Annotated in this window: 49 protein-coding genes (2 of these 49 only partly in view); 37 read left to right on the forward strand and 12 right to left on the reverse strand. The window is 56.0% G+C overall.

The genetic code is table 11. From position 1 onward, the window contains the following. Together ACFQUU_RS02805 and ACFQUU_RS02810 are read right to left on the reverse strand one after the other, a co-directional pair. Positions 1 to 1,662 carry the 5' portion of a PAS domain S-box protein gene (locus tag ACFQUU_RS02805; RefSeq protein WP_382242359.1) on the reverse strand. It extends 1,626 nt beyond the left edge of the window, so 1,662 of the gene's 3,288 nt are visible here — the first part of the coding sequence; it begins with the start codon at positions 1,660 to 1,662; its stop codon lies off the left edge, out of view. Positions 1,663 to 1,750: 88 nt separating this feature from the next. Beyond that, positions 1,751 to 3,994 (reverse strand): EAL domain-containing protein, encoded by a 2,244-nt coding sequence (locus ACFQUU_RS02810; RefSeq protein ID WP_382242362.1) that lies wholly within the window; start codon positions 3,992 to 3,994, stop codon positions 1,751 to 1,753. A gap of 396 nt (positions 3,995 to 4,390) precedes the next feature. Here ACFQUU_RS02810 and aroC point away from each other — a divergent pair, with 396 nt between their 5' ends. The 18 genes from aroC (at position 4,391) to purF (ending at position 25,372) form a co-directional block, all read left to right on the forward strand. Further along, entirely contained in the window at positions 4,391 to 5,491 is a 1,101-nt protein-coding gene (gene aroC, locus ACFQUU_RS02815; RefSeq protein ID WP_382242365.1) for a chorismate synthase, read from the forward strand. An 87-nt stretch (positions 5,492 to 5,578) separates the two neighbouring features. Beyond that, positions 5,579 to 6,748, forward strand: coding sequence for an MFS transporter (locus tag ACFQUU_RS02820; protein ID WP_382242368.1), 1,170 nt, complete (start codon positions 5,579 to 5,581; stop codon positions 6,746 to 6,748). Positions 6,749 to 6,777: 29 nt separating this feature from the next. Beyond that, positions 6,778 to 7,593, forward strand: a complete 816-nt coding sequence (locus ACFQUU_RS02825; RefSeq protein WP_382243345.1) for a M48 family metallopeptidase — start codon at positions 6,778 to 6,780, stop codon at positions 7,591 to 7,593. A gap of 180 nt (positions 7,594 to 7,773) precedes the next feature. Continuing rightward, positions 7,774 to 9,177, forward strand: coding sequence for a 3-isopropylmalate dehydratase large subunit (gene leuC, locus ACFQUU_RS02830; protein ID WP_382242371.1), 1,404 nt, complete (start codon positions 7,774 to 7,776; stop codon positions 9,175 to 9,177). 138 nt (positions 9,178 to 9,315) lie between these two features. After that, on the forward strand, positions 9,316 to 9,456 hold the full coding sequence (locus ACFQUU_RS02835) for an entericidin A/B family lipoprotein (protein WP_382242374.1): 141 nt from the start codon (positions 9,316 to 9,318) through the stop codon (positions 9,454 to 9,456). 69 nt (positions 9,457 to 9,525) lie between these two features. Continuing rightward, positions 9,526 to 10,173 (forward strand): 3-isopropylmalate dehydratase small subunit, encoded by a 648-nt coding sequence (gene leuD, locus ACFQUU_RS02840; RefSeq protein WP_382242377.1) that lies wholly within the window; start codon positions 9,526 to 9,528, stop codon positions 10,171 to 10,173. Between the two features lie 26 nt (positions 10,174 to 10,199). Then, positions 10,200 to 11,270: a 3-isopropylmalate dehydrogenase gene (gene leuB / locus ACFQUU_RS02845; protein WP_382242379.1), complete on the forward strand. Its 1,071-nt coding sequence runs from the start codon at positions 10,200 to 10,202 to the stop codon at positions 11,268 to 11,270. A gap of 43 nt (positions 11,271 to 11,313) precedes the next feature. Next, positions 11,314 to 12,453, forward strand: a complete 1,140-nt coding sequence (gene asd / locus ACFQUU_RS02850; protein ID WP_382243348.1) for an aspartate-semialdehyde dehydrogenase — start codon at positions 11,314 to 11,316, stop codon at positions 12,451 to 12,453. A 300-nt stretch (positions 12,454 to 12,753) separates the two neighbouring features. Continuing rightward, positions 12,754 to 15,834, forward strand: a complete 3,081-nt coding sequence (locus ACFQUU_RS02855; protein ID WP_382242382.1) for a FimV/HubP family polar landmark protein — start codon at positions 12,754 to 12,756, stop codon at positions 15,832 to 15,834. Between the two features lie 81 nt (positions 15,835 to 15,915). After that, positions 15,916 to 16,719 (forward strand): tRNA pseudouridine(38-40) synthase TruA, encoded by an 804-nt coding sequence (gene truA, locus ACFQUU_RS02860; RefSeq protein WP_382242385.1) that lies wholly within the window; start codon positions 15,916 to 15,918, stop codon positions 16,717 to 16,719. Positions 16,720 to 16,818: 99 nt separating this feature from the next. Then, a complete protein-coding gene (locus tag ACFQUU_RS02865; protein ID WP_382243351.1) occupies positions 16,819 to 17,484 on the forward strand; it encodes a phosphoribosylanthranilate isomerase in 666 nt (221 codons plus the stop codon). A 228-nt stretch (positions 17,485 to 17,712) separates the two neighbouring features. Further along, positions 17,713 to 18,981, forward strand: coding sequence for a tryptophan synthase subunit beta (gene trpB, locus ACFQUU_RS02870; protein WP_382242388.1), 1,269 nt, complete (start codon positions 17,713 to 17,715; stop codon positions 18,979 to 18,981). 116 nt (positions 18,982 to 19,097) lie between these two features. Beyond that, positions 19,098 to 19,901 carry a tryptophan synthase subunit alpha gene (gene trpA, locus ACFQUU_RS02875; protein ID WP_382242391.1) on the forward strand — a complete coding sequence of 268 codons (804 nt, stop codon included), beginning with the start codon at positions 19,098 to 19,100 and terminating at the stop codon, positions 19,899 to 19,901. Between the two features lie 114 nt (positions 19,902 to 20,015). Continuing rightward, complete coding sequence (gene accD, locus ACFQUU_RS02880; RefSeq protein ID WP_382242394.1) at positions 20,016 to 20,888, forward strand: acetyl-CoA carboxylase, carboxyltransferase subunit beta; 873 nt, start codon at positions 20,016 to 20,018, stop codon at positions 20,886 to 20,888. Positions 20,889 to 20,984: 96 nt separating this feature from the next. Further along, on the forward strand, positions 20,985 to 22,289 hold the full coding sequence (gene folC / locus ACFQUU_RS02885; protein WP_382242396.1) for a bifunctional tetrahydrofolate synthase/dihydrofolate synthase: 1,305 nt from the start codon (positions 20,985 to 20,987) through the stop codon (positions 22,287 to 22,289). 68 nt (positions 22,290 to 22,357) lie between these two features. Continuing rightward, on the forward strand, positions 22,358 to 23,329 hold the full coding sequence (locus ACFQUU_RS02890; protein ID WP_382242399.1) for an SPOR domain-containing protein: 972 nt from the start codon (positions 22,358 to 22,360) through the stop codon (positions 23,327 to 23,329). A 12-nt stretch (positions 23,330 to 23,341) separates the two neighbouring features. After that, positions 23,342 to 23,830, forward strand: a complete 489-nt coding sequence (locus tag ACFQUU_RS02895; protein WP_382243354.1) for a CvpA family protein — start codon at positions 23,342 to 23,344, stop codon at positions 23,828 to 23,830. Between the two features lie 24 nt (positions 23,831 to 23,854). After that, positions 23,855 to 25,372: an amidophosphoribosyltransferase gene (gene purF / locus ACFQUU_RS02900; RefSeq protein ID WP_382242402.1), complete on the forward strand. Its 1,518-nt coding sequence runs from the start codon at positions 23,855 to 23,857 to the stop codon at positions 25,370 to 25,372. Between the two features lie 108 nt (positions 25,373 to 25,480). Here the strand turns inward: purF and ACFQUU_RS02905 are convergent, their stop codons facing one another. The 3 genes from ACFQUU_RS02905 to ACFQUU_RS02915 form a co-directional block, all read right to left on the reverse strand. Further along, positions 25,481 to 28,870 carry an EAL domain-containing protein gene (locus tag ACFQUU_RS02905; RefSeq protein ID WP_382242405.1) on the reverse strand — a complete coding sequence of 1,130 codons (3,390 nt, stop codon included), beginning with the start codon at positions 28,868 to 28,870 and terminating at the stop codon, positions 25,481 to 25,483. After that, the gene (locus tag ACFQUU_RS02910) at positions 28,848 to 29,345 is read right to left on the reverse strand and encodes a response regulator (RefSeq protein ID WP_382242408.1); all 498 of its coding nucleotides are present in this window, start codon (positions 29,343 to 29,345) and stop codon (positions 28,848 to 28,850) included. Before ACFQUU_RS02910 ends, ACFQUU_RS02905 begins: the two co-directional genes overlap by 23 nt. 73 nt (positions 29,346 to 29,418) lie before the next feature. Further along, positions 29,419 to 30,906, reverse strand: a complete 1,488-nt coding sequence (locus ACFQUU_RS02915; protein ID WP_382242411.1) for a PAS domain S-box protein — start codon at positions 30,904 to 30,906, stop codon at positions 29,419 to 29,421. Positions 30,907 to 31,263: 357 nt separating this feature from the next. Here ACFQUU_RS02915 and ACFQUU_RS02920 point away from each other — a divergent pair, with 357 nt between their 5' ends. From ACFQUU_RS02920 to ACFQUU_RS03005, 18 genes are all read left to right on the forward strand, one after another. After that, the gene (locus ACFQUU_RS02920; RefSeq protein WP_382242414.1) at positions 31,264 to 32,505 is read left to right on the forward strand and encodes a cystathionine gamma-synthase family protein; all 1,242 of its coding nucleotides are present in this window, start codon (positions 31,264 to 31,266) and stop codon (positions 32,503 to 32,505) included. 200 nt (positions 32,506 to 32,705) lie between these two features. After that, positions 32,706 to 34,412 carry a GspE/PulE family protein gene (locus tag ACFQUU_RS02925; protein ID WP_382242417.1) on the forward strand — a complete coding sequence of 569 codons (1,707 nt, stop codon included), beginning with the start codon at positions 32,706 to 32,708 and terminating at the stop codon, positions 34,410 to 34,412. Position 34,413: 1 nt separating this feature from the next. Further along, a complete protein-coding gene (locus ACFQUU_RS02930; protein WP_382242420.1) occupies positions 34,414 to 35,643 on the forward strand; it encodes a type II secretion system F family protein in 1,230 nt (409 codons plus the stop codon). Between the two features lie 5 nt (positions 35,644 to 35,648). Continuing rightward, entirely contained in the window at positions 35,649 to 36,209 is a 561-nt protein-coding gene (locus ACFQUU_RS02935; RefSeq protein WP_382242422.1) for a type II secretion system protein, read from the forward strand. A gap of 4 nt (positions 36,210 to 36,213) precedes the next feature. Continuing rightward, the gene (locus ACFQUU_RS02940) at positions 36,214 to 36,840 is read left to right on the forward strand and encodes a hypothetical protein (protein ID WP_382242425.1); all 627 of its coding nucleotides are present in this window, start codon (positions 36,214 to 36,216) and stop codon (positions 36,838 to 36,840) included. A gap of 145 nt (positions 36,841 to 36,985) precedes the next feature. Further along, on the forward strand, positions 36,986 to 37,366 hold the full coding sequence (locus ACFQUU_RS02945; RefSeq protein ID WP_382242428.1) for a type II secretion system protein: 381 nt from the start codon (positions 36,986 to 36,988) through the stop codon (positions 37,364 to 37,366). Between the two features lie 734 nt (positions 37,367 to 38,100). Continuing rightward, positions 38,101 to 41,073, forward strand: coding sequence for a DUF6701 domain-containing protein (locus ACFQUU_RS02950; protein WP_382242431.1), 2,973 nt, complete (start codon positions 38,101 to 38,103; stop codon positions 41,071 to 41,073). Further along, on the forward strand, positions 41,073 to 41,609 hold the full coding sequence (locus tag ACFQUU_RS02955) for a Tfp pilus assembly protein FimT/FimU (protein ID WP_382242434.1): 537 nt from the start codon (positions 41,073 to 41,075) through the stop codon (positions 41,607 to 41,609). Before ACFQUU_RS02950 ends, ACFQUU_RS02955 begins: the two co-directional genes overlap by 1 nt. Further along, the gene (locus ACFQUU_RS02960; RefSeq protein WP_382242437.1) at positions 41,599 to 42,114 is read left to right on the forward strand and encodes a prepilin-type N-terminal cleavage/methylation domain-containing protein; all 516 of its coding nucleotides are present in this window, start codon (positions 41,599 to 41,601) and stop codon (positions 42,112 to 42,114) included. Before ACFQUU_RS02955 ends, ACFQUU_RS02960 begins: the two co-directional genes overlap by 11 nt. Next, positions 42,111 to 43,049, forward strand: a complete 939-nt coding sequence (locus tag ACFQUU_RS02965) for a PilW family protein (protein ID WP_382242440.1) — start codon at positions 42,111 to 42,113, stop codon at positions 43,047 to 43,049. The genes ACFQUU_RS02960 and ACFQUU_RS02965 overlap by 4 nt, the downstream gene beginning before the upstream one ends. After that, on the forward strand, positions 43,046 to 43,540 hold the full coding sequence (locus tag ACFQUU_RS02970) for an MSHA biogenesis protein MshP (RefSeq protein WP_382242443.1): 495 nt from the start codon (positions 43,046 to 43,048) through the stop codon (positions 43,538 to 43,540). Before ACFQUU_RS02965 ends, ACFQUU_RS02970 begins: the two co-directional genes overlap by 4 nt. A 186-nt stretch (positions 43,541 to 43,726) precedes the next feature. Next, positions 43,727 to 44,638: an agglutinin biogenesis protein MshI gene (locus tag ACFQUU_RS02975; protein ID WP_382242446.1), complete on the forward strand. Its 912-nt coding sequence runs from the start codon at positions 43,727 to 43,729 to the stop codon at positions 44,636 to 44,638. Further along, a complete protein-coding gene (locus ACFQUU_RS02980) occupies positions 44,635 to 45,333 on the forward strand; it encodes a PilN domain-containing protein (RefSeq protein ID WP_382242448.1) in 699 nt (232 codons plus the stop codon). The genes ACFQUU_RS02975 and ACFQUU_RS02980 overlap by 4 nt, the downstream gene beginning before the upstream one ends. Beyond that, the gene (locus tag ACFQUU_RS02985) at positions 45,330 to 46,043 is read left to right on the forward strand and encodes an MSHA biogenesis protein MshJ (RefSeq protein WP_382242451.1); all 714 of its coding nucleotides are present in this window, start codon (positions 45,330 to 45,332) and stop codon (positions 46,041 to 46,043) included. Before ACFQUU_RS02980 ends, ACFQUU_RS02985 begins: the two co-directional genes overlap by 4 nt. Then, on the forward strand, positions 46,028 to 46,423 hold the full coding sequence (locus tag ACFQUU_RS02990) for an MSHA biogenesis protein MshK (protein ID WP_382242454.1): 396 nt from the start codon (positions 46,028 to 46,030) through the stop codon (positions 46,421 to 46,423). The genes ACFQUU_RS02985 and ACFQUU_RS02990 overlap by 16 nt, the downstream gene beginning before the upstream one ends. Beyond that, the gene (gene mshL / locus ACFQUU_RS02995; protein ID WP_382243357.1) at positions 46,423 to 48,189 is read left to right on the forward strand and encodes a pilus (MSHA type) biogenesis protein MshL; all 1,767 of its coding nucleotides are present in this window, start codon (positions 46,423 to 46,425) and stop codon (positions 48,187 to 48,189) included. Before ACFQUU_RS02990 ends, mshL begins: the two co-directional genes overlap by 1 nt. Before the next feature lie 5 nt (positions 48,190 to 48,194). Next, positions 48,195 to 49,088: an ExeA family protein gene (locus tag ACFQUU_RS03000; protein ID WP_382242457.1), complete on the forward strand. Its 894-nt coding sequence runs from the start codon at positions 48,195 to 48,197 to the stop codon at positions 49,086 to 49,088. Further along, entirely contained in the window at positions 49,085 to 50,365 is a 1,281-nt protein-coding gene (locus ACFQUU_RS03005) for a tetratricopeptide repeat protein (protein ID WP_382242460.1), read from the forward strand. Before ACFQUU_RS03000 ends, ACFQUU_RS03005 begins: the two co-directional genes overlap by 4 nt. Positions 50,366 to 50,390: 25 nt before the next feature. Here ACFQUU_RS03005 and ACFQUU_RS03010 read toward each other — a convergent pair whose 3' ends face one another. The 4 genes from ACFQUU_RS03010 to ACFQUU_RS03025 form a co-directional block, all read right to left on the reverse strand. Beyond that, entirely contained in the window at positions 50,391 to 50,984 is a 594-nt protein-coding gene (locus tag ACFQUU_RS03010) for a TIGR00730 family Rossman fold protein (protein WP_382242463.1), read from the reverse strand. A 162-nt stretch (positions 50,985 to 51,146) separates the two neighbouring features. Beyond that, complete coding sequence (locus ACFQUU_RS03015) at positions 51,147 to 51,812, reverse strand: TetR/AcrR family transcriptional regulator (RefSeq protein ID WP_057291655.1); 666 nt, start codon at positions 51,810 to 51,812, stop codon at positions 51,147 to 51,149. A gap of 139 nt (positions 51,813 to 51,951) precedes the next feature. Next, positions 51,952 to 52,509, reverse strand: a complete 558-nt coding sequence (locus tag ACFQUU_RS03020; protein ID WP_382242466.1) for a phasin family protein — start codon at positions 52,507 to 52,509, stop codon at positions 51,952 to 51,954. A gap of 345 nt (positions 52,510 to 52,854) precedes the next feature. Continuing rightward, positions 52,855 to 53,325, reverse strand: coding sequence for a fasciclin domain-containing protein (locus ACFQUU_RS03025; RefSeq protein ID WP_382242469.1), 471 nt, complete (start codon positions 53,323 to 53,325; stop codon positions 52,855 to 52,857). Positions 53,326 to 53,712: 387 nt separating this feature from the next. On the opposite strand from ACFQUU_RS03025, the gene corA reads away from it, so the two are divergent. Beyond that, positions 53,713 to 54,678: a magnesium/cobalt transporter CorA gene (gene corA / locus ACFQUU_RS03030; RefSeq protein WP_382242472.1), complete on the forward strand. Its 966-nt coding sequence runs from the start codon at positions 53,713 to 53,715 to the stop codon at positions 54,676 to 54,678. Positions 54,679 to 54,738: 60 nt separating this feature from the next. On the opposite strand, the gene ACFQUU_RS03035 is transcribed toward corA, so the two are convergent. The 3 genes in view from ACFQUU_RS03035 to ACFQUU_RS03045 are tightly spaced (at most 30 nt apart) and all read right to left on the reverse strand, a layout consistent with a single transcriptional unit that may run on beyond the window. Continuing rightward, positions 54,739 to 55,683, reverse strand: coding sequence for an esterase/lipase family protein (locus ACFQUU_RS03035; protein WP_382242475.1), 945 nt, complete (start codon positions 55,681 to 55,683; stop codon positions 54,739 to 54,741). A 30-nt stretch (positions 55,684 to 55,713) separates the two neighbouring features. Then, positions 55,714 to 57,354, reverse strand: a complete 1,641-nt coding sequence (locus tag ACFQUU_RS03040) for a GMC family oxidoreductase N-terminal domain-containing protein (protein WP_382242478.1) — start codon at positions 57,352 to 57,354, stop codon at positions 55,714 to 55,716. A 27-nt stretch (positions 57,355 to 57,381) separates the two neighbouring features. Then, a protein-coding gene (locus ACFQUU_RS03045) for a twin-arginine translocation signal domain-containing protein (protein WP_382242481.1) crosses the window boundary here: on the reverse strand, positions 57,382 to 57,671 show its 3' portion. Its footprint extends 235 nt past the window's final position; 290 of the gene's 525 nt are visible here — the last part of the coding sequence; its start codon lies off the right edge, out of view; it ends in the stop codon at positions 57,382 to 57,384.

Below are 57,671 nucleotides of genomic sequence, written 5' to 3' on the forward strand. Positions count from 1 at the left end.
ATGCGTCGCCATCGTATGGATCTTGCCTTGCTCGTTCGGTACACGCAAGCCGATGAAGGCACAGTCGGTGCGCAAGGCCGACGCCAGATCGGCTACCAGCAGTTCAAAAAAGGATTCTCCAGCGATGTCGCGCGTTCCTTGTGCCAGACGCAGCAGGGCGCGGTCTGCTTCGGCCTTGCGTTCTTCCAGTAGACGCTGATCGGTGACGTCGCGAATCACGGCCAGCATGTAGCGCTCGTTGCCGGTACTGAAAACCGTGGCATTGGTCACGACGCGGCGCAGGTCACCGAACTTGGTCCGCATCTCCCACTCAAAATTTCGCACCATGCGACTCGAACCGATCTCCGCCATAAACGCCCTGCGCTGATGTGGATGGACCCAGATGCGCAAGTCAATGGCGGTCTTGCCCATCGATTCTTCGCGTGTATAGCCGCTCAATTCGGCGAAACTCTGGTTGACGTCGATCAGGATCTCATCGCTCAGGCGGGCAATCGATACCGAGTCGGGGTTGCCCTGGAAAGCGCCTGCAAACTTGGCTTCCGATAGCATCAGCGCCTGTTCTGCGCGGCGCTTCTCGGTAATGTCCTCGGCAATCGACAGCAGGCGGTCAGCCTTGCCGTCTTCATACGAGACATGCGCATGGTTCCACTGGCAGGTAATGATTTGCCCGTCCGACCGGCGATTCAGGCTGATATTGCGGCTGTTGCCACGGCCATCGGTGATGCGGCTGAACAGCGATTCGACTGATTGACCTGTCGCGTCGGGAATAATGAAGGACGCATTACGGCCAACGGCATACTGTCGCGGGTAACCGAAGATGCGTTCGGCAGCGGCATTCCATTCAATGATCTTGAACTGGTTGTCCCATTCGATGATGGCAATCGGGCTTTGGTCAACCAGCGCGCGATAACGCTCCTCCCGTTCATGCAGTTCCTGTTCGACACGCTTGCGCTTGTCGATATCGCTTTCCAGTTCATGGTTTTTTTGATCCAGTTCGTCGAACAGCTTGCGCAGGCTGATCCGGGTGTCTTCCATACGCTGGCTGAGCAGGCCGATTTCGTCCAGGCGTTGCCAGGTGAAAGGCACATCGAGCTCGCGGTTGGCAAGCCGTTCCGCACCGATGCCGAGTTTTTGCAGCGGACGGACGAGGCGGCGGTCAAGCAGGATGAGAATCAGCGCGATCGATAATATCGCCTGTGCCAGCACGGCCGTCATGGATTCCAGAAAGCCCTGGACCATGATGCTGCGCAAGCGCGTACTACCGACTTCAATCTTGACCGAACCGATTGTGCTGCCGCGATAGACGACCGGCTTTTCGGTCAACGCCGTGAAACCGGCCCGGCGTTGCGTTCGCTCGCCGGATACGAACACACCCAGGGCATTGTCACGCACCTCGATGCGAACGATGTCTTCGTTACGCGCCATCATGGCGTCCATCAAGGCCTTGCCGCTCTCCTGGTTGATGTTCCAAAGCGGTTCCTGCATACCATTGGACAAGATGTCGGCGTTCTGCTGCAAAAGGTATTCGGTCTGTTTCTTGATGCCGTCAGTATATTGCTTGAACCACGAATAGCCGCTAATTAGCAGGGCAGGAACCAGCAGACCAAGCACCACGGTCAGCACGATCGCACGCCGGAGGGTCAAAGAGCGTCCGCTCATCATTCTCGATATCCAGTGAAGAAATGGTTTGTCAGCCAGGCGCGCCCCTACCGTGTTGCTGTGTTGCGTGCTGGCCTGCGCCGGTTGAAATTTAGCGGGCGCCGTTGTCCTTCAGCCAACTGGTCAACTGCTCCACCGTCATCGGGCGTGCAAACAGGTAACCTTGTGCGAGCGGGCAGCCCAAGGCTTCCAGGATGCTGGCCTGGCGCTCATCTTCGACTCCTTCAGCGACTACCGACATGCCGAGATTGCGGCCCAGCTGAATGACCATTTCGGCGATGCTGCTGCCGCGCGATGCGCTTGTGATCTCCGTGACGAAACCGCGATCGATCTTGAGACGATCGGCTTGCAGCCGCTGCAAATAGCTCAATGAGGAAAAGCCGGTGCCGAAGTCGTCGATGGCAATGCTGACGCCGGTCTGCTTGATCTGGCTCAGCAGTTCAATCAGCACATCAGGCTCTTCCATTGCGATGGATTCGGTGATTTCCAGCTCGACGCGCGAGGCCGGCGCGCCGGTTTCGTTCAGTACCCGACGCAGCATGTTAAGAAATAGCGGATGACGGAACTGGACCTGCGATACGTTGACCGACATCGTGAACTCGCTGAAACCGAGGCTCTGGAGCCGAACCAGTTCCAGACAAGCCTGGCGCAAGACCTGCTCACCGATCTCGATGATCAGGCCGGAAAATTCGGCAATCGGAATAAAGCGGTCGGGCGGCACGAAGCTGCCATCCTGGGTTTTCCAGCGCAAGAGCGCTTCAGCGCCAACCGGACGGCGGGTGGCAAGGTCGATTTGCGGCTGGTAGACGACAAACAGTTCCCTGTCGTCAAAAGCGGTCCGCAGCGCATGCATCATCCGGACACGTTCACGGATATCGACGCCCATGCTGCGGGTAAAAAACAGATGGCCCGCGCGTTGCATCAGTTTGGCGCGCTTCAGCGCGATATCGGCATCTTTCAGCGCATCGGCTCCGATGCCGTCATAGTCCGACAAGCGTACGAGGCCGGCAGTGGCCGACAGCTGTATTTCCTGACCGTCGATATTGAACGGGCTGGCAAAGAGGTCGAGCAGGACGCCGGGATTGACGAGCGCCGCTTCGCCAAGCACGCCGAAAGTGTCGCCACCGACGCGGCTGACCACTAACTGGCTGCCAAGTTGCGCCTGCAGGCGGGCGGCGACTCCCAACAGCAGGAGGTCGCCGAACTGGTGTCCAAGGGCGTCGTTGGTTTCAGAGAAATGGTCGATGTCCACCAGCGCCAGGGTTGTGTCGCGGCGGGATGCCGTGTTCAGCGCATCGTCGATCAGTTCACGCAGCCGGGTGCGGTTCGGCAGTTTGGTCAGCGGGTCATAGAACGCCTGGTTTTCCAGTCGGGTCACCAGGAGGACATTGTCGAGCCCGACAGCGATGTTGCGGCAAAAGACTTCAAGCAGGCGCTGGTCGATCTCATTGAGCGGCGATCGTACATCCAGCATCGCGGCGAAATCCCGATTGGCACTGCTCCCAAGGTACAGCGCGATGCTATCGGTGCCGTAAATATTGCGACGTTCGCCGAGCGCGTGTTTCAGCGCATCGGCGACCCGTGCATCGCGTATCGATCCTGTAGCGCCTTTTGTCATGCTGGAATAGGCTCCGGCCGCCGCGATGATGGACAACTCGCGATTCAGATCGACGCCATGCTCCTGCACGCAGAGTACGCCATTGGTTTCCAGATTCAGAAGCTTCGCGGCCTGGGTGAGCACGCCGGAGGTGAAGTCATCAAGCCCATGGAGCGACATCAGCTCTGTGCTGGCTCGAACAATATGATCCAGCCCGCGCCGGCTCGCATTGATGGCGCAAATCTGTTCGTACGAGCGAATCGCCGCCGTCACGGTGGTGTACAGCTTGATACGGGTAAGTTCGGATTTGGTCTTGTAGTCGTTGATGTCGAAATCGCGAATTGCATCGATTTCAGGTGCATAACCGGGCTGGCCGGTGCGCAAGATAATGCGGACTTCACACAGCTTGAGCACTTCGCGAATGTGACGTACCAGTTGCAACCCGGCGTCGTCCTGTTCCATCACGACATCCAGCAGGATGACGGCAATGTCAGTTTCTGTCGCCAGCAGTTCCCGCGCTTCGCCGGCGGAATAGGCATGCACAAACTCCAGCGGACGCTGCTGAATTTCCAGGTTGCTGAGCGCGAAGGTTGTCGCGGAATGCACGTCCGCATCGTCGTCAACGATCATTACGCGCCATACCCCCTTGGTGTACAGCGCACTGACGCCAAAGGGCGTCACTGGACTTTCGTCCAGAAAGACGAGATCGTCGTCCGATGACGTGCTCGCTCTGCTCATTGTCCTCTCCGGATTGCAGATATTCTTGCCTGGAAACAATATATCGATAATTCCATGGACAAAGGATAGTTCTTCAAAAGGCCTGATGATCTGCCTTGTCGACGACCACACTGTTTTCATTTCTGAAAACGACCTTGCTGTTATTCAACTTCTCACGGATGTTGCACCAGATTCCCGCCATGTGCAATCAGCAGATGCCATAAGCAGCAGGGCAAGCTGAAGAAAAGGGGCTTAATGTCGCAATTTCACGGCGAAACCATGGCAAGGTGATGCCAAAGCGCTAACGAACGCGGGATGACGCAGCGTGCAAAGTTTTTCGGAGCGATGCCGTTTTTCAACGAACGCTTCCGTCGATACGCTAGAATCTATGCTTTCCCGATTACTTGGCTACTTATCATGTCCGGCAATACTTTTGGCACGCTCTTCACTGTCACCACGTTTGGCGAGTCGCATGGCCCAGCCATCGGCTGCGTGGTGGATGGCTGCCCGCCCGGCATGGAGCTTTCCGAGGCCGACATCCAGCCGGAGCTTGATCGTCGCAAGCCAGGCACTTCCCGTCACGTGACGCAGCGACAGGAACCCGACACCGTCGAAATCCTGTCCGGTGTCTATGAAGGTAAAACGACCGGTACGCCGATCGCTCTGCTCATCCGCAATCAGGACCAGCGCAGCAAGGACTACGGCAACATTCTCGATACTTTTCGTCCCGGCCATGCCGACTACACCTACTGGCACAAGTACGGCATCCGCGATCCGCGCGGCGGTGGCCGCTCGTCGGCAAGGCTGACCGCACCGGTGGTCGGCGCCGCCGCGATTGCGCGCAAGTGGCTGAAGCAGCAGTACGGAACGGTGTTCAAGGGCTGCATGAGCCAGCTTGGGGACATTGCGATTCCTTTCGAATCCTGGGACCACGTGCCGAATAATCCGTTTTTCGCTGCCAACGCGACGGTGATTCCGCAGCTGGAAGACTATATGGACCAGTTGCGCAAGGATGGCGACTCCTGTGGTGCGCGCATCGACGTCGTGGCCCAGAATGTGCCGATAGGTCTCGGCGAACCCATCTATGACAAGCTAGACGCCGACATTGCGTTCGCGCTGATGGGCATCAACGCGGTAAAGGGCGTTGAGATCGGCGCCGGCTTTCGCTCAGTTTCGCAAAAAGGCACGGAGCATGGCGACGAACTGACGCCCGGCGGCTTTGCCACCAATAATGCGGGTGGCGTGTTGGGCGGAATCTCGACCGGCCAGGACATCACCGCATCGATCGCCATCAAGCCGACGTCCAGCATTCGCACACCGCGCCATTCGATCGACAAGGCCGGTAACCCGATCAACGTTGAAACCTTCGGTCGCCACGATCCCTGTGTCGGTATTCGCGCCACGCCGATCGCCGAGGCGATGCTTGCGCTGGTGCTGATGGACCACGCGTTGCGGCATCGCGCCCAATGTGGCGATGTTCGCGTCGGAACGCCTCAGATTGCGGCAAAGATAGGGTAAGAGTCGCCAGTCGTCGTCAAGGCGCAGCCAGCGGGACCCCTGTTTCCGCTTTCCGTTTTCCTTTGCCTACCGTCTGAACAATCCTACGTGCAGCCCACTTCCTGGCCAAAGCAGTCGATCAGCTTTGCTCTGTTCTTTTTTGCCTATTACGGCTACATCGGCGTGTTCTCGCCCTATGCCAGTCTCTACTTTTCTGAAAAAGGCCTGAGCGCCACCCAGATCGGCATCCTCATGTCGCTGATGCAGGTCATGCGCATCTTCGGGCCCAACCTTTGGGGATGGGTCGCCGACCGGCACCAGCAGCGCGTCACGGTGCTTCGCATCACCGCCCTGGCCTCCGTGACCGCATTCGTTGGCATGTTTTTCGGTCAGACCTTCGTACAGTTGTTCATCGTCATGGTCCTCGTGAATTTTTTTACCAGTGCGCAGAGCCCCTTGTCGGAAGCGCTGATGCTGTCCGAGATGCGCGGCGACCTGACGCACTATGGCCGGCTACGGCTTTGGGGGTCGGTAGGTTTCATCCTGAGCGTGACGATCGCCGGACCGTTCCTGGACTGGTGGGGCATCGGGCTGCTGCCTTGGATCGCGCTGGCCTTGCTGATGATGGTGCTGGGGGCCAGCCTTCGTATGCAGGAAAGTGCGCATGGAGATCATCGCGCGCAGGCCTCCTCGGTGCTGGCTTTATTGCGCAAGCGGGAAGTACTGGCATTCTTCACGTCGACTTTTCTGATGATTGCCGCGCATGCTTCGCTGTATGTCTTCTATTCCCTGTACCTGGCGCAAATCGGCTACAGCAATACAGTGATAGGCTTGATGTGGTCGCTCGGTGTCGTGGTGGAAATCGTTTTCTTTTTCTACCAGACGCCGTTGTTTCGGCGCTTTGGTGTTCGCAAGCTCATGATTGCCAGTCTTCTGCTTGCGGTCCTGCGTTTCCTGCTGATTGGTTTCGGTGCGGAATCGCTGGTCTTGCTTCTTGTCGCGCAAGTGCTGAATGCCGCGACTTTCGGCGTGCATCATTCAGCTTCGATTGTGACCATGCAGCGCTGGTTCGCCGGACCTTTGCAAGCCAGCGGCCAGGCCTTCTATACAAGCATTTCCTATGGCTTGGGTGGCACACTTGGCGGACTCATACTGAGCGGCTTCTGGGATAGATTCGGCTCACAGGCAGTCTATTTGGTAGCAGCAATATTTTCTCTGGGCGGCGCGGTTGCCGCGATGTTGTCGTACCGCTGGCAAAACATTGAGGAGAGACAATGAAATCTGTCGTTCGTTTTAAACCATCCGTGATGACGGGCGTGAAGAGTGCCTTGCTTGGGGTTAGCATGCTGACGCTGGTCGCCTGTGAAACCGTTCAGACTACACAAAGCGGTGTAGTGGGCGTCAACCGTCAGCAGAGAATGGCTGTGGCGCCTGAAGCTATCGAGCAGGCAGCGCGTGAAGAATACAGCAAGCTGATCGCGCAAGAAGGGCAAAAGGGCACCTTGAACCGCAATCCTGCTCAGGTAGCGCGTGTTCGCGCCGTTGCCGGCAGGATCATCCCGCAGGTCGTCGCCTTTCGCCCGGACGCACGCGCATGGTCTTGGGAAGTCAACGTACTGACTTCACCCGAAGTGAACGCATGGTGCATGCCCGGTGGAAAAATGGCGGTCTATACGGGATTGATGGAAAAGCTGCAAATTACCGACGATGAGCTTGCCGCCGTCATGGGACACGAAATTGCCCATGCCCTGCGCGAGCATGCGCGGGAGCGAGCATCCGAACAAATGATTGCCGGCGGCGTCATTTCCGTTGGAAGCGCGTTGCTGGGACTGGGCGAGATCGGACAGCAGGGCGCTCAGTATGCCTATATGGGCCTGGTTGGCCTGCCCAACTCCCGCGCGCACGAGACTGAAGCGGATCGTGTTGGCATCGAACTGGCCGCGCGTGCCGGCTACGACCCGCGTGCCGCGATAACGCTCTGGCAAAAGATGGGGCAGGTCGGTGGCAGTTCGCCGCCAAAATTTCTGTCAACCCACCCCTCCCAATCCGATCGCCTCAGCGACCTGACCGCTTACTCCCAGCGGGTCATGCCGCTGTACGAACAGGCAAGAAAGACGCGTTGACCTGAGGCTTGCCACATTATCAACAGAATTGGCAATAAAAGATTCAATGAGCGCCCGCGGCTTCTTCCGCGGGCGTTTTTCATTATGCGGAGCGCGGTGTGACGTGAGTTTGCACTGCACAACTATGGCATAATCGAAGACTACTTTCTCCGTTTTGCGCTGCTTCGCACGCTTTTCAACATGGCCCAAACGCTCTACGACAAACTCTGGGAATCGCACGTCGTCCATACGGAAGAGGACGGCACTGCCATCCTTTACATCGACCGCCACCTGCTGCATGAAGTCACCAGTCCACAGGCTTTCGAAGGCCTCAAGCTGGCCAACCGGCAGCCCTGGCGCGTCTCGGCCAACCTGGTCGTTGCCGACCACAATGTGCCGACCACCGATCGCGCCAACGGCATCGCCGACCCGGTTTCGCGCCTGCAGGTCGAAACCCTGGATGCCAACGCCAAGGAATATGGGCTGACTTATTTCGGCATGCAGGACAAACGCCAGGGTATCGTCCACGTCATCGGGCCTGAGCAGGGCGCGACCTTGCCCGGCATGACCGTGGTGTGCGGTGATTCGCATACCTCCACGCACGGCGCGTTTGGCTGCCTGGCGCATGGTATCGGCACGTCTGAAGTCGAACACGTACTCGCCACCCAGACGCTGCTCGCCAAGAAATCCAAGGCCATGCTGGTGCAAATCGACGGCGCGTTGCCTTTCGGTGTCACTGCCAAGGACATCGTGCTGGCGGTAATCGGCAAGATCGGTACGGCTGGCGGCACTGGCTACGCGATCGAATTCGCCGGTTCGACCATCCGTTCGCTGTCGATGGAAGGCCGCATGACCATCTGCAACATGGCCATTGAAGCGGGCGCCCGCGCCGGCATGGTGGCTGTGGACGATACGACGATCAACTATGTCAAGGGACGTCCGTTCTCACCGGTCGGCCCGCACTGGGACCGCGCGGTGGAAGCGTGGCGCAACCTGCATTCCGATCCGGGTGCGAAGTTCGACCTGGTGGTGACACTGAACGCCGCCGAGATCAAGCCGCAAGTCACCTGGGGCACCTCGCCGGAGATGGTGGTGTCGATCGATGACCGTGTGCCGGACCCTGAAAAGGAAAAGGATGCCGTCAAGCGTGATGCCATGGAAAAGGCGCTGGTTTACATGAACCTGAAGCCGAATACCGCGATGTCGGATATCCGTATCGACAAGGTGTTCATCGGATCCTGCACCAACTCGCGCATTGAAGACTTGCGCGCAGCGGCAGCGGTCGTGCGGGGCAAGCAACGTGCTTCCAACGTCAAGCTGGCGATGGTGGTCCCAGGATCCGGGCTGGTGAAAGACCAGGCAGAACGCGAGGGTCTCGACAAAATTTTCCGCGATGCGGGCTTTGAATGGCGTGAACCGGGCTGTTCGATGTGTCTGGCGATGAATGCTGACCGCCTGGAGCCGGGCGAGCGCTGTGCATCGACCTCGAACCGCAACTTCGAAGGCCGTCAGGGGCAGGGGGGACGTACCCACCTGGTATCGCCTGCCATGGCAGCCGCAGCTGGTATCGCCGGACATTTTGTCGACGTACGCGCGCTGCGCTGAACTGGATTGAGCGACAGACCGAATGCTTCACAGCAGTAATCAGGCAGATGCGTTTTGTGATCGGGTCGGTGTTAAAAGCACCCATGCATCGCGTCTGTCGTACAGTTTGTTGAGTGATCAGGCTTACAGGGAGGCCCTATGAAAAATACAAGAAAACAAGTCGCACTTGTCGCTGCGGTATTGTCGACATTGGTCCTGATGGGATGCAACACCGTTCAAGGCGTTGGCAAAGATGTCAGGAAAGTGGGTGAAGTAGTAGAAAGCGCAGCGAAGAAATAAGCGCGTCGAGCAAACAGAAGTCGGGCCGTTGCCATGCTGGCAGTAGCTCGCAGATCAGAGTCAGAGATCATGGATAAATTTACCGTACACGATGGATTGGTCGCACCGCTGGATCGTGCCAATGTGGATACCGATGCCATCATTCCCAAGCAGTTCCTGAAATCGATCAAACGTAGCGGCTTCGGCCCCAACCTGTTTGACGAATGGCGTTACCTTGACCATGGCGAGCCAGGCATGGACAACAGCAAGCGTCCGGTCAACCCGGATTTTGTGCTGAATCAGCCGCGCTACCAGGGTGCGTCCATCCTGTTGACGCGCAAGAATTTCGGCTGCGGATCCTCGCGCGAGCATGCACCGTGGGCACTTCAGCAATATGGATTCCGTGCAGTGATCGCGCCAAGCTTTGCGGACATTTTCTTCAATAACTGCTTCAAGAACGGTGTGCTTCCGATCGTGCTGAGTGAAGTCCAGGTGGATCAGCTTTTCAACGAAGTCAAAGCTTTCCCGGGCTTCCGCCTGGTGGTGGACCTGGAGAACCAGGTAGTGCGTACCGCCAATGGCAGTGCCAGCTATTCGTTTGAAGTGGATGGCTTCCGCAAGTATTGCCTGCTGAACGGCCTCGACGACATTGGTCTCACGCTGCGCCAGGCGGACAAGATCCGTGCATTCGAAGAACGTCACGTAGCGGCGAATCCCTGGCTCGCGAACACCATCTGAATCTGAGCAATTAACCAAGAAAACAAATGAAAATTGCAATTCTGCCGGGTGACGGCATTGGTCCCGAAATCATCGACCAGGCGGTCCGCGTCCTGAACGTGCTCGATGAAAAATTTGAAATGGAAACCGCTCCAGTCGGCGGTGCCGGCTATGAAGCGCACGGCCATCCACTGCCCGAAGGCACGCTGAAGCTGGCGCAGCAGGCGGATGCCGTGCTGTTTGGTGCCGTCGGCGACTGGAAATACGATAAGCTCGACCGCCCATTGCGTCCCGAGCAGGCAATCCTTGGCCTGCGCAAGAACCTGAACCTGTTCGCCAATCTGCGTCCGGCGATCCTTTATCCGGAACTGGCCGGCGCATCGACACTCAAACCCGAGGTCGTATCCGGACTCGACATCCTGATCATTCGCGAACTGACAGGCGATATCTATTTTGGTCAGCCGCGCGGCGTGCGTACCGCGCCTGACGGTGCATTCAAGGGCGAGCGTGAAGGTTTTGACACCATGCGCTATGCCGAATCCGAAATCCGGCGTATCGCCCATGTCGCTTTCCAGGCAGCGCGCAAGCGCGATAAGCGCCTGACCAGCGTTGACAAGGCCAACGTGCTGGAGACCTTCCAGTTCTGGAAAGACATTGTGACCGACGTGCACAAGGAATACCAGGACGTCGCACTGGACCACATGTATGTGGACAATGCGGCAATGCAGCTGGTCCGTGCGCCGAAAAAGTTTGACGTGATCGTCACCGGCAACATGTTTGGCGATATCCTGTCCGACGCGGCAGCCATGCTGACCGGTTCGATCGGCATGCTGCCGTCGGCCTCGCTGGATGCAAACAACAAGGGCCTGTACGAACCATCGCATGGTTCGGCACCCGACATCGCCGGCAAGGGTGTCGCCAATCCGTTGGCAACCATCCTTTCCGCCGCGATGATGCTGCGCTATTCGCTGAACAAGGCGGAGCAGGCGGACCGCATTGAAAACGCGGTCAAGAAGGTATTGGCGCAGGGCTTGCGTACGCCGGACATCTACGAGGAAGGCACGACCAAGGTCGGTACCCGCGAGATGGGTGATGCAGTGGTGAAGGCCCTGGGGTAGTAAGTAATGCAGTATTTTTATTGATGGGCACTTGAGGGAGAAAATTGTGAAGTTAGTAGGCCTGGTGGGTTGGCGTGGTATGGTGGGCTCAGTCCTGATGCAGCGCATGCAGGAAGAGGGCGATTTCGCTCATATCGAGCCGGTATTCTTTTCGACATCCAATGCGGGCGGCAAAGCCCCGGCAACGGCGAAAAATGAAACCACACTCAAAGACGCAAACAATATTGACGAGCTGAAAAAATGCGACATCATTATTACCTGCCAGGGCGGTGACTACACGACCGAGATTTTCCCCCAGCTGCGCAGCGCCGGATGGAACGGCTACTGGATCGACGCGGCGTCCACGCTGCGTATGAAGGACGACTCCATCATCATCCTTGACCCGGTCAACCTCGACGTCATCAAGGACGCGCTCAAGCGTGGCGTGAAAAACTACATCGGCGGCAACTGCACCGTCTCGTGCATGCTGATGGGCCTGGGCGGGCTGTTCGACAAGGATCTGGTCGAGTGGATGACATCCATGACTTACCAGGCGGCTTCCGGCGGCGGCGCGCAGCACATGCGTGAATTGCTGACGCAGTTCGGCTCCATCAATGCCGAAGTCAAATCGCTGCTCGACGATCCGGCCTCGGCCATTCTCGAAATCGACCGCAAGGTACTGGCAAAGCAGCACTCGATGTCCGCCGACGAGACCAAACAATTTGGCGTTCCACTCGGCGGCAACCTGATTCCCTGGATCGACAAGGACCTCGGAAACGGCGTATCGCGCGAAGAGTGGAAGGGCGGCGCCGAGACCAACAAGATTCTGGGTCGCGGCGAAGGTTTCGGCGCTTCCGCCAAGGCAGCGATTCCGGTAGACGGCCTGTGCGTGCGCATCGGCGCCATGCGTTGCCATTCGCAGGCGTTGACCATCAAGCTGAAGAAAGACGTTCCGCTGGATGAAATCGAAGGCATCATCGCCGACAGCAATCAGTGGGCAAAGGTGGTTCCGAACAACCGTGAAGCCTCGATGAAGGACCTGACCCCTGCAGCCGTGACCGGCAGCCTGACCATCCCGGTCGGCCGCTTGCGCAAGATGCAGATGGGTGGTGAGTACCTGTCCGCGTTCACAGTCGGCGACCAGCTGTTGTGGGGTGCAGCTGAGCCGCTGCGCCGCATGCTCCGCATCGTCCTCGATAACTAACGACTGCTGCTCTGAATATGCTGGGGCCTGTTGAAGCCGGCGACGCGAGCCGGATTCGACAGGCCCCAGTTGCGTTGCCAATCAACAACAGGGCGCCATGCCAGAGTGTATATAGCAGCACGGCGTTTTTGCCCTAGTTAGCAACTTGGTTACACTTGCGTGCCTAAGTCCATGATGATATGGTGAAAGTTCCCTCGAACAATGCTAAATTGGCGCGGTAAAAGTACCCCTACCAGATACGCAAACGGATTGCCCCCTATGCCATTAAACATGCATTCAAATAAACGCCCAACAGCGGGCTTGTTTACTTTGAAAACGCTCAGCGCCGCTGTTGCGACTGCGCTTCTGTTTTCAAATGCGCACGCTGCCGGCCTGGGCAAACTGACGGTTCTTTCGTCACTCGGGCAACCCTTACGTGCAGAGATCGAGCTGACTTCTGTCGCGCGCAATGAAGCAGGTGCGCTCACGGCCAAGCTGGCTTCCGCCGACACCTTCCGTCAAGCCAGTATTGATTACAGTCCGGCGTTGACTGCCTTGCGTTTTGCGATCGAACAGCGGGGTGACCGTCAAATCATTCGCGTGACATCGGCGCAGCCATTGAATGAACCGTTCGTCGACATGCTGCTCGAGCTGTCCGGCCCGAATGGGCGTCTGGTTCGTGAGTACACTTTCCTGCTCGACCCTGCCGACCTGCGCAGTACACAAGCGGCACAAATTGCGCCGACACCGGTTGCCATTCCGGATACAACCGTCTCGCGCGCACCACAAAACACGCGGTCGTCACAGTCTGTTACACAATCCGAAGCGGCGTCGCGCCGCTCTCCATCAGTAGAGTCCGCACCAAGCGCGGCGCGTTCCGAAACGCCACGCCCGGTCGAGACCACGCGGGAAGCCGCAGCCGATTACAAAGTGCGCAAAGGTGATACGCTTGCCCAGATTGCGGGACAGGTCAAACAGCGTGGCGTATCCCTGGACCAGATGCTTGTAGCACTGTACCAGGCGAACCCTGATGCATTCGCCGGTCAGAACATGAGCCGCCTGAAAGCAGGTCAAATCCTTTCTGTGCCCAGCGCTGAAACGGCGCGCGGCATCAGCAATACGGAGGCGCGCAACATCGTTGTTGCCCAGGCCGCCGATTTCCAGAATTACCGCAGCAAACTTGCCGGGCAGGTCGCGGCATCCGCACCGCAGAAATCCACTGAAAGCCGCCAGAGCGCTGGCGGAAAAATCACTGCGAAGGTGGAAGAACAATCCACACCTGCTTCAGAATCCAAGGACAAACTCAAGTTGTCCAACGCGCTTCCTGCCGCCGGCGCCAACGCCGACAAGGCCGCCGGGACAGGCTCGGCGGAAGACCGCATTGCAGAGGAAAAGGCGCTTGCCGAAGCCAATGCCCGCGTCAAGGAACTGGAAAAGAACGTCACTGATCTGCAGAAGCTGTTGGAAGTAAAGAATCAAAGTCTGGCCGAACAGCAGAAGCAGGCTGGCGTGTCCAAGGCGGACGCCCAGGCTCCGGCTCCAGCAGCGTCTACAACGACAGGTGCCGCCGCGACACCGGCAGCGCCTGCCACCGCGACAACGGCATCAGCACCGACTGCGCAGACGGCAAATCCTGCAGCTACGTCACCGACAGCATCCGCACCTGCCGCTTCCGTCGAAACAGCAGCCTCTGCTCCGTCCGTACCGGAAAAACCAGCAGAGCCACAAGCTGAAAAGCCGGCTGCTCCAGCGGTCGCGAAACCGAAACCGGTCGCACCGCCACCACCACCGGAGCCTAGCTTCTTTGAGTCGCTCACCGACAATCCAATGGTCCTGCCCGGCGTGGGCGCGTTGCTCGTTGCACTTGGTGCACTTGGTATCTACCGTGCCCGTCGCCAGAAGCAGAACAAGCAGTTTGAAGACAGCATCATTACTGATTCCAGCCTGAAAGCGAATTCGCTGTTCGGATCGACCGGCGGTCAGAGTGTCGATACAAACAACAGCGTGTTCAACTCAAGCTTCTCGCCGTCGGCCAGTCAGCTCGATACCAATGAGGTTGATCCGGTAGCCGAAGCGGATGTCTACATCGCGTATGGCCGCGATGCCCAAGCCGAGGAAATCCTGAAAGAAGCCCTGCGCACTCAGCCCGAGCGCCATGCTGTGCGCGTGAAGCTGCTTGAAATTTACTCCAACCGCAAAGACCTGCGCGCCTTTGAAGTGCTGGCGACGGAGCTGTATGGCCTGACCAAGGGTGAAGGTGAAGAATGGGCGCAGGCCGTTGCGCTCGGTGTTGGCATCGATCCGAACAATCCGCTGTATGCCGGTGGTAAAAACGACAAGGCCAGCAAGGAAAATACGGCAGCTGGCGCAGCCGGTGGTCTGGTTGCTCCGACACAGCCCCTGGAGGAGCAAGGTCTTGCAACGTTGCTGTCGACTACGCAGTCGGACACCACGTCGTCGCTCGACACCATCAGCTCGCTGGAAACCGACACCTCGTATTTCAGCAATAGCGCTCTGACATCCGAAGCACCACTGGATATCTCGGCAGAAAAGACACCTGCCACATCGAACGATCTGGACTTCGAGCCGATGTCCGAGCTGGAGTCCGAGCCGGAAATCAAGCCTGAGGAACAGCAGTCGGAGGAGCCGATTGCCGCCAAGCCGTCGTCCAATGACCTAGACTTCGACCTCGACGGCATGAACATGCCCGACATGGTCGTGCCGAATACCATCCCACGTCCGGCATCTGTCGAGCCGCCGGCAGCCCTCGCATCGATCGATTTTGACTTCCTCGATACGCCAGCTGACCCGAAAGCGGAAGCCAAGGCGCAGCAGGTTGGCAATTTCAGTATCGACCTGCCATCCGAGGCGCCGTTGCAGCCGGAGGTTGTCGATATTCCTGGAATCAAGAACTTCGACTTCACACTCGATACTGAGGAACCGGCACTTGAAATGAATGCCGAGCCGGTACTTAGCGACAAGCCGTCGACAACAGCGGATACCGGCGTTGGAGCCTTCGATCTGGAAATTCCTGAACTGGATGGGGTGCCTGCCGTACCGGAAGCGAAGGCGGACGCGAAAGCTGATCCGACCGGGAACGATCCACTCGACTTTGATCTGTCCGGGATCAGCCTTGAGCTCAATCCATCCGAGCAGGGAAGCAAGTCCAGCCTTGATTTCGATACATCGATCGAGTCGCTGAGCAACCTTGATTCGCTCGCCGGCGTTGGTGAGGAATCCGGTTTCAGCAGCGCGGAAATGGCAACCAAGCTGGATCTCGCCATCGCCTACCAGGAAATTGGCGACAAGGAAGGTGCCCGCGAACTGCTGGACGAAGTACTGAAAGGCGGATCGCCCGAACAGAGCGAACGCGCGAAGTCGCTGTTGCTTGAACTCGCCTGAGTAAGAAGGCAACCGAAAAACGGGCGCAGCACTTGCTGGCGCCCGTTTTGTTTTTTGGCTCATTGTGAATCAGGATCTGGCGTGGAATTAAAACGGATTGTGCTTGGCGTCCAATACGACGGCGCACCCTGGCATGGCTGGCAGACCCAGCCATCAGGCGGCACCGTGCAGGATACGTTGGAGGCGGCGATCAAGCGCTTCTCGCTGCGTGACATCAAGACTACCTGTGCCGGACGCACCGACACCGGCGTCCATGCACTGGAGCAGGTAGTGCATTTCGATACCGACCTCATACGTGACACGTTTTCGTGGGTACGGGGAGTCAATGCCTTCCTGCCACCTTCTGTCGCAGTACGTTGGGCAACCGAAGTGTCCGCCGAAGGACAGGACGCGTTTCATGCGCGCTTCAGCGCGACCGCCCGGACTTACCATTACGTGCTGTACAACCATCCGGTGCGCTCACCGCTTCTCGCAGGCAAGGCAGGCTGGGTTTTTCGGCCACTGGAAATTGGTCCTATGCGGGAAGCCGCACGTCACTTGATCGGCGAACACGACTTTTCCGCATTCCGCGCCGCGGAATGCCAGGCAAAATCGCCGGTCAAAACCATGCATGACATCCGTATCGAACGACGTGGCGACCTGATTGTATTCACGCTTACCGCCAGCGCCTTCCTGCATCACATGGTACGCAACATCGTCGGTTCGCTAATCGTTGTCGGCAATGGAAACCAGCCGCCGCAGTGGTTGGCCGGTATCCTTGCGGATCGTGACCGCAGTCGTGCCGCACCAACTTTCATGCCTGATGGCTTGTATCTGGCAAAAATTGCCTACGATGAAAAATGGAAGCTGCCGCAGGAATCGACGGGAGCGATCCCGTGGCTGTAGATCACGCCTGCAACCCATCATCGTCAGGCGCATAATGCTCATTTTGAGGCGATGCCGACCTTCGTCCTCACCTTTTCATTAGTCAATTTTCATCAGTTCATGACACCGCGCACACGTATAAAAATCTGTGGAATCACCCGGCGAGAAGATCTGCACGCAGCTATTGCTTCGGGTGCCGACGCCATCGGCCTGGTCTTCTATGCCAAAAGCCCGCGCCATGTGACGCCCGCAGCAGCCGCATCGCTGTTATCGGTTGTGCCTCCGTTTGTTACTTCGGTGGGATTATTCGTGAATGCCAGCCCGGAAGAAGTCGCCGCAACGGTTCGGATTGCTCCCGTTTCCTTATTGCAATTTCATGGCGATGAAACGATGGAGCAGTGCTGTGCCGCCGCTGAAATCGTCAATCGTCCTTTCCTGCGTGCCGTTCGCATGAAACCCGATATGACGGGCGCCGATTTGCTAGAATATGAACATAGTTACCGTGCTGCCAGCAAACTCTTTGCGGGTATCTTGCTCGACGCCTTTGTCGAAGGCTATGGCGGCGGTGGAAAGGTTTTCGATTGGTCTCTCATTCCAAAAGAGCTCGCGCCTCGGGTCGTTTTAAGTGGTGGCTTGAGCGTACAAAACGCCACTGAAGCAGTGCTTCAGGTCAGGCCGCATGCCGTCGATGTCAGCAGCGGCGTCGAGCAGGCGAAGGGCATCAAGGATCCCGCCAAAATTCGTGAATTCATTGATGCGGTACGCCGTGCCGATCGCGCCATCTGAAGGTCGATAGTCAAGGTTCACAGTCGACCAGATAAGCGGCTGCAGAAATTATGCGGCGTAAAACTGCAATGCGTGCCGGCATCCAACGATTCCGGTCTAGCGATTGCTGAACAATTCTGCACTGACCAGATCCTGCGATATGCCAGTCCCTTGCCTACACGGTGGGGGTGACGAATGGAAGATGACGTCTTCGCGATGCATCTTCCTTAGCGAATGAAAGAGAACACCATGAAAGAACTGAACGCGCTTGAAAACTATGCCGAGCGCCAGGCAACAACGACCACCGCAATTCACCAGACGGCACATTACAACCTGCCAGACTCGCGCGGCCATTTCGGTCCCTACGGCGGCACTTTTGTTTCCGAGACGCTGACCCATGCCTTGACCGAACTGAAGCAAGGTTATGCGCATTACCAGAATGACCCCGCATTTCTCGAAGAGTTTGAGCGCGAGCTCAAGCATTTCGTCGGGCGCCCCAGCCCCATTTACCATGCACGCCGCTGGTCTGAAATGATGGGTGGCGCGCAGATTTACTTCAAGCGCGAAGACTTGAACCACACCGGCGCGCACAAGATCAACAACGTGATCGGACAGGCATTGCTGGCCAAGCGCATGGGTAAGCCCCGCGTCATTGCGGAAACCGGCGCAGGGCAGCATGGCGTGGCAACTGCGACGATCTGCGCGCGCTTTGGCCTCGAATGCGTGATCTACATGGGTAGCGAAGACGTCAAGCGCCAGGTGCAGAACGTCTATCGGATGGAACTGCTCGGCGCCAAAGTCGTCCCGGTGGAATCGGGTTCGAAGACACTCAAGGACGCGTTGAACGAGGCAATGCGCGACTGGGTGACCAATGTCGAAAACACTTTCTACATCATCGGTACCGTGGCGGGTCCTCACCCGTATCCGATGATGGTGCGCGATTTCCAGTCCGTGATCGGCAAGGAATGCCTGGTACAGATGCCTGAAATGACCGGTCGCCAACCCGATTATGTGGTTGCGTGCATCGGCGGCGGTTCCAACGCCATGGGTATCTTCTATCCATATATCGATCATAAGGACGTGCAGCTCATTGGCGTCGAAGCAGCGGGTGAGGGGCTTGAAACGGGCAGGCATTCGGCATCGCTGATTGCTGGTTCGCCGGGCGTCCTGCATGGCAACCGGACCTATCTGCTGCAGGATGAAAACGGCCAGATTATCGAAACGCATTCAGTCTCCGCCGGCCTCGACTATCCCGGCGTCGGCCCGGAACACGCATGGCTCAAGGATGCAGGGCGTGCACAGTATGTATCGGTTACCGACGAAGAAGCCGTTGCGGCATTCCACAACTGCTGCCGGATCGAAGGCATCATTCCTGCACTCGAATCCAGTCATGCGCTCGCCTACGCGGCAAAGTTTGCCGCAACACTGCCGAAAGAAAAGATCGTGCTGGCTAATCTGTCGGGGCGAGGTGACAAGGACATGCATACGGTTGCCGAGCGGATGAAAAAGCACTTCTGATTTCAGCAGCAACATCCGCGCCGCAGTTTCAGTTTCCGAATGATGTCCTGCCAGAGCATCGCCCGCCAAGGCGGCACTCTGGCACCTGATGAGCCAAGAGCCAAAGAGCCAATATCATGTCCAGAATAAAAGCCGTCCTGAACACACTTGCAGAACAGAAAAAGAAAGGTTTGATTCCTTTCATCACCGCCGGTGACCCGGCCCCGGACTTGACTGTGCCAATAATGCATGCGTTGGTCGCGGGCGGTGCCGACATTATCGAACTTGGCGTGCCGTTTTCCGATCCAATGGCGGATGGGCCGGTAATTCAACGCGCATCAGAGCGCGCGCTGGCACAAGGCGTCGGCATGCGCCATGTGCTGCAGTTCGTCACGGAGTTTCGTCTTACTAACCAGTCCACACCCGTTGTCTTGATGGGCTATGCCAATCCGATCGAGCGCATGGGTGCCCGGGCTTTTGTTGAAGCAGCGAAACAGGCCGGTGTGGATGGTGTCCTCGTGGTGGATTATCCGCCTGAGGAATGCGAGGACTTCGCAATGCTGATGAAGGAGAACGGACTCGACCCGATTTTCCTGCTGGCGCCGACTTCCACCGATGAACGTATCGAGCAGGTTGGTAAAGTGGCAAGCGGCTACGTGTATTATGTGTCGTTGAAGGGGGTTACCGGTTCGGGTCATCTTGACCTTGATGCAGTCGCCGAAAAGATTCCTGCCATCAAGAAACACGTGAAAGTGCCCGTCGGTGTTGGTTTTGGTATACGTGACGGTGCTACCGCAAAAGCGATTGGTTCCGTATCGGATGCGGTAGTGATTGGCAGTCGTATCATCCAGGAACTGGAAAATACACCGCGCGAGGACGCAGTACAGGCAGTGCAGACATTTATTGCCGGTATTCGTAGTGCGCTGGACGAACTACACTGATATTTTTGCCACTTTAAAAGATGCACGCTGAAATACGGGCTTGCCCATGCCGATATTGGCGGAAGGCAAGACGAGCGGTACAATGCGGCAACCAAAAATTATGATGAGGTCACGATGAGCTGGCTTGAAAAACTGCTACCCCCGCGCATCCAGCGTTCCGACTCCGCGACGCGCAAGTCGGTTCCGGAAGGCCTGTGGGTCAAGTGTCCGTCCTGTGAAGCCGTGTTGTATCGCACCGATCTGGAATCGAATATCCATGTGTGCCCGAAGTGCGATCACCACATGCGCATTCGTGCTCGTGAACGCCTGGACGCGCTACTCGATGCGGGTGGTCGTTATGAAATCGGTCAGGAAGCATTGCCGGTCGATTCCCTGAAATTCAAGGACAGCAAAAAATACCCGGATCGCCTGAAAGACGCGATGGAAGCGACTGGCGAAACCGACGCGCTGATCGTCATGGGTGGCGCCATCATGACGCTGCCGGTCGTGGTTGCCTGCTTTGAATTTGAATTCATGGGCGGCTCCATGGGTTCGGTTGTCGGCGAGCGTTTCGTTCGTGGCGCGCAAGTCGCGCTCGAACAAAAAGTGCCGTTCATCTGCATTACCGCCACGGGTGGCGCACGTATGCAGGAAGGTCTGCTGTCACTGATGCAGATGGCAAAGACCACCTCAATGCTGACTAAGCTGGCCGAGAAAAAACTGCCGTTTATCTCTGTGCTCACCGATCCGACCATGGGCGGCGTGTCTGCATCGTTCGCGTTCATGGGCGATGTGGTGATTGCAGAACCCAAGGCCCTGATCGGCTTTGCCGGTCCGCGCGTGATCGAAAATACCGTGCGTGAAAAACTGCCGGAAGGTTTCCAGCGCGCTGAATTCCTGTTGCAGAAGGGCGCTGTCGACATGATCGTCGACCGTCGCAAGATGCGCGAAGAGATCGCACGCCTGCTGGCCTTGTTACAGAACCAGCCGGCCGAAGTGCTGGCTTAAACGCGTATCAAACCAGACAGCCCGGACCGCAGCATGGTCCGGGCTTTTTACTTTTCGCCGCGCCGCCTTTAGTTACTTTCCAATACGCTCAAACCCATGCAAAGCCTTCCCACTACATTGCCAGACTGGCTGGCCCTGCTTGAAACCATGCATCCCAAAGCCATCGACATGGGACTGGAGCGCGTTTCTCAGGTTAAGGACAGGTTGGGCATCCATTTCGATTGTCCGGTCATCATTGTTGGCGGCACCAATGGCAAGGGCTCAACCTGTGCCATGCTGGAAGCCATCCTGATGCAGGCCGGATACCGCGTCGGTGTTTATACCTCGCCACACCTGATCGACTTCAACGAGCGTGCGCGTCTCCATGGCGAACAGGTTTCCGATGAAGCGCTGGTCAGTCAATTTGCGGCGGTTGAGGCGCAGCGTGGCGATGTCTCGCTGACCTATTTTGAATTTACGACACTGGCCATCCTGAAGCTGTTCGCCGAAGCCGGTCTGGATGCCGTCATCCTTGAGGTCGGGCTCGGTGGCCGGCTCGATGCGGTCAACGTGATCGATGCCGACGTTGCCATCGTCACCAGCGTCGATATCGACCATACTGAATATCTCGGCGATACCCGCGAAAAAATTGGTTTTGAAAAGGCAGGCATTTTCCGGCCGGGACGTACGGCGATTTGCGGCGACCCGGTGCCGCCGCAATCGCTGATCGATCACGCGCAAGCCATCGGTGCCGATTTATGGCTGTTCGGACGCGATTTCAATTACTCCGGCGATAAGCAGCAGTGGAACTACGGCGGCCGCAGCCAGCGCCGCAGCTCGCTCGGCTACCCTGCGCTGCGCGGTGCGAACCAGTTGCTCAATGCGTCGGCCACACTGGCCGCACTGGAAGCGCTGCGTGATCGCCTGCCGGTTGGTGCCCAGGAAGTGCGTACCGGCTTCGCCCTGGTCGATCTGCCAGGCCGCTTCCAGGTGCTGCCGGGGCGTCCGACGATTGTGCTCGACGTCGCCCACAATCCGCACGCCGCCGCCACGCTGGCCCAAAATCTTGGCAATATGGGTTTTCATCCTTACACCTATGCAGTGTTCGGTGCGATGAAGGACAAGGATATCGATGGCGTTATCGCGCAGCTCAAGGACACGATCGACCATTGGTGCCTGACCAGCCTGCCTCTGCCAAGAGCGGCAAGTGCAGAGTATCTTCGGCAGAAGCTCATTGATGCCGGTGTGACGCCTCGTGGCGATGCCGGCAGCGAGCGTTCCATCGAACTATTCGACACTCCTGCCACAGCTTTCGCGAATGCGCGAAAGAGAGCAGGGGAGAATGATAGAATTGCGGTTTTCGGATCCTTCCTCACTGTTGCAGGCGTCATCGAGGCCAGGAAAACCGAAGGACAGTCGTAAAAAGATAATCTTTTAACTATTCTTTTAGGGCTGCCGTTGAATTTCACCGACCGAGTCATTTTTATCGCATGAGCTTGTTATCGTTCCTTCGTAAAAACAAGCAGGAATCCACTTCGGATGACAGCGCTTTCTATTCGCGCGCCGAGGAGGAGTCCAAGGCCGTCCGCAGCCGCAAGCGCCGCGCGACCACCCAGGGTGCAAAAGGCGATGCGCCGGTCGACCCGGTTTTGCCCGAGAAAAAGCGTGCGCGCCGTCGCCTGATCGGTGCAGTTGCACTGGTTCTTGCGGCAATTATCGGGTTGCCGATGATCCTGGATTCGGAGCCTAAACCGGTCGCCGATGACATCGCGATCCAGATTCCATCGAAGGACAAGCCGGTCGCTGCGCCCGCCAGCCGTCCAGCGGCTTCCGGTACCGACTCCACTGTAAGTGCCACTTCTTCCCTTGATCCGAAGGAAGAAGTGATGGAGTCGACCGACTCCGCCGCCGATGCCAAACCGACATCGCCGAAAGCCGAGGCACCACGTGTGGCGCTTGCCACTCCGTCAACGCCAGCGACGAAATCCGCCGAGGACAAACAGGCTGCGGACAGCAACAAGCTGGCCCAAGACAAGGCGCCTGCGCTGGCGAAAGAGGATACAAAATTAGATACCAAGGCTGACGTCAAGCCGGAGCCAAAACAACAACCCAAGCCGGTCGAAAAGATCACTGACAAACCCGCGGACAAGAGTGCGGACAAGGCCGCCGAAGCCGCACGCGCGAAGGCGCTGCTGGAAGGGAAGCCGGATCCGACTGCCGCCGAAAAAAAATCCAGTAAATTTGTAATCCAGGTCGCGGCCCTTGCGACCAAGGAAAAGGTGAATGAGCTGCAGACCAGATTGAAGGACGCAGGTATCCATTCATACACGCAAAAAGTTGCCACTGAAGCTGGCGACCGCACGCGAATCCGTGTTGGACCTTTTGCCAATAAGGATGAGGCAGAAAAAATCCGCGCAAAAATCGTTAAATTGGGTCTCAATGGCACGCTTGTGCCGGCTTGATTATTGTCGCCTGTGACCGCATTTGATTATCTGGTGATTTTTGTGCTCGTGTGCTCGATTGTCATCAGCACCCTGCGTGGACTGGTCAAGGAAATATTATCGTTGCTGAGCTGGATCATCGCTCTCGTCGTTGCCAATGCCTACGGTCAGGATCTTGCGATGCTGTTGCCGGAGGTGATTCCTGGCGGTACAACACGGCTGATCGTGGCATTTATTGCGCTGTTTTTAGGGGTGAGGTTGCTGATGATGCTGCTCACCATGGCGATGGATGCGGTAATCAAGGCCAGTGGCCTGAGCGTGGCGGATCGTGGTCTGGGCGGCTTGTTCGGTTTGGCGCGCGGTTTGGTCATTGTGCTCGCCGTAGTGTTGGTGTGCGGCATGACGGCGATCCCGCAACAGGCGTTCTGGAAAGAAGCCTTATTCAGCCCGTTGGCGGAAACCGCCGCGCGCACCGTCAAGCCATTTCTCCCGGGCGATATGTCCCGGCACGTAAGCTTTTGAATTGTCTTAGTTGAGGAGTCCACCATGTGTGGCATTGTTGGCGTTGTATCTCACGGCCCGGTAAACCAGCTGATCTACGATGCGCTGCTCTTGCTCCAGCATCGCGGTCAGGATGCGGCGGGTATTGCAACCAATCACGGCAATACGTTTTCCATGTACAAGGCCAACGGCCTGGTACGTGACGTGTTTCGTACCCGCAACATGCGCTCGCTTCCCGGCAATGCCGGTATCGGCCAGGTCCGCTATCCCACAGCCGGTTCTTCCAGTGAAGAAGAAGCCCAGCCGTTCTATGTGAATGCGCCCTTCGGCATCATTCTCGCCCACAACGGTAATCTGACCAACTGGGAACAACTCAAGATCGAGATGTTCAAGAACGACCGCCGGCACGTCAACACGGATTCCGACTCGGAAGTCCTGCTGAACGTCCTGGCACATGAAATCCAGCAGGCAACAACCGGTTATTCACTCGATCCATCCGCATTGTTCAAGGCTGTTTCCGCTTTGCACAAACGTGTGCGCGGTTCCTATGCCGTTGTGTCGCAGATTGCCGGCTACGGTTTGCTTGCCTTCCGCGACCCCTACGGTATCCGTCCTTTGTGCATTGGCTTCAACGACACCGAAAAGGGACCGGAATACATCGTCGCCAGCGAGTCGGTTGCGCTCGAAGGTTTGGGTTTCCGTTTCCTGCGCGATGTACTCCCTGGTGAGGCAATCTTCATCGATATGGATGGACGACTGTACAACCAGCAGTGCGCCGAAAATCCGGAACTCAATCCTTGTGCATTCGAGTTCGTCTACCTTGCCCGCCCTGATTCCATCATTGATGGCGCATCGGTCTACGCATCCCGCCTGAAGATGGGCGAATATCTGGCCGAGAAAGTCCGCCGCCAGTTTTCTTCCGGTGATATCGATGTGGTGATGCCGATTCCCGACTCATCGCGTCCAGCCGCAATGGAACTCGCACTCAAGCTGAACCTGAACTACCGCGAGGGTTTCATCAAGAACCGTTACATCGGCCGCACCTTCATCATGCCGGGCCAGGGTCTCCGCAGGAAATCCGTGCGGCAGAAGCTGAATGCGATCAGCAGCGAATTCAAGGGCAAGAGCGTTTTGCTGGTGGATGACTCCATCGTTCGCGGCACGACCAGCCGAGAAATCGTGCAGATGGCGCGTGACTCCGGCGCCAAGCGCGTGATTTTTGCATCGGCAGCGCCACCGGTCATGTTCCCCAACGTGTATGGCATTGATATGCCAACACGCAACGAGCTGATCGCCTATGGTCGTACCGAAGAAGAAGTCTGCCGCGAAATCACCGCAGATGCGCTGGTGTACCAGGACGTGGAATCGCTGAAGCGTTCGATCGCCGACGTGAACCCTCAGCTGAAGAACTTCGAGGCATCGTGCTTCGATGGTGTCTATGTCACCGGCGACATATCGCGTGATTACCTCGACCGTATCGAAGTAGTGCGCAACAATCCGAAGCCTGAAGTTGAAGATGCTGTTCGTTCGCAGCTGAACTTGAATCTGGCACGAGTGGATTAAGTTCGGTCGCCGTCGTCGTTCTGACTTGATGGCGTAAAGTTCAAGCCCGCTGATGAATGTCAGCGGGCTTTGTCTTATCCGGTCGTCAGCATTGGATTGCTCACACCATCAATGCGTCCGCAGCAGCGACGCGAAATCCTGGGCTGGCAACGGCTTGCTAAAAAAGTACCCCTGCATTTCGTCGCACTGATGCTCGCGCAGGAACGCCACCTGTTCCTCGGTCTCGACACCTTCCGCAATCACTTTTAAATTCAAACTGTGCCCGAGCGATATCACGGTGCTGGTAATTGCCGCATCGTCAGCATCGGTCGCAATATCCCGCACAAAGGATTGGTCAATTTTCAGCTGATGCAGAGGAAAGCGTTTCAGGTAGCTCAGGCTGGAGTATCCGGTTCCAAAGTCATCGATCGACAACTGCACGCCAAGGTTTTTCAGTTCCTGCAATTTGGTAATGAATAGTTCCGCACTGTTCATCACCATACTTTCCGTTAACTCGAGTTGCAGATGCTTGGCATCCAGGCCCATGGAAAAGAGTGTGTTCGCCACCGATTCAACCAGTCCTTCCTGATTGAACTGGCGCGCCGACAGGTTGACCGACACACTGATCGGCCGCAGTCCGGCATCCTGCCAGGCTTTGTTTTGTGCGCAGGCAGTATGGATGACCCAGTCTCCAATGGGGACAATCAGTCCGATCTCCTCGGCCATGGGGATGAAGCGGGTAGGCGACACCATGCCGAGCACCGGATGATGCCAGCGTATCAGTGCCTCGGCGCCAATGATGCGACCTGACATGCCATCCACCTTGGGTTGATAGAACAGCTCAAATTCATTGCGGTCAAGCGCACGGCGCAAAGCGCTTTCCAGTTCTGCACGCTCCAGCGCGCGCTCGCTCATTTCGCGGGAATAGAACTGGAAAGCGTTGCCGTGCTCGTCCTTTGCCCGGTACATCGCGGTATCGGCATTGCGCAGCAGGGTTTGAATGTCGTCGCCATCATCCGGGAAAATGGTGGCACCGATGCTCGTCGAGATAAACAGCTCATGGCCCTGTACATGGAACGGTGTCGAAAACGCCTCAAATATTTTTTGTGCGACAGCAGTTACGTCCTGCGGTCTTTGCACGTCGGTCAGCAGGATGATGAATTCATCACCGCCTTGCCGTGCGACGGTATCGCCTTCGCGCACGACATGCTTGAGACGCCCCGAGACTTCGAGCAAGAGGCTGTCACCCAGGCTATGGCCGAAGCTGTCGTTGACGCTCTTGAAGCGGTCGAGGTCAAGAAACAACAGGGCCAGCATGTCGCCGCTGCGCCGCGCATGGGCCATCGCCTGCGTGATACGGTCAGCGAGGAGATTGCGATTGGCGAGCGACGTCAATGCATCGTGATCGGCAAGATATTCGATACGCGCTTCGTATTCCTTGCGCTTGCTGATATCGATCACGATGCCATCATAGCGCAGGAGTTTGTCGTCGCTGCTGCGAATCGCCCTGGCGCGTTCCTCAACCCAGCGCACGGAATCGTCTGGCCGTACGACCCGGTATTCGCCGGTAAAGGTTGCGGTCACGGCAAGCCGGTGATGGGCGTCGCGAATGCGTTCGCGGTCTTCCGGATGAATCGCCTCGAACCAGGTATTACGGTTTTCAAAGAACTGTTCCAGTGGCCGACCGTACAATTTCTCCGCAATCGAATTGAGGTAGATGAAGCCCTTGTCACTGGCTGACCAGACCACATTGTCAATCGAATCGAGAATGCTCGACAACTTCTCTTCCGTCGCTCGCAAATCGCGTTCCGCCTTTTCGCGTGCTGCACGCGTACGCAGGCTATTGACGCCATATGAAATATCATCGGCCAGCTCTTCCAGCATGGCGATCTGCTCGGCATCGAACACGCCAAAGTCGGCTTCGTGAATGGTCAGGACACCGAAGACTTCACCATCGTATTTCAACGGGAGGGTTACAGCGAATTCGGTTTCATCCGTTCTTTCACTCGCAGAAGCAGTGGCCGGTGAAGAAGCCGATGAACCGGAAACACTCGCATAACTGTCGGGCGGGACGTCAATCACCACCCACGAGCGGGACATGTCCGGACTGCTTGCATGCTCACGTGCCAAGACAGGAGCGCCGGGTATCTTCTGCGCCATCTGGTGCTCCCTGCCTGGCAGGGAACCACAGCTCGCCATGGGGGTCAAGCTTCCATCTGGATTGGTATATCCGATCCAGGCCATCTGATAACCGCCGGACTCCACGACGGTGCGGCACATGTCGTCCAGCAGACCTTTTTCGCTGGTCGCATGCACCATCACGTGATTGCATTCCGCCATGACCGTACGGGCACGCAGTGTTCGACGCAAGGCATCCTGTACCTGCTTGCGGTCATTGACTTCCGTCGTGAGCTGATTGTGCTGGCGCTGGATTTCACTGTACAGCACAAGGTTTTCATAGACCACCGCGAGCTGAGCCGCGACTGTAGACGCGGCGCGTTCGTCGACTTCGCTGAATTCTCCGGCTTCCAGCTTGTCGGCAAGATAAAGCCAGCCGAACACCTTGTCCTGCGATGCAACGGGCACCACGAGGATGGAATGCACCGCCGGATGCCTGCGCGGCAATCCGACTCGTTCCGGACTACCGTCGAGCACGGTCAATCGGCACGGTGCTCTCCCGCTAAGCACATCACGAAAGATACCTGCATCCGGCGCAGGTGGCAGCAGTTGCGCCACCGTGGCATCGTCCATTCCGCGCGTCACGTATTGATCGACGCGCGTTCCGTCTTCACTGAGGATGCCGATCGCCGAGTAACGCGCCACACAGATATCCTGGACCACGCGGCAGCAGCTGGCCAGCAGTCGCTTGGGCTCACGTTCGGCGGTCAGCTCGATGCCTAACTCGATCAGTGCCGTCAGTCGAAGGCTGACAGCCTGCAGGCTCGACAAGGCATTCGACAGACGTTGCACCACCTGTTGCAACCCCTGCACATCACCAGTGGAACCTCCCTGCTTCTCCGCAAATTCAGAGACGAGATTGCTACTAGTTTCCAGTTCTATCAGGTACTCATTGAGCTGGTTGTCCAGTCCGGCGCGCGGTCCCGCATCCGATAATGCCGGTTGCGTATCCAATGGTGCGACGACGAGATTCGGCTGGCCGAGCGCTTCATGTACGGTTTTTAGAATGAGTTCGGGGTCGGATGGCTTGGGAAGTATCCAGCGTACGCCGCAAGCCATTGCCATGATGCTTGCCTCGCGCTCATGATAGGCCGCCGTGTAAAAAATCACGGGCGTATTTGCGATCAGGGGCAGGGCGCGCAAGCGGGTAACAAATTCGTAGCCATCCATGTTCGGCATCAGGATGTCGGCAATGATCAGGTCCGGTCGGCGTGCGCTCGCCATCGTGAGGCCATCGGCGCCGTTTGCCGCCTCGATAAGATCATGGCCGCTATAACCAAGCAGGGCCATGAGGAATTGTCGATTGAGGACGTGGTCGTCAACGATCAATATGGTCGCCATCTGGACTCCTGTTTTTTCCTGCCGCATGCGTTGCGCGCTGCTCCTCGGTTTGCGTCCTGGCAAAGCCTTCGTCGTGCGAACCGTTCTGTGAGATAGGAGCAGCCGAGGGAACCGGTAAAAATTGTTCGATCGTCCCGACAAAGCCCTCTGGTTCGATAGGCTTGCTGATATAACCATCGAAGCCTGCGGCAAGCAGCTTTTCGCGGTCACCAACCATGGCCAGCGCTGTCACCGCCACCACCGGGAGATGCCGCAGGCGTGGATCGCTGCGGATCTGCCGGATCACAACGTACCCGTCAAGCAGCGGTAATTGCACGTCGCAGATAACCAGATCCGGCGACTCTTTCAATGCCAGCTCCAATCCGGTCGTGCCATTCTGTGCACATAAACAGGTATGGCCAAAAGCATTAAGCAAATACTCCATCAGCTCCAAATTGGCCGGATCGTCTTCAATGAGCAACATCCTTGCTGTCACCGCATACCTCCCGAAGCGCAGCGTCGGTCCTCAATTGAGTTGATCGAGACAGTTAACGTCGATGGATGCACCTTCATGGCATGTCTCTCGGTATGGTCAACGTAAAGATGCTGCCCTTGCCGAACTCGCTGCTAAAAGTCAATTTTCCTCGAAGTAGGGTTGCAAGCTTTTGACTCAGGTATAACCCGAGGCCGGTTCCTTCGAATCGCCGGGTCGAACTTGAGTCAATCTGTGAAAAAGCCTCGAAGAGTTTCTCCTGGTCTGACTCGGGTATACCTATTCCGCTGTCACAGACCCGGAAGGTAACAAGTGAGGATGCTTCGCTTGTTACTTCATCAAGATGAACACTGACTTCTCCCTGCTCGGTAAACTTAATGGCATTATTGACAAGATTAATGAGGATTTGATTGATCGCTCGCCGGTCAGTGGTGAGCAGGATTTCCTTGTCCGGCATCTCCAGGCGGAACCTCAGTCCTTTCTGCTCTGCGAGCGGCATCAGCGTGTCAGCCAGACTGTGTAGAAGCAGGGTGCAAGATACAGATTCCGGAAGCAGTTCCACTTTTCCGGATTCAATTTTCGCAAGATCCAGCAAATCATTGATCAGCGAAAGAAGATGCTTGGCGCTGCCTTGAACAGTCCTAAGTTGCTTCTCCTGGTCCTTGGTGAGCGGGCCGGGCAAGCGCATGAGCAGGGTGCCGGTGAAGCCCATAATGGCGTTGAGCGGCGTACGCAATTCGTGCGATATGCTGGCAAGGAAGCGGTCCTTCGCCTGGTTCGCTTTTTCCAGTTCAAGATTTTTTTCGTACAAGGCCCGCTCAAAGCGCTTGCGCTCTGTGATGTCGCGGATGGCGCTCGATACTAATACGCCTTCTTCGGTTTCGAGTGGGCTTAGACTGATCTCGACGGGGAACTCGGTACCATCCTTGCGCAAGCCGTACAGCACCAGACCGTCTCCCATCGCTCGCGGATGGAATTGCGAGAAATAACTTGATCGCTGGCCGACATGCCCGGCACGCAAGCGCACAGGCAGGAGGCTCTCAACGGGAAGTCCTCGCATTTCACCGGGCTCATAAGCGAACAGCCGCTCGGCCTGACTATTGGCCAGCACGATATGGCCGGTCGAGTTCGACATCACGATACCATCCGGTGCCGATTCAAGCAGTTCACGGAACTTTGCCTCCAGCAGCTTCGCATCACGGAGCACCTTAAGTGAAGTTACGTCCTTTTGTGCCGTCAGAAAGTAAGTCGTTTCGCGTTGCGGATCGTGGATGAGCTTGAGCGATATATCGACATGCACCAATGATCCATCCTTCCTGCGGCGGATCGATTCATAATTGCACAGGCCCGTGGTACTCGCTAGTTCCATATAACGACGCTCCTCGCTGAGGCGATCCGTGGGCACCAGCAATTCCGTCAGGGAGCGGCCTGTAGTCTCCGCTGCGGTATATCCAAACACGACCTCCGCGCCTCTTGTCCAATGTACAACCTTCCCGTCTGGCGCCATGACGATAATCGCGTCCGGTGTTTCCTGAAGAACGAGCTGGTTAAAATCGATTGGCATGAATGTTACAAGTCTCGTTGCTGTATCCCATGTCTTTATATCCCTTGTCTTCGGTGCAAATTTCGCCTGGTTGCCAGATGCACAAGAATGGGAAACGGTTATTTGATTAGGATCACTAGCCTAGGATTTAGTGCAAAATATTTACGTTTTCACAGGACCACGAAGTGCATACTTAGTCTCCAAAAGTACTGGGAACTTGACAGTTTGCGTTCATTCATTTTTACGCTACGATGGAGGCTTGCGCCGATTTGTAACTGATTGCGGGCGCCAGGGTAAAGCCCCATAACAAATTCTGCTAAAACGGCCCTAAATTTCCTACGACCCGTTTAGCGCAGGCCAAGCGGGTTTTTTATTGCCATGACCGAGATAAAAAAATACGGATTCACCACCACCATCCTGCATAGCGATCGTCAGAAACCGATCGAGCATGGGTCCTTGCACAAGCCTATTCATACCTCGGTGACCTTCGGATATCGCGACGCACGCCAACTCGCCGAAGTCTTTCAGGGTAAACAGCCTGGCTACCGTTATGGCCGTCAAGGTAACCCGACAGTGTCCGCGCTGGAAGACAAGATCACCAAAATGGAGCAGGGCCTTGCCACCATCTGTTTTTCGACTGGCATGGCTGCGATCGGTGCCGTGGCGCAGGCGCTGCTCCGGGAAGGTGATCACGTCGTCTCTTCCGCTTTCCTCTTTGGCAATACCAATAGCCTCTGGCAAACAGTCAACGGGCAGGGAGCCAAAGTGTCGATGGTGGACGCTACCGACGTCAGGAACGTCGAGGCCGCCATTACGCCGGCGACGCGCATTGTCTTTGTCGAAACGATCGCCAACCCGCGTACACAGATTGCCGATCTCAAACGTATTGGCCAGTTATGCCGCGACCGCGGCATTCTGTATGTGGTCGACAACACGATGACTTCGCCTTATCTCTTCCGTCCAAAGATGGTCGGCGCAGGCCTGGTTGTCAATGCATTAACCAAGTCCATTGGTGGGCACGGCAATGCGTTGGGTGGCAGCCTGACCGATACCGGCCTCTATGACTGGACTAAGTTTCCGAACATTTTCGATTCGTATAAGAAGTATGTGCCGGCCCAATGGGGCATGGCCCAGATCCGCGCCAAGAGTCTGCGCGACTTCGGTGGCACGCTCGGGCCGGAAGCAGCCCATCATATCGCGGTCGGCTCCGAAACCATGGCCTTGCGTCTCGACCGCGAATGCGCCAATGCGCTCGCCCTCGCGCGTATGCTCGAAGCGGACGACCGCATCGCCGCCGTGTATTACCCTGGCCTCGAGTCACATCCCCAGCATGGCATCGCCAGTGAGTTGTTTGCACGCTACGGCAGCTTGTTTAGTTTCGAGTTAAGAAAAGATATCGATTGTTTCGATTATCTTAACCGTCTGAAGCTTGCCATCCCGGCCAGTAATCTAGGCGATACCAGGACACTGGTTATTCCGGTCGCCCATACGATCTTTTACGAAATGGGGGCGGAGCGCCGCGCGGAAATGGGGATTGCCGAATCGCTGATCCGGGTTTCTGTTGGCATCGAGGATACGGACGATCTGTTAGAAGACTTCCGCGACGCTCTCAGCGGCTGATGACCCAATCAGGTCATGCGTGCCATATGGTCTATACAGGTCATATGACCATGGACCACCGTATATCCATAGACGATCGTGGACCATATCGGGATGGCATTACAAAGGCACAATTGCGGATTTTCCCAATAAAAACAATTCACTAAGGCAAAGGGAATCTGGCTAAAATACGCGTGTAAAGTCCACGGTAAGGAGCGCGTATGGCACGGCCGGAAAAGGTCCGCCTCGGTGAAATTCTGGTGCAACAAAAGCTGCTGTCAGAAGAGCAGCTACAGTTTTCGCTGGGTGAGCAAAAGCGGACCGGACGCAAACTCGGACGTGTTTTCATTGAAAACGGCTTCGTCACCGAGGAGCAAATCTCGGGCGCGCTGGCCAAGCAGCTCAACATCCCGTATATCAATCTCAAATTCTTCAACGTGCGTTCCGAGATCGTGCGGCTGTTGCCTGAGACGCAGGCACGCCGATTCCGGGCAATCGCGCTGGAGGATCGGGGCAGTTCTCTGGTGATCGGCATGGCCGATCCCACGGATCTTTTTGCGTACGACGAAATTGCCCGCTCGGCCAAGCGTAACATCGAGCTTGCGGTGGTCAATGAAGGCGAGCTGCTGCAGGTCGTCGACCGCATCTATCGCCGTACGGACGAAATCACCGATCTGGCACGCGAGCTGGAACAGGAACTTGGCGACAGCTATGTGGATTTCGGCGCACTCGCCGGTGCAACAACCGGTGCGGAAGAGGCGCCAGTCGTCAAGCTGTTGCAATCGGTGTTTGATGACGCCACCCAGGTACGCGCTTCCGATATCCATATTGAGCCGCAGGCGGAACGACTGCAAATCCGGTTTCGTATCGACGGTGTCATGCACCTGCAGACTGAGGCCGATATCAAGATCGCTCCGTCACTGGCTCTACGCCTGAAGCTGATGTCCGATCTCGACATTTCAGAAAAGCGCCTGCCGCAGGACGGACGTTTCGCGGTGAAAGTAAAACAGCAAGCGATCGATGTGCGTATCTCGACCATGCCCACGCAGTTTGGCGAATCCATCGTCATGCGTCTGCTCAATCAGGGCAATGGCACGCTTAAACTTGATTCAATTGGCATGCCGCCTAAAATGGTCAGGAAGCTGCGCGCTATCCTGGAACGACCCAACGGTCTGGTTCTTGTGACCGGGCCTACGGGCAGCGGTAAGACCACGACACTTTATGGTGCACTCGCTGAACTTAACTCCCCTGAAAGAAAGCTCATCACCGTTGAAGACCCGGTCGAATACCGTCTTCCGGGCATCAATCAGGTGCAGGTTAACGAAAAAATCGAACTCACTTTCGCACGCGTGCTTCGCTCTGCATTGCGACAGGATCCTGACGTCATTCTCGTCGGCGAGATGCGAGACCAGGAAACCGCGCAGATCGGCATGCGCGCTGCGCTGACCGGTCACCTGGTGCTGTCGACACTGCATACCAATGATGCTGTCAGTACGCCAGTGCGGCTGCTGGACATGGGTGTGCCACGTTATATGGTGTCGACCTCCCTGCAGGCGGTGCTGGCCCAGCGCCTGGTGCGCGTCGTGTGTGAAAGTTGTGCCACGCCCTATGAACTCAAGCCTAACGAAGCCGAGTGGCTGAAATTTGAACTGGGTGATACGGTCGCCGCACGACAATATCTGCATGGCCGCGGATGTTCGCACTGCAACGGCACCGGCTATCGTGGACGTACCGGCGTGTATGAAATGCTCGAAATGACCGAGGCCGTGGCCGACGCCGCAGGCCAGGAAGATCCGGCGCATTTCATGAAGGTGGCCCAGGCTGCGATGGGCGGCGAAACGCTGCGCAGGCATGCGGTTGCGCTGGTCATTGCCGGCCGCACCACGGTTTCGGAAGCAATGCGCGTCAGCAACCAGTTCGAGGATTGACGTGCCGTATTTCTCCTATAAAGCGCGCAATTCAAAAGGAGAGCTACTCAAGGGCGTACTCGAAAGTATCGACAGCAATGCCGTTGCAGAACAGCTGCTCAATACCGGCGTCACGCCAGTCGAAATTGTCGCCACCAGAAAGCCCGCGTCCAATACCGAGAACAATGCGGTTGCAAAGCTTTTCGAGCCGAAAATCCGTCCTATCGACGTGCAGCTGTTCAGCCGGCAGATGTACACGCTGCTGAAATCCGGCGTGCCTATCTTCCGTGGCCTGGCCGGGCTGCAGGAGTCGGCGATCAACAAAAGTTTCGCCAAGGTGCTCAAGGACCTGCGAGAAAGTCTCGATTCGGGCCGCGAGCTATCGGCTGCGATGAGAAAACATACCGGCATCTTCAGCTCCTACTACGTCAGCATGGTAAGGGTAGGCGAGATGACGGGACGGCTCGACGAGATCTTCCTTCGGCTGTTCAACCATATGGAATTCGAGCGCGACATGCGCGAACGGATTGGATCGGCCATGCGATATCCGTCGTTTGTTGTCGTCGCCATGGTCATCGCGGTAGTCGTCATCAATATCTTTGTCATTCCCGCGTTCTCTCGCGTGTATGCTGGCTTCAAGGCCGAGCTGCCGATCATGACCAAGATTCTGATCGGCACGTCGAATTTCATGGTCAATCAGTGGCCGCTTCTCCTTGCCCTGGTTGCGGCCACCGCCATCGGATTCAAGCTGTATATCGGTACGCCGGCTGGCAGGTACAAGTGGGATAAACTAAAGCTGCGTCTTCCCCTGGCCGGTGGGATCATTCATAAGGGCACTCTCGCACGCTTCGCGCGCAGTTTTGCGCTTGCTTCACGCAGCGGTGTCCCCATCGTGCAGGGCTTAAGCGTCGTATCTCAGGTCGTCGATAACGCCTACATCGCCGGACGCATCGAACAGATGCGCGATGGTGTCGAACGCGGTGAAAGCGTACTTCGAACTGCGACGACGACCGGCGTCTTTACGCCTATCGTTCTGCAGATGATCGCCGTCGGCGAAGAGACAGGCGAACTCGACGACCTGATGGAAGAAATCGCCGCCATGTATGAACGTGAGGTCGACTACGAAGTAAAAGCGCTGAGTGCCAAAATCGAACCTATCCTGCTTGTCGGTCTCGGCATACTGATCCTTATTCTGGCGCTTGGCATCTTCCTGCCGATCTGGGATCTGGGCAAGGCAGCATTGAATAAATAAATCTAATGCAAATTAAAAAGGGGAAAACGGTAGTGCCAGTCCGTTCCAGAGCGCGTGCTCTGGGCTTTACCCTTTTCGAATTGATTCTTTCCCTCATGGTCGTGTCCCTGTTTGCGGGGAAGCTGGCGGAACGTTTCGTGGATTATCAGGAGCAGGCTGAAAAGGCCGCGATGGAGCAAACCGTCAATTCCATCCGAAGCGCACTCAATATCCGGATGGCGGCACTCATCGCAAGAGGGCGTAGCGAGGATGTACCCAAACTGCTTGAGATTAATCCGTTCACTTTGTTGAGTGACCAGCAGAAGAACTACGCCGGTGAGCACTATGAGGTGCAGCCCGGCACCATACCGGCCGGAAGCTGGTACTACGATTTGAAGGCGCGGCAGGTGGTCTATCTGGTTCAGCGAGGCGACCAGTTTGTCTCTTCTGGTGGTGGTAAAGCCATCCGTTTTAAAACGGGGCTGGCCTACAACACTCCTTTGCCAGGGGAAAAAAACGATAGGGCAGGCGACGTCGGCGGCGTAACGTTTAGAGAAGTACAGCCCTATAAATGGGAGGTCAGGTAAAGCAATGCTGCCCGATATGGAGATGGACCTGTTCAACGATATTGTCTGGCGCTCGATGTTGCTCCTGATATGGGGCGGCAGCGTGATCGCGGTATTGCTGGGCTTGGGACTGCTGATCGCGCCGGCACAAACGGAAAAAATCAACTGCTATTGGAGTCGCTGGATAGACATGGGCTTGGTGAACAAGACCATTGGTAAACCGGGGCAGCTTGAACGATGGGCTTACCGGCACCATCGGATTGTCGGGATATCGATTTTGTTCGGGTCACTGTATGTGTTGAATGCTTTCCTGCTGCGGTCGGGAAGAATGAAGATGGAGCGTTTGGCCAGCACAGATCCGTTTGGACTTGTTGACGCCGTATGGGTATTTTTTGTGATCGCCGGGGTGCTAAGCGCTTTCTTTGGTGCCGTCATCGCCTTCAAGCCGAGCATCTTGCGCGACTTGGAAGTCGCCTTAAATAAGTCTGTTTCTTTAAACAATTTATTCGCGCAGTACAGCCGTTTTTACTTTGTCGTAGATAAATATTTCTTCCAAGGAAGAAAGTTTCCAGCGTTTGCTCTTATTGCTTGTGGCCTGTACGTATTCATCCGATTAGGAGGAGTGTTGCTGGGAGGCGATTGGCGCTTATAAAGTGTCGAAATATGCAGCGATTTCTTTACACTTAATTGACAGCAGGAAAAAAAACTGCAACCATCTTTTCAGTGGGAAACTCCCCGATTGGAGCTGCGGCTCCATTTTACAAGGCTGCGGCCTTTACTTGATTAAAGGGAATAAAATGAAAATTAAGCAAAATGCCCAGTCGGGATTTACCCTGATTGAATTGGTGATGGTGATTGTTATTTTGGGGATTTTGGCGGCGACGGCATTGCCAAAATTTGTGGATCTCAAAGATGACGCAGCTACTGCTGCGGTCGAAGGAGTGGCCGGTGCACTTGGTGCGGCCTCAGGTATAAATAAAGCAGCTCGCTCAGCAAAAAGTACAAACGGAGTTGCAATTACAGGATGCGCAGATGCTAAAGATCTTTTAGAAGGTGGGCTCGACGCAAAATATAAAGTTACAGCGGGTACTGTTACAGGCGGAACTCAGGTATGTACAGTTGAGTCGGTTGACGACTCAACAAAAACAGCTGACTTTACAATCCACATTATTTCCTAAAGATAAATTAGAAACCCAAACGGGAACATGAGATTGGCTTATTTAGTAGACACCAATGTTCCCGTTATTATTGGTTTCTAATAGAGGTTTGTAAAAGCTGCTTATTTATATTAATCACTGATAAACGTTACTATCGCAATTTTTTACCCTTTATTCGTTGATCCAGTTGGATAATTGGATGAGGCATAGGTGCCGCATCTTTAGTGTTGAAACAAATACGCGCTTAATGAGCTGTACGCTTCGTACTCAATACCGCATAAACTTTTTATTTCGCTTCGTATGTATGTCAATTAAGTGTAATGATTGCTTCAACAATCGTTTGTCTTCACAAAAACGCGCAAGACTTTAATTTGCCGCGATACATATTTCTCAGTTTTATTACGAAGGTAAAGCTCTGTAGTGTTATAGCTTGGACTGTAGCTATTTTTCTTGTTCTTTTAAGCAGTTCTGCCCACGCCGCCTGCTCCGCGAAGTGGGGCTCCCCCCAAAAAGTCTGGTTCAACGAATACTTCTTCGGCTCTGGCGGAAGCGCGCCACCCAACTTCCTTGAAGTCTACTCTAGTAATAACGCCTTCCCGGCAAGCTGGCAAGGCTGGAGTATTGACGTCTATACCGGCAAAGATACTAAAACCACGTATCCGCTCAATACATCGAAAGCAATTGCCTGTACCGTCAGCAACAAGACCTGGCTCACTACCAACGTACCAGGCGGATTGCGACAGCAGAATGCGCTCGTGCTTCTCAAGGATAATGAAGGCGCCTATGTTGACGCCTTTGTTTTCGATAATTCTGCACCTCCCGAACCGTGGCCGGGATCTCCGGCAAGCAGCTGGTTTCCTGACCTTGACAGCCCGTCAGGTTGTCCCGAACTTGCGAAGTCGTTGACATCGCAGGCCGAAGCTTCGGCCTCAAAACCCAAGCAGTTCAACATGCTGGTGCTGAATAATTACGGCAACAAGGATATGGCGCGGGATCCCGACGGCGGACCCAGGTGGGATCTGACGAGTAATACTGGATCGGGGACGACATACACGCAATGCGTGAGCAATAACACCAACTTTACCAAGACCGTCGACAATGCCACGCCTACGCCCGGCAGTACGGTGACCTTTACGCTCAATCTAGCCAATACGGGCAGCTCCACAATGTCGGGTGTCAAGATCACCGACTTTCTGCCGCCGGTATTGACTTATATTTCGTCCACGCCGTCCAATGTGCTTGATCCTCCCGTCACTACGGGTACTTACACGGCGACAGATCCCAATACCGGGGTTTCCAGCACGGCGACGTCGATTATCTGGTCTCCTGCCTCTGTCGCTGCCGGCACCGTCTCCAAGTTGAATATCAAGATGCAGGTTCCGGCCGATGCTAAGGTAGACCACACCTATGTCAATACGGCCCAGACGATCGCCGGGCTTACTGATAACCAGACGGATTTTGCCAATATCACCATCGGATCGCCAAATACGCCCAGCTTTGCCATCAGTGTCAGTCCGGCCACCTCGACGACGTGTACGCCGGCGCTGCGCGGACCCCAGGTAACGATCACCGCCATGAGTGCTGCCAATGGCACTGGCACACCCTTAAGCAGTTACAACGGCACCGTAACCCTGACTGCGTCTACGCCTAACCTACGGTGGTATAACACTGCCGGTGTACGTTTGTCCGGCAACACAGTGACATTGACAAATGGTTCGGTGATCTTGTATCTGGGGGATTCCGTTGCCGAAACCGTCACGGTTTCGGCGGTGGATGCAGTCTATGCATCGCCGTATGTGATGCAGGGATCGTCCGGCAATATCACATTTACAGACGATTCGACCGGCCTGACACTCACGGACGTCGACCTGTTGACGCCGACCTATGGCGCGGTTGCCGGCAGACCGCATGCCGTGCGGGCAACCGTTTCCACATGTGAAAGCACCACAACGACGACGGGCCAGTACAGCGGAACCATCTATTACGTGCCTGGCTTGAACCATCCTGCCGGTGCCACAGGCCCGACCATCAATCCCAGCTCGGCATCATGCCCCGGTACTGTTGTGCCGCCGTTGACAACTGGCGGCACGCCAATCACGCTTAATTTTTCCACAGGACAGGCCACGTTCTACCTATGCACAACCGATGTCGGGCAATATGCGTTGAATTTGAAATTGAACGGTATACCTAGCGGCACCAATACAGTCACAGGCATATCTTCTAATTTCACCGTGCGTCCTTTCGTCATTACTGCGACAGGATTTACAGCTGGGTCGACAACCAATCCCGCCGGCACCGGCGCCTTTGCCAGAGCCGGAGCACCATTCAGCGGGACCTTGAGTGCGTGGCGCTGGGTGGCAAGCGCTGATACTCAAAAATCCGATGGTACGAGTGTGCAACGCGGCGACGGGATACCGGATACAGGTATTACCACCGCAACCATCGCCACGGCCAATCCCGGACTGACTGCAAGTTTCAATGGCACGACCAACAACGCAGGAGTGGTTAGTCTGGCGCCTGTGCTGGCGCCTCCTGTAAACGACCCCACGGATACGACCGTCTACACACTTGGCACGTTATCACCGACTACGGCAACGCTGGCCTCCGGCACGGCGGCGCTGACAAATGCGTTCAGTTACAGCGAAGTCGGCAATTTCAAGGTCGGTGGGAATGGTGGCAGCACCTATGCGGTGACGAACTATCTGGGCGCAGCAAAACTGAATGTGCCGATTCTCAGCGATGTGGTAGGACGCATCACGCCAGACCATTTCACGGTGACGGCGCCAGGCATCAAACGGCGACTGGGCTGTGAGCCTGAGTCGACGTTCACATACATGGATGAAGCTTTCAGCCTAGACTTTATACTCACCGCGCGCAATGCAAGCGGTGGAGTAACGAAAAATTACCGTAACAGCTACGCTTTCCTCAATCCATTTAGTCCCTCTGATGCCGGATTTGCTACGCAGTGGACCTCTACCGTAGCAGGAGCCAACGGTTCCTTTGGTCTCGGCGCCTTCCAAAATTCAACGGATTATTCAAGCCGTATGAGGGCTGTTTCAGCTGCTGCTGGTGGCTGGATCAACGGTGCCAACAAGTTCAGCGCAAACGTGATATTCGAGAGAGTTGCTGTACAGGACGGTCCGTTCCCAAACTTGGCCATAGGTATTGTTCCCCGCGATACCGATGGCATTACGGTCAAAGCAAGCGATCTGAACCTGAATGCCAATCGGGTTGCGCTGGCCAACAACAATCTTCGCTTTGGCCGGCTGGCACTGTTCAGCGCGTCCGCACAAGGGCAGGCAAATGTCACGCTGCCCGTGCAAGCACAGTACTGGAGTGGAAAGTCATGGATACTTAACAACGCTGACAGTTGCACGCGCATTGCTGCCGGTGCGTTGCGCGCGGCGAACTACCGGGACGCCAAGAGCAACACGATGTCTGCATGGCCGGTGACGCTGGGAGGCGATGTTCAGATTACCGGTGGCCTGGGAGCGATCACATTGACCAGACCCGGTACGGTCAACGCCGGCACCGTCGATATCTGCGCTGACCTGGGCACGGATCCGAGCGATGGTGTCGCGTGCGCAGCAACAGCCGGGAGCCACGATTATCTCAAGGGAAAATGGGCGCCGGGCACCACTTTTCAAAACGATCCGGCCGCACGAGCGACCTTTGGCATCTATACCCCAGAGACAAGAAGAGCAGTCCACATCCGGGAGCTGTTCTGATGGTCCGCATTACTCGGCATGGCCGGCGCAGCCAGCATCAGATTCAGATGCGCCGGTGGCCGGCCCACAGGTGGTCAAGCCATTGCCAGACCGGGTTTACTCTGGTTGAACTGGTGATGATCATGGTGCTGATCGGCATTCTCGCGGTGGTTGCCTTGCCGCGCATGTCAAATACCGATGACTTCAGGGCGACGGCGTTTCGTGATGAAGCGGTCGCCGCGCTGCGCTACGCACAAAAATCCGCGGTCAGCCACCGCAGGCTGGTTTGCGCGGACATCGCGGCCGACAGCGTCACCTTGCGCATTGCAGCGACCAATCCGGCCACAGCCTGTACGGCAACGACCCTGAATGCGCCAGACGGGCAAAGTCCCTACGCAAAAACCACAGGCAACCGGATCTCGTCCGGCACGGGACAAATCTACTTCCAACCTTCCGGCGTGGTCACGTCAAGCGCCGGGGTCATTACCGATTACTCGATCGGCATCACTGGCCTCACATCGATCACCGTGGTGGGGGCAACCGGTTATGTCAATTAGACGGCAAACCGGCATGACTATGATCGAGCTGGTGATGGCGATCGTTATCCTTGGTGTCGGTATCGCAGGAGTGATGAGCGCTTTTACGACCGTGGTTAAAAGCAGCGCCGATCCGTTGATCCGCAAGCAGATGCTGGCGATTGCCGAAGGCATGATGGAAGAAATTAGCTTGCAACCCTTTGCAGCCGCCGCCCCGGCACAGGCCAACGCATCGGGACCTTGTCCTGCGCGCGAGGCGTTCAATGACATTCTCGACTATAACGGCCTGCAAACCACAGTCGGTTTCTGTGATACGACCGGCACGCTGATTCCGGCGCTGTCCAGCTATAACGTCGCTGTAGCGGTGAATCAGGCAGGCATTCTGAATACGGTGTCGGGCAATGGCAATCTTGCTGGCGGCAACGTGTACCAGATTACCGTGACGGTGACGCACGGTGCCGAATCTCTGGCACTGGTCGGCTGGCGTACCAATTATGCAGCGGGACTGCCGCCTGACGAACCATGAACAATCCTGCCACGCATAAGAGAGCGGAAATACATGAGCACAGGAGGGCAAGCTCAAGCATAGGCGTTCGCGGCTTCACCCTGGTCGAACTCGTGATCGTCATTGCCCTTACCGGTGTTATTGCGGCGGGGCTGATGGTCTTCTTCATTCCGGCAACAAACAGCTATTTCGATGCGCGGCGCAGGGCCGGTCTGACCGACAATGCCGATACCGCACTGCGGCGCATGGCGCGTGATATCCGGATGGCGGTGCCGAATTCGATCCGCAGCCCGAGCAACCATTGCTTTGAGTTGCTGCCAACGATTACCGGGGGACGCTATCGCCTGGCGTCGGATGTCACCAACGACGCCGCCACCTGTACGACTGCCACCTGCAGCATGCCGCTCGATACATCGCAGCCATCGACCGGTTTCGACGTGTTGTCGCCAATGTCGACCTTGCCTGCCGTCGGCGACTGGGTTGTGATCGGCAATCAGAATCCGAATGACGTCTACGCGGGTACAACCAGGGCCGCAATTACAGCGATTGCCAGTTCGCCGCAGGCGACGTTCGGGCAGCAGCGGCTCTCGTTCAACGCTCATCAGTTCCCGCTCGGTTATGCAGGCGGACGATTCAGCATCGTTGCCAATAATGGCAATGCGCCCGCAGTCTTTTATGTCTGTGAGGGAGCGGACGGCACCGTCGATGCGCAAGGCAACGGAAAGGGCACGTTGTACCGGCTGCATCATGGCTTTACGCCGGCTTATCCGACAGCCTGTCCGGCGACAGCGGATGCTGCCGTGGTGACCAGGAATGTCAGAAGCTGCAATTTTGTTTACAACCCCACTATCGGTAGTACGCAGCAACGTGGCTTCGTCTGGATGCAACTCGACCTGAGCGACAGCAACGAAACCGTATCGTTGTCGTTTGGGGCTCATGTGGACAACGTGCCATGACAAGACAGGGATCGCAAAAAGGTTTTGGTGCCATTGCGGCAATTGTCGTGCTTGTCATTCTCGCCGCCCTTGCTGGAGCGATAGTCAAGTTCGGTACGGCACAGCAGCTCGGTTCGGCACAGGACATTGAATCGGCCCGTGCATGGCAGGCGGCGAAGGCGGGGACGGATTGGGGCCTGTTCCAGATCTTTCAGCCGACTGGTATCTGGCGCACTGCGGGCAACTGCAATGGGGCCGCACAGACCTTGAACCTGACCGCAGTCAATGGCCTCCGCGTTACCGTGCGCTGCACGGCAACGGATAATTTTGTTGAGGGTGAAACGGCGGCGGGTACGCCACAATCGGTACGGGGTTATCGGGTTGAGGCAATAGCGTGCAATTCCTCAGTCTGTCCGGATAACAATGCCGCCACCACGGCGGGCTACGTTGAGCGTGCGCGACAGGTAATTGCCTTTTGTCCGATAGGCACAAATCCGGGCGATTGCCCATAGGGGATTTCCACTAACACCCACTTTAGTTTCTATTTGGAAATAGATTAAAACAAGTCTGTTGGTTTGCTGATTGACATAGGGAAATTGATTGACAGCAAGGGCTTATTCCCATAAGTTCAGGTGGTTTCTCATCTTCACTTCGACAGCATGTTTTCCTTTGCAAAAACTAAAAAAAATCCGGGATGGATGGCCGTTAGTTTGCACGCAGACGGCATTTGCGCCGTTCATGTTGTCCGACCGCCAAATGGCAAGCCGAGGGTCGAATCCGCGGTCTTCGAGCCGCTGGAAAACCTCTCTGTCGCTGATGCATTGGACAAGCTTGGCAAAGGGCTTAGTCTGTCGCATTACCATTGTTCCACCCTGCTGGGTCCGCGCGAATACCAAATGCTGTCAGTCGAAGCGCCATCCGTACCGCCCGAGGAACTCAAGGCGGCGATCCGTTGGCGTATCAAGGATATGCTGGACTTTCACATCGATGACGCCACCATTGATGTACTTGACGTTCCCACTGATAAAAATTCATCAAGTCGCACGCACACCATGTACGCAGTGGCGGCACGCAATAACGTTATTCAGACGCGACAGGATTTGCTGGGAGGCGTCAAGATCCCCTTGTCGGTCATTGATATTCCCGACATGGCACAACGCAATATCTCGGCTTTGCTGGAGCCGGAAGGTCGCGGTGTCGCATTTCTTTCCTTTGATGCAGAAGGTGGCTTGTTGACGGTCACCTATTCGGGTGAACTCTATCTGACGCGGCGGATTGACGTTTCGCTATCTCAGTTGCAGCAGACCTATGGGGATGACCGCGTTGCCTGCCATGAAAGAATCACACTCGAACTGCAGCGTTCGCTGGATCACTTCGAGCGGCAATATCAGTTCGTCACGGTAACAAGGCTTTTTCTCGCACCGCTTGGCGAAGGAGGCGAGTCCTTGCGCAATTACCTTTCGACGAACCTGTATATTCCCGTCGAAAACGTTGATCTGGGATCGATAGTCGATATCACAAAAATTCCCGACCTTGGATCGGCGCAGTCGCAGCAGCGTTATTTCATGACGCTGGGCGCGGCCTTGCGGCACGAGGAGAAGACGCTGTGAGTCAGCAGATCAATCTCTTCAACCCGATTTTTCTAAAACAGAAAAAGCACTTTTCAGCAGTCACGATGGCCCAGGGTTTGGGCGCAATCCTGCTTGGCTCATTTGTCGTCGCCGGTTATGCGCAGATGCAGCTGGGTGTGATGCAGGAACAGGCCACTGCCACGGCAACCCAGCTTAGCGCTACCAAGGCCCAGCTGGCAAAAGTCAGCGCAGACTATCCTCCCCGGCAGAAAAGCAAGGAAATTGAAGCGCAACTGCAACATGTGGAAACGGAATTACAGTCACAAACCCAGGCATATGACTTCGTGCGCAGTGGCGGCGTGGGGAATACGAACGGCTATTCCGCGTACATGCGCGCGTTTTCGCGTCAGATTGTCGAGGGACTCTGGCTGACCAGTTTCGGAATCGACGGTGTCGCCAACGAATTCGAGTTGCGCGGGCGCGCTCTGCAGCCTGAACTTGTGCCCACATATATCAGTCGTCTCAAGAAAGAGACGGTCATGCAAGGCAAGTCATTCTCGCAACTGACGATGGTGACTCCGGATGTGGATCCGCCGCCTGGCACGGCGGGGGACGCCCCAGCAGCTGCCGCGGCCAAGCCGGTCCCGGCGCGCTATGTCGAATTCGTACTGAAGTCTTCAGGCGTGACCTCGGATGCCAACAAACAGGCCGGTTCGGGAGCGATCGTACAATGAAAGAATACTGGGAAAAACTCGCGATCAGGATAGACGCACTAAGCTTGCGCGAACGCGCAATGGCCTTCGGGATTGCTGCGCTGGTGCTGGTATCGCTGGTCAACAGCTTTCTGGTTGATCCCCAGTTTTCGCAACAAAAGAAACTGGCCCAGAAGGTCAATGAGGATCAGCAGCAGATTGCGGCAATGCAGGCTGAAATTCGGCAGCGCGTGATGTCGCATGACGTCGATCCGGATGCGTCAATCCGGCTGCGCCTGCAGCAGTTGCTGCAGCAATCGGCGAAGATCAAAAGCGAGCTGGCAGGTATGCAAAATGGTCTCGTTTCGCCGGACAAGATGCCCATGCTGTTGGAAGATCTGCTCAAGCGCGAGGGGCGTCTCCGCCTGAAATCGTTGAAGACGTTGTCGGTCTCGCTGTTGAATGAGCCTCTGGAGGTTGTTCCAGCTCCGGGCGTTGTTCAGGCTGGCAAGCCTGAATCAAAGAATAAGGCCGATCATGCGGAGCCCACGGGGGCCGTATACAAGCATGGCGTCGAGATTGTCGTTGTAGGCAGCTATGCGGATATTACACATTACCTTGAGCAGCTTGAGCGCATGCCATGGCAGCTTTTTTGGGCAAAAGCCAGGTTGAATGTCGACGCCTATCCCGATTCGAGTCTGACGTTGACTCTCTTCACGCTCAGCCTGGATAAAAAATGGCTCAACATTTGAGTAAAACAATTAAAACAGTCACAATGGCCACGATTTATTTGATGGCAACTCAAGCTATGAACGCTGCAGCTCAGGCATTGCCGGATCCGACTCGACCGCCCGCGGCTTTGCAGAAAGATGAGCGGGAAACGGAAAAGGTTCCGGCCGCGCCTGAATTGCAATCCATACTGATTTCGCCCAAGCGACGCGTCGCTACAATCAATGGTCAGATTGTCCATGTGGGGGACAAGGTCGGTGAGGCACAAGTTGTGAAAATCACGGAAAACGAGGTCGTTCTGCGCAATGGAAAGGAATCAAGGACTTTGAAGCTCTTGCCTCAGGTCCAAAGACGGTCCGAACAGGGCCGCAACAGACCAAGAACAGGCAGCGGGCCTCAATGATGGTAAGGTACAGCGTGCAAAAAATTACGTCAGCCATAGTGATTCTGGGATTGGCCGGATGTACATCCGCACCTCCAAGACACGAAACCTTCGATCTGATCAATGCCGAATTGTCCAGGGCGTCCGCCCAGCCTTCGGCACAGGTTGCCCAGCCTGACGCGGTCGCTGCGGCCTTGCTTCCTCCTATCCAGATTGAAGTCCCCAAGCCTCGGCAACCGCTGGAAGAGCGTTTCGGAGTCACGTTCAATAATGTGCCGGCTGCCCAATTCTTCATGGGGATCGTCTCTGGTACGCAGTACAGTATGTTGGTCCATCCTGATGTGACAGGCAATATCTCGGTCAACCTGAAGGATGTGACGGTTCTTGAGGCGCTCGATGCGATTCGGGAATTGTACGGCTATGACTATAAGGTCGAAGGCAACCGGATTTATGTCAAACCTCTGACACTACAAACCAAGGTCTTCCAGGTTAATTACCTGACTGGAAGCCGCAGGGGTACGTCCGATATTCGCGTCACCTCCGGCTCGGTCAGCGATATTTCGTCTGCCGGCACAGGTACTGGCACGAACGCAGGCAACAACACCGCAACTTCACCCATAGGGGGACAACCAGCCGGCGTGACATCGACCACTCTTAATTCGAGCAAGATCAGCACCACGTCGACCAACGACTTCTGGGGCGAGCTTCGCCAGTCTCTTGAGGCGATCATTGGCAATAAGGAAGGACGCAGCGTCGTCATCAGTCCGCAGTCCGGCATCGTGCTGGTCAGAGGGATGTGGGACGAGTTGCGCAATGTGTCGGCTTATCTGAAAGCGACCCAGCTGGCGGTCGACCGGCAAGTCATTATCGATGCCAAAATTCTGGAAGTCGAGTTGAACGACGGATTCCAGTCCGGTATCAACTGGGCCTCCTTTGCATCCATCAACGCGTCGAGCAACAGCCGGTCTTCGCTGGGTATGGTATCGCCGGGCGCCACCCTGTCGCCTCGCCCGCGCGACGGCAGCACTTCGCCTGCGCTCACTGGCGGCAACGCTAATTCGGTCAATGGCATTCCCGGATTTACCCTTGCCGCACCCGCTGCTGCTGCTGGCTCCTTGTTCGGGCTTGCCTTTCAGACGGCTAATTTTGCTGCGTTGATATCCTTCCTTGAGACCCAAGGGAACGTGCATGTGTTGTCCAGTCCGCGCATCGCGACGCTCAACAACCAGAAGGCGGTGCTCAAGGTAGGTCGCGACGAATTCTTCGTGACCAACGTAAGTACGACGACAACGGCGGTAGGCACCAGCAGTACGACCAGTCCCACGGTCACCGTTCAACCATTCTTCTCGGGCGTCGCGCTCGACGTAACGCCACAGATTGACGACAGTGGAAATATCACGTTGCATATTCATCCTTCCGTCAGCAATGTGACAACCGTTGACAAACCGCTGAACCTGGGCGCTGCCGGTTCCTTCAGTTTGCCGCTCGCCTCCAGCACGATTTCTGAAACCGATAGCGTCGTCCGTGGCCAGGATGGACAGATCGTCGCCATTGGCGGCTTGATGCGACAGGCCACTTCATCCGACCGTTCTCAGTTGCCAGGTGCAGGTAGTGCTCCCGGCGTCGGCGCACTGTTTCGCAATACCAGCCAGGCAACACAGAAACGGGAGCTTGTCATTCTCCTCAAGCCCACCATTGTCCAGGGAAGCGCGACATGGGCGCAGGACGTGATGGAGACCCAACAACGAGTGCAGGGAATGGCTCCAAGAAATCAGGCCTCGCAGTAACCAGTATGTATACGTCCCATTTTGGCCTCCGCGAACTACCGTTCGGCATTACGCCGGACACGAGTTTTTTCTTTGCCTGTACCAACTACCAGGCAGCACTTAACACGCTGCTGGTCGCTGTCAAGAACGGCGAAGGCTTTATCAAGATTACTGGTGAAGTGGGTGTTGGCAAGACATTGCTTTGCCGTAAGTTCATGGCGACGCTTGACAAGAGCTTCGTGACCGCCTACGTCCCTAATCCCTATCTTGAGCCGCGCACCTTGATGCTGGCACTGGCGGACGAACTTGAAATTCCGCAGGAAAAAGATGTGGATCAGCATCAGCTGATCAAGTCACTCAATCATCGCTTGCTGGTGCTGGCGGGTGAGGGCAAGCGTATCGTGCTGTGCCTTGACGAGGCGCAGGCCATGCCACTGGAAACCTTCGAGGCGCTGCGTCTGCTAACCAATCTGGAGACGGAGAAGCGCAAACTGCTTCAGATTGTCATGTTCGGTCAGCCCGAGCTTGACAGGAAACTGAACCAGGAAGCGATACGCCAGTTGAATCAGCGCATTACGTTTCATTACCACCTTGGCCCACTGTCGCAGGAAGACACGGAATTTTATGTATCGCATCGGCTAAGTGTTGCCGGATATGCCGGAAGTCGCCTGTTCGACCGCGGCGCTATCAAGAAAGTGTTTGCCACAAGCGGAGGCATACCACGTCTTGTCAATATTCTTTCGCACAAGGCCTTGATGCTGGCATACGGGGAAGGTAAGCAGCAGGTCAATGCTCGCCATATTAAAGCTGCTGCAAACGATACGGGGTCGGCTCGAAAACAGCTGTCGCCATGGATATGGTTTGGCACCGCAGCGCTGGTCGTGGCTGGCACAGGGATGGGATGGGTGTACTTCCAATGAGCCTAATCAATCAAATGCTCAAAGATCTGGACGCCCGGCGCTCAGAAGTGACAGGAACCGATTCGTACGGTCAGCAAATCCGTGCCGTACCGGACCGCAAAGGACTTCATCCAGCCTGGTGGGTGGCAGGATCACTGGCAATCGTATCGTCAAGCCTTCTGGGCTGGGTATTGTTGCGCACGCCGGTGGTAGGTTCCATGTCGGATGCCAAATTGTTTCTCAAGCCGGATACCGCAACAAGCGCGAATGCTCCTGGTGCCTTGCCGACTGCCGAGTCGAGAAAAACGCTTGCACTTCCAGCAGCAGCAAATGCGACGTCAATGCCGGTTCCAGCGATTGAGTCATCAGCAAGCCAGATGCTGGCACCTGATCCTGCCTTGATACGGGCACAAGCGGTACCGCAAGGGGTGAACGTTCCTTCCAAGCCTTCCCCATCCGTTGCTGCTGAAGTCACCGAGAGCCCCAAGGCTAATCAAGCCCCCAAGGCAAAGCCAGTGATAAGTCCTTCCGATGCTGTGGTCGTGAAGGCTGCGGAGGTCCAGCATCCGGAATCGGTACGCGATAAGCGCGGAAAACCTGTCGACATCCCTGAACCTGAACGTATAAAACCTGTTTCTGCGGGACGACCTGCCGTCAATACCTCTACGACGCAAGGCGAGGCACCCTCACAGGCGAATGCCGGCAAACAGATCAAGGAATTCACCCCGCAGCAACGTGCCGAAAACGAATACCGGAAGTCGGTTGATTTACTCCAGCAGGGAAGGACGACGGAGGCGGTCGCAGGTCTGGATAATGCTCTGCAACTCGACCCCAGACATGCGGCGGCCCGTCAGACGCTGGTCGGCGTGCTGATCGAAAACAGGCGCACTGAAGACGCCTTGCTGATTGCCCGTGAAGGTATCGTCATCGATCCCGCCCAGCCCGGCCTGGCGATGATCCTTGCTCGTCTTCAGCTGGAAAAAGGTGAATTGCGTTCGGCCATCGAGACCCTGGATCGCAGCCTTGTGCATGCAAGGGAACGGGCCGACTATCTGGCTTTCCTGGCGGCTTTACTGCAACGGGATGGCCAGCACAGAAAAGCGGCCGATCAGTACCTTCTGGCGCTGCAAAAGTCGCCGCAAAATGGCGTATGGTGGATGGGGCTGGGCATCTCGTTGCAAGCGGAGCAAAAGATGGCGGACGCACAGGAAGCATTCAGGCGCGCCAAATCCAGCAATGGTTTGTCGCCGGAACTGCAGGCATTTGTCGATGCGCGGCTAAGTCAGCTTCAGCGCTAATAGCAACGCGTTGTCCGCCAGTTTTTTAAATGATCTTGCCTGCCGTTACCCGATCGAATGTTTTTTCATATCGCTGCGGACGATAATTCTTCAGTAGCTCGACCAGCGCATCGGGTTCCGGTGCATGCACCAGCAAGCTCGCCTGTTCGGCGCGCAGGAAACGCTCCTGAACGACGTGTTCGAGGAACCGGATCAAGCCATCGTAAAACCCATTGACGTTCAGCAGCCCGATCGGCTTCTCATGAAAACCGAGCTGTGACCAGGTGAATACCTCAAACAGTTCTTCAAGCGTGCCGATCCCGCCTGGCATGGCAACAAATCCTTCCGACAGTTCCGCCATCATGGCTTTCCGCTCATGCATATCCTTGACGATATGCAGGCGTGTGAGGCCGTGGTGGCCCACTTCCTTGTCCATCAATGCTTTCGGGATGATCCCGGTTGCGTCGCCGCCAAGGCGAAGCACTTCATCGGCGATCACGCCCATCAGGCCAACGTTTCCACCGCCGTAGACCAGCGCAATATTGTTATCGACCATGACTTTGGCCAGTCGGCGCGCCGCCTCCGCATAGACCGGAGAGGCGCCAGCGGAAGACCCACAATATACACAGAGAGATTTCATTTCAACTTTGAAAAAGATGCGCCGCACAGTACGGCGTCGTGTTTTAAAGTATAGCGATAAGCGTCAGTACGAGCAGCGGGATGAGCAGAATCGGCGTAAGAACAAGGTTGTAACGCTTATGATCAACGTAAGGAAGAGAACCGAAGACAGAGGATCCAGCGCTTACTTAAGCTTCTTCAGATACTCTTCCGCCAGCTTTTCGAACAAGAGTCGTGTCTCGCCCCGCAAGTAAGGTCCGATCTGGGAAAGCACCTGGTAACAACCGCGCGCCAGCGCTTCGGCCATCGCTTCCTGCTCGCTGTATTTTCGCGGATTGCGCACATATTCATACGACAACCAGTAGGTTGCAACGACCACCATGTTAGTCGCCAGCGCATCGATCTCGAGGTCATTGGCTTCCAGTGCCTGGTCGGCACGCAGCCCGAGGCACAGCTGCTGCGCCACCTTGATCTTGTGCGCAAGGATCTGCTTGAAGTGCAATTCCAGCTTGCGGTTACGGGAGAGCAGGTCGCTCAAGTCGCGATAGAAGAAGCGGTAACGCCATACCAGTTCAAACATCAGGTGCAGGTAAAGCCAGACGTCCTCGATGTTCGGCCGGCGATCGGCGGGTACGGCGAGCATGCGGCCGATCTCCGCCTCGAACTGGGCAAACAGCGAGTTGACGATATCGTCCTTGTTGCGGAAGTGATAGTACAGATTGCCGGGCGAGATGTTCATCTCTTCAGCAATGACGGTGGTGGTGATATTGGGTTCGCCAAATTCGTTGAACAGTCGGAGCGACAGTTCAAGGATACGCTCCCGTGTACGCCGAGGGGCTTTATGTTGCATGCTGGCTGCCTCCCATTTCTATTCTCGTTCTTCGGCAAGGATAACATTGATAAATCGGACAGGATGCAGTCGCGGGCTTTGAAAGGTGGTCATTTGTATTGGGCTTGAAGACTGTCGATCGCTCATTTCGCCAACATGATTATCCAGCCTTCTGTTTTGTTGATTTCCTTGCAGCGGGCTTTGTAGCAAGCCTGGTTTTGGTCGCAACGCCTGATGCCTTTTTGACGGTTTTCTTTGCCGCTGTCTTCGTCGTTACGGGTTTCGCGGTGGCCTTTGCCGTGGGAGTCTTTTTGCCCGAAAGTGCAGCGACCGTTTTGCTTAACTGCTCGACCCGTTTTGTCAGAAGGTCGATTTCGCTTTGCGAAGGCATGCCGAGTCGTTTCAGCGAACGGGCTACGCGCTCTTCGAAGATCTGCTCCAGCTTATCCCATGACCCGGATGCCCGCTTGCGGACGACGTCAGCGGATTTGCCGACAGCAGATTTCGCTCCCCCGGTCTTGCCCTCGACCAGTTGCCGCGCCTGCTGTTGCACCTCGGTGCCTTCCTTGACCAGCTTTGCAAACACTTTGCCGCCGCTGCCATGCGCCTTGGCAAACGCGCCCAGGCCTGCCTGCCATATCTGTTGAGCTGATGCACGCACGGCTTCCGCCAGCTGCTCGTCGTCGGACTGGCTGAGCGCTTTCAACTTCTTGACCATGAGGTTCTCCGTGATGACGAATTGAATCGCCGTTCTATTTCCGCCTATTGTGCATGCTGGCAATTCAGGTGGCAATTATAGTCACTGGAAATAAAAAAGCTTGGAGAGGAGCAGCGCTGGAAATGATGTCCATTGCTGGAAGATTCACGCGTCCGAAAAGACGGCGTGACGTCTTGAATGGAGTTGAATGGCGTACCGGATATATACCGTTGCGCTCTTCCAGTACGACGGTAAAACGCAAGGAGCCGGGCGGAGCGCAAGCTATGATCACTGCTCGCTGCGGAAATGGTCAGAAGGGAGAATGCCTGCGCTTCTGACGCAGGCATCGGTCCTTAGAGCGGGAGCTTACTTCTGAGGCAGGATGACAGTGTCGATTTCATGAATGACGCCGTTATCCGCCATGACGTCGCTCTGGATCACATTGGCGTTCTCGACAGTGACTTTGCCATTGTCTGACGTAAGAGTGACTTCGTCTCCTTGTACGGTTTTCACCTTGCCTGGTTTGACATCCGCTACGGCGATCTTTCCAGGCACCACGTGATGTGTCACGACTTCAGCCAGTTTTTCCTTATCTTTCATCAGGTCGTCCATAGTGCCAGGGGGGAGTTTCTTGAACGCGGAATCGGTTGGGGCAAACACCGTGTATGGTCCCGAGTTCTTGAGCTGGTCGGCTACGCCAGATGCCTGGGCTGCAGAAAGAAAGGTCTTGAACGTGGCTGCCGTGGAAGCAGTTTCGATCAGGTCGGCCGCCCAGCTGGCAGAGCTGGCAAACGACAGGGCAACGGTCGATGCGATCGCAGCGATAATTCGCTTCATGTTGGCTCCTTGTAGTGAGGAAATAAAAGGGCTATGCGCGGCATCGATGGAGCCGCAACTCTGGCGGCGTATCGCGTCATGCAAGTCAGTTTGCATTTGTACGATAAAGTTCCATTTTGATCATATGAAGATGTCGATAAGCAGGCTTTCCGAAATACATGCGGTATAGCCATGCGTTACACATAGTAAAGAATTCTCAGAATTTGATTTCTCTCGGAAAATTTAATTTGTTTGAAGGTAAGCTTTAATAAATTCAGCCGAAAAAGTAATATCCGCGTCCTTTGCAAGCCTGCGTTATCTCCGAAAGGGTAGGTACGATTGATTCGTATTTGCTAACCGGCATGCAATCAGGCATCGCGGTTTAACAAACATTCTCGGAGTCCGTCCATGCTTATCAACTGCGTTGCCTACCAGCACGGAAAACGTCTGGCCGATGTTCCCATAGGCGAGATCGGCACTTATCTTCACTGTCCGGATTGCTTTGTCTGGGTCGCCTTGAAGGATGCGGAGCCCGATGAACTTAAATACATGCAGGATCAGTTCTCGCTGCATGAACTGGCCGTGGAAGATGCATTGCATGGCCACCAGCGTCCCAAGATCGAAGAGTATGGCGAATCGTTGTTCGGTGTCATGCACACAGTGGAAATGGTCGGGGGCGAACTCGTTGTTGGCGAACTGGATGTGTTTGTCGAGGAAAATTATGTCGTGTCGGTCCGCAATCACAGTACCCAGGGATTTCTGGGTGTGCGGGCGCGTTGCGAGCGCGAACCGCAACTGCTGAAGCAGGGATCTGCCTTTGTGTTCTATGCGCTGATGGATGCTGTCGTCGACCGTTATTTTCCCGTCCTTGATGCCATCGAGTCCGAGTTGGAAGTGATCGAGGAAAATATCTTCGCCAGCGGTACCGAGCGCGCCAATATAGAAAGGCTTTATCAGCTCAAAAGCAAGGTGACGATACTCAAGCATGCGGTCACGCCGCTGATGGAGGCGGTCGCCAAGCTGTATGGCGGACGTGTCCCGCGCATCTGCGTCAATACGCAGGAATACTTCCGCGATGTATATGACCATCTGTATCGCATTAATGCATCGATCGATACCATCCGCGATACGATAGGCACCGCAATTCAGGTCAATCTTTCCATGGTGGCGATCAACGGCAGCGAAATCAATAAGCGCCTTGCGGCATGGGCCGCAATCTTTGCTGTCGCGACCGCTTTCGTCGGCATATGGGGAATGAACTTCGAAGTCATGCCGGAACTGCACTGGAAATATGGCTACCCCGCAGCAGTCGGTTTCATCACGCTGCTATGCGGCTATTTGTACTATCGCTTCCGCAAGGCAGGATGGTTATAGCGGGTTGGGAGATACCAAGCCAATGGCAATGCCAATGGCAATGTCAATGTCATACCTGGCCTATGCGGATGCATGGCAACCGGGTACCCCAATCAGATGACGCGATGCGTCGCGAATCTCGCGTATGACGGCAGCCTGGATCACCGGGTGCATTCCCAGGGCGACGTGGCCGATCGCATGGAATTCGATGTTCTTCGCCCCATCAAGATGGGAGGAAGTTTGCGGTGAAATGATATTGTCGTGATGCGAATAGATCGATACGAAAAGGCGATATACCTGCGCATCTTCCTCATTGGCCAGCTGACGCAACCAGTCGCTGGCAAGTCCTTCCTCTTCGGTGGCCGTCCAGCGCATCTGCTGTGTATTGATGCCTACCCCAAAGTGAGCCAGCGCAGTGCCATGGTGCGGGGTGCCGAGGGTAATGACCTTGGCAATGTGTGCGCTGCCGTAATCGCGCAGATACGCACGCGTTGCCAGGCCGCCCATGCTATGCGCAACGATGACAAGCTGTTGCTGCCCGGTCTTTCGGCACAAGGCCTCCGCCGCTTCATGAATTTGTACCGCATAGTCGTCGATACTGCCAATGACCGGTTCCATATCGATCGCATGATGAACGATCTGTGCATCCGACAAAGCCTTGCTCATGGAATGCCAATAGCCGCTGTTGCAACCGTATCCATGTACCAGTAAAACCGGTAACCCTTGCGGGTGATCCGGTACGCGCGTCGAAAAGCCACGGAAGGGCATGGTCCAGGATGACGTAATCATGGACGCGCTAAACTCGCTCATGAACAGGCGAACTGTATCCCATAAGCCGATCCGATATTGCACAGGCAATTTACTCCGTGTGCGCGAGGCCATCACAAAGTTGTTGACTGAGATGGCCATGCGTACCAGCACCACCGACAGTAGACTTAAAACCACTGCGCTCGTTATCCCTGCGCCCGGCCAAACCTGGCGGAACAGAAAATAAAGAGCAGTGGCTGCCAGCAATTGTAATGCCAATAAGTATCGTGTAATCCGTGAAACCATGCGTCAAAATGTAGTCAACGGCGGCGCCGGCTTTCCCGTCAGTTCGGTAGCCAGCCCGCTTGCCAGCTTAGCGGTGATTCCGTAGATCGACAACTGCGGATTTGCTCCAATTGATGTGGGAAACAAGGAGCCGTCGTGAACCGACAGATTGGCAACATTGTGATAGCGCCCCTGTGAGGAGACTACCCCCAGCTTTCGGTCGTCGGACATGGCGCAGCCACCCATGACGTGGGCCGATGCGACACGCGTTTTCAGGGGCGCGTAGGTCAGATTTTCAATCGCTGTGCGAGCGCTGCTCCAGCTCGAATAGCCTTCCGCTTGCTCGTGGACCGGGTACACGGCCTTGGCCCCGGCTGCAAATTGTATCTCCGCCATGCTCAGCATGGCCCGCCGGACACCGTCCCAGACAAAATCCGAGATCGGATAATCCAGTACAGGCGAACCATCGTTACGCAATGCGATGGAACCTCCAGGGGAGTCCGGATGGAAGCCATCGCGCAATAGGGCCAGCAAGGCATGCGTCCGGGCAAACTCTTTCATCATGTCAGCATGCTGTTTCCCGAACCCGCTCATCGTGGATGCAAACAATAGCGGGTGGAGAGGGGGTGCTTCAAGCTTGTACCCTATTGGTCCATCGATCGGCTGCGTCTCCAGAAAGTGATCAGAGTAAATTGTCTGCGGTGCGCCTGCAAAGCCTTCAACCTGGTGATCGTGCAATGCGGCCGAGATAAGCGTGGGATGCAAGAACGTGCGTTTACCCAGCAACCCGTTCGGGTCAGGTGCTTTTGAGCGCATCAGAAGTGCCGGCGAATTGATGGCGCCTCCGGCAACCACATAGTGTTTGGCGCGGATCTGAATGGTTCGCCCGGTGGTCGCCAGGCCGCTTGCATTCATTGCCGTGCAGGACAAGCCGGTGACCTTGTCGCCGCTGAACTGAAGCTTATCTGCACGCGTCCGGGTCAACAAGGATGCGCCGTGTGACAGCGCGGAGGGAATTGTGGTGACCAGCATCGACTGCTTGGCATTGGTCGGACAGCCCATGCCACAGTAACCGAGGTTCCAGCAGCCTTTGACGTTGCGCAGGATAGCGCCGACAGGAATGCCGAGTTGCGTCGCGCCACGGCGTAGCAGATCATTGTTTTCATTTGGCGGCGCGGTCCACGTGCCGATATGAAGGCGGCGTTCCATCATTGCAAACCAAGGGGCTAGTGCCTCCGCTGAATACGTTTGCAAGCCGAATGTTTTTTGCCAATAGGCGAGCGTGGCCGGCGGCGTTCGAAAGCTCGATGTCCAGTTAACCGTCGTTGAACCCCCCACGCTGCGCCCCTGCAGGATATTGATGGCTTTGTCTTTTGTCTTGCGTGCGGCGGATTCCTGGTATAGGGTCGGATACGCATCAGCTTCGCGCATTTTGAAATCGCGTGACGACTTGAGAGGGCCTTCTTCAATCAACACCACATTGAGGCCGGCAAGCGTGAGGATTTCAGCCGTCACGCCGCCGCCTGCACCCGTGCCGACAATCGCAACATCCGCTTCCAATGTGCGGTCAGTTGTCAGTGTCGAAGCATCGATCACGTTCCAGCCGACGACAAGTCCTGCCTGGATCGGATCGGGAATAACAGGTGAGGAAACTGTTGATGTCATGCAGGCCCCGGACTTGATTCAAACAATTCAGCTCAACTCTTTTAACGGGCCCGGATAACCGATCGATGCCCAGTTGGACGCGTCGGCATACCAGGGCCCGATGATCAGGTCATGTAATGCGTGGTAAGCGGTCTGCAGTAAGCCGATCCGGCTGTGACGCCAGCTTTGCAAGAATGCTGCGACGTCTTCCGGACGTGCTTTGTCCCATTCATCCGGCACGCCGGCGAGAAAGCGGCGCGTAGGGCCGAGGGTCAGCAATGCAAACAAATCCTGAATTTCTTTTTGCGTGGTGAGTGGCAAGCCGGCAATTGCTTCGC

This window comes from Herbaspirillum sp. GCM10030257 (assembly GCF_042666555.1).
GTDB lineage: Bacteria > Pseudomonadota > Gammaproteobacteria > Burkholderiales > Burkholderiaceae_D > Noviherbaspirillum.

Coding starts and splice junctions, on each gene's coding strand:
- ACFQUU_RS02970 (WP_382242443.1), top strand. CDS start 43,046: ATGACAAGACAGGGATCGCAAAAAGGTTTTGGTGCCATTGCGGCAATT.
- ACFQUU_RS03025 (WP_382242469.1), bottom strand. CDS start 53,325: ATGAAGCGAATTATCGCTGCGATCGCATCGACCGTTGCCCTGTCGTTT.
- ACFQUU_RS02935 (WP_382242422.1), top strand. CDS start 35,649: ATGCAAATTAAAAAGGGGAAAACGGTAGTGCCAGTCCGTTCCAGAGCG.
- leuD (WP_382242377.1), top strand. CDS start 9,526: ATGGATAAATTTACCGTACACGATGGATTGGTCGCACCGCTGGATCGT.
- ACFQUU_RS02975 (WP_382242446.1), top strand. CDS start 43,727: ATGGCCGTTAGTTTGCACGCAGACGGCATTTGCGCCGTTCATGTTGTC.
- corA (WP_382242472.1), top strand. CDS start 53,713: ATGCTTATCAACTGCGTTGCCTACCAGCACGGAAAACGTCTGGCCGAT.
- ACFQUU_RS02925 (WP_382242417.1), top strand. CDS start 32,706: ATGGCACGGCCGGAAAAGGTCCGCCTCGGTGAAATTCTGGTGCAACAA.
- leuB (WP_382242379.1), top strand. CDS start 10,200: ATGAAAATTGCAATTCTGCCGGGTGACGGCATTGGTCCCGAAATCATC.
- ACFQUU_RS02920 (WP_382242414.1), top strand. CDS start 31,264: ATGACCGAGATAAAAAAATACGGATTCACCACCACCATCCTGCATAGC.
- ACFQUU_RS03040 (WP_382242478.1), bottom strand. CDS start 57,354: ATGACATCAACAGTTTCCTCACCTGTTATTCCCGATCCGATCCAGGCA.
- ACFQUU_RS03020 (WP_382242466.1), bottom strand. CDS start 52,509: ATGGTCAAGAAGTTGAAAGCGCTCAGCCAGTCCGACGACGAGCAGCTG.
- ACFQUU_RS02825 (WP_382243345.1), top strand. CDS start 6,778: ATGACGGGCGTGAAGAGTGCCTTGCTTGGGGTTAGCATGCTGACGCTG.
- ACFQUU_RS02945 (WP_382242428.1), top strand. CDS start 36,986: ATGAAAATTAAGCAAAATGCCCAGTCGGGATTTACCCTGATTGAATTG.
- accD (WP_382242394.1), top strand. CDS start 20,016: ATGAGCTGGCTTGAAAAACTGCTACCCCCGCGCATCCAGCGTTCCGAC.
- ACFQUU_RS02940 (WP_382242425.1), top strand. CDS start 36,214: ATGCTGCCCGATATGGAGATGGACCTGTTCAACGATATTGTCTGGCGC.
- ACFQUU_RS02905 (WP_382242405.1), bottom strand. CDS start 28,870: ATGGCGACCATATTGATCGTTGACGACCACGTCCTCAATCGACAATTC.
- leuC (WP_382242371.1), top strand. CDS start 7,774: ATGGCCCAAACGCTCTACGACAAACTCTGGGAATCGCACGTCGTCCAT.
- ACFQUU_RS02955 (WP_382242434.1), top strand. CDS start 41,073: ATGGTCCGCATTACTCGGCATGGCCGGCGCAGCCAGCATCAGATTCAG.
- ACFQUU_RS02985 (WP_382242451.1), top strand. CDS start 45,330: ATGAAAGAATACTGGGAAAAACTCGCGATCAGGATAGACGCACTAAGC.
- ACFQUU_RS03010 (WP_382242463.1), bottom strand. CDS start 50,984: ATGAAATCTCTCTGTGTATATTGTGGGTCTTCCGCTGGCGCCTCTCCG.
- purF (WP_382242402.1), top strand. CDS start 23,855: ATGTGTGGCATTGTTGGCGTTGTATCTCACGGCCCGGTAAACCAGCTG.
- ACFQUU_RS03005 (WP_382242460.1), top strand. CDS start 49,085: ATGAGCCTAATCAATCAAATGCTCAAAGATCTGGACGCCCGGCGCTCA.
- mshL (WP_382243357.1), top strand. CDS start 46,423: ATGGTAAGGTACAGCGTGCAAAAAATTACGTCAGCCATAGTGATTCTG.
- ACFQUU_RS02890 (WP_382242399.1), top strand. CDS start 22,358: ATGAGCTTGTTATCGTTCCTTCGTAAAAACAAGCAGGAATCCACTTCG.
- ACFQUU_RS02960 (WP_382242437.1), top strand. CDS start 41,599: ATGTCAATTAGACGGCAAACCGGCATGACTATGATCGAGCTGGTGATG.
- ACFQUU_RS02835 (WP_382242374.1), top strand. CDS start 9,316: ATGAAAAATACAAGAAAACAAGTCGCACTTGTCGCTGCGGTATTGTCG.
- ACFQUU_RS02810 (WP_382242362.1), bottom strand. CDS start 3,994: ATGAGCAGAGCGAGCACGTCATCGGACGACGATCTCGTCTTTCTGGAC.
- ACFQUU_RS02990 (WP_382242454.1), top strand. CDS start 46,028: ATGGCTCAACATTTGAGTAAAACAATTAAAACAGTCACAATGGCCACG.
- ACFQUU_RS02915 (WP_382242411.1), bottom strand. CDS start 30,906: ATGCCAATCGATTTTAACCAGCTCGTTCTTCAGGAAACACCGGACGCG.
- ACFQUU_RS02965 (WP_382242440.1), top strand. CDS start 42,111: ATGAACAATCCTGCCACGCATAAGAGAGCGGAAATACATGAGCACAGG.
- folC (WP_382242396.1), top strand. CDS start 20,985: ATGCAAAGCCTTCCCACTACATTGCCAGACTGGCTGGCCCTGCTTGAA.
- trpA (WP_382242391.1), top strand. CDS start 19,098: ATGTCCAGAATAAAAGCCGTCCTGAACACACTTGCAGAACAGAAAAAG.
- ACFQUU_RS03000 (WP_382242457.1), top strand. CDS start 48,195: ATGTATACGTCCCATTTTGGCCTCCGCGAACTACCGTTCGGCATTACG.
- aroC (WP_382242365.1), top strand. CDS start 4,391: ATGTCCGGCAATACTTTTGGCACGCTCTTCACTGTCACCACGTTTGGC.
- trpB (WP_382242388.1), top strand. CDS start 17,713: ATGAAAGAACTGAACGCGCTTGAAAACTATGCCGAGCGCCAGGCAACA.
- ACFQUU_RS02865 (WP_382243351.1), top strand. CDS start 16,819: ATGACACCGCGCACACGTATAAAAATCTGTGGAATCACCCGGCGAGAA.
- ACFQUU_RS03015 (WP_057291655.1), bottom strand. CDS start 51,812: ATGCAACATAAAGCCCCTCGGCGTACACGGGAGCGTATCCTTGAACTG.